We start from the raw sequence: 54,935 nt of genomic DNA, 5'->3' as shown, positions 1-54,935 counted from the left end.
CAGGCCGTGCGTTTGGGTGACTTCGACTTCGGACGGTTCGCACGGATCCGACCAGCCGCATGCGCGCCACAGCTTGCTGGCACGCAGCTTGAAGTCGGTGACCGTCTCGCCGTCCACCTTGACCGCGGACACAGCGGTGACCGGCGGGCCGGGCAAATGCAGCCACTGCGACACGTCGCCCTCCAGCATCACGGTGGATGTGGTCTGGCTGATCGGCACGCCTGCCGCCGTGCGCACGGCCGTGGAGGCGACGTCGAGGTAGACGCCCAAGAGCGCCGTCTCCGAGGCGCCGACGGTCAGGCCACGGGCGGTCAGGTCGGCCACCGTCGCCAGCGGGGCAAGAGCCACGGTGGCCCCCTTTCTACTCGCTGCTTGGGGGCTTGGCCGCTGCCTTCTTCGCGGCCTGCTTACGCGGAGCCTGCTTGGCCTGTGGCTTGTCGACGGGCGTCCACTCGCCGGAGTCGATGCGGGCCTTGATGGTCCGCTCGTCGAATGCGGCCCCGACCGTCACGACGAACTCCGCCCCCGCAGGGCCACGGAAGCGGAGCGTGTCACCGGCGCGCATCAGATGATGACGTCGGCCGCGGCCAGGCCGGTCGGACGGACGACCTTCCCGCCGTACAGGTGCAGGCCCTTCACGATGTCCGCGAAGCCCTTCTCCTTGCGGGCCGCCTCGGTGTTGTTGATCTGCTCGGCGTAGGTGGCCGCACCCGAGTAGCCCGCGAGGATCAGCCGCCCCGCGCCCGCGCCCGGACCCGCCGGGTGGTTGTTGGACTTGCGGATCGAGAACCCGGCAGCCTCGCCGACCATGCCGTTCGCGCGGGTAGCGGCGCCTGCTGCGTCGCCCGCCGCAACGAACCGCTCGTCCTTCAGCAGCAGCCCGTGGAAAGCCGGGGTGACCACCACCCACCGGCCTTCGCTGGGAACGTCGTCGACGTCGAGGATGACGCCCAGGTCGACGAGCAGGTTGTAGGCGGCGGCCGGGGTGGCCAGGGTCTGCTCGGCAACGATGTTGCCTGCGGAGACACCGGCCGCCATGAGGCCCGCCACGTACTGGTCGGCGACGTCGCGCAGCTTGTACGCGGCCTTGCGGGCCTGCTCGGTGAGGACGGCGCCACCGTTGCGGGCCTGCCGCTTCTCCACGTCGTCGACTTCGAAAGCGAAGTACTTCGCCTGGTCGATGAGCAGCGTCTGGTCGCTGTCGTCGACGTCCTCGATGGTGATGTCGGCGTGCGGGGTGTACGTGCCGACGGTCGGGTCGGCGAGGGTGGTGATGTGGACGGTGTCGCCGTACTGGGCGATGTCGCCCTCATAGTCGCGGTTCACGACACCCGGGGCCGCGTAGACGAGGGACTTCTCCAGGGTGACCAGAAGATCCGCGTTCCAGATCTCCGGCTTGAAGGCGCTGATGGCCATGACGGTTTCTCCTGTCAGGGGTTACTGGGTGGTGCCGAGGTAATCCGCGAGGCGGCCCTCTTCGCGGGCCTTGAGGATCTCGGCGTGCTTGCCCTCCGCGGACAGACGCTTGACGTCGGCTTCGGTGAGCTGAGCGGGCCGGCCAGTCCCCTTGCGGGCGCCGGAATCCGCGGTCCCTTCGAACCGCGGCTTGGGGGTGCCGCTTTGCACGGCCAGGTAGGGCTTGGACTGGATCAGGTCGGCGATCGCGTCACCGATCTCGTCGGCGTCGACGTTGCCGTCGTCGTCGACCTCGAACTGCGCCAGGTCCAGGAACCGGTAGGCGTCGGCGGGGTCGGCGAGCTTGCCCGCGGCCGCGGCCTTCACCTCGGCGCGAATGATGCGGGCGTTGGCCTTGGACAGGGCGGCCTGCTCTGCCTGGCGCACGATGGCCTCGGGGTCGCGCTGGTCGCCGTCGGCGGGCTTGTCCTTCGCGGCCAGCTTCGCCTCGAGCTCGCGCCGCTTGTCGCGCTCGGACTTCCATTTGTCCTTCATGGAGTCCAGCGCGCGCTTTCCCGCGTCGCCGAGCTGGTCGGCTCCCTCCGGGTCGTCGTCGCCCGGCTCATTGACCGCGCTCTCGGGGGCGTCGTCGACGAGGTCCGGTGCGGCGTCGTCCGTGGCCGGGGCGGCGGGCGCGTCGGAGACAGGTGTGGGCGTGCTCATGGATCTCTCCCGTTGCGGGTTGAGGGCCGGGCGTTGCGCCCGGTCAGACGATGTAGCCGTTGCGCTTGAGCAGGCGGATGGCGTGCTCGCGGTCGCCGTCGGCCAGGCGGTAGATCTCCTCGGGCATCAGCCGGGGGGTCTTCGCACGCGCGTAGCGGGCGCCCGCGGCCTTCTCGAACTTCCTCGCACGGGAGCCGTACAGGCCCCGGCGGGTGGTGCCCTCGGTCGTGGCCTGCACCTCGCGGCCGTAGCGGGTCATCGTGGTCATACCGCGGCGGGCGTTGACAACCTGCGCGATGTCCGCGCCCTCACCGATGGCCTGCACGGCGGTCTCACCGAACGCGCGCCGCTGCTGGGCGGGTGACATCTGCTCGAACAGTGAGGACGGCGAGGCCAGTTCCCAGGTATCGCCGGGCCGCCTCGGCGCCAGCGTGCAGTCGCAGCGCGGATGCCGCAGGAACCCCTCCGACAGCGTGTACTCGCGTCCGGCGAGGATGATGCACCGGGCGCACGCGGGCAGTTCGATCACGCGCACGTAGGACACGACGCGCGGGCGGGCGATCATCCCCGCCATGTCGGCGATCCGGCCCGCGTCGGCGACGAGGGAGCGGGTGACCATCTCCAGGAAGTACGCCCCGGACAGGATCGACATGGCGGTGGTGAAGCCGCGGCCCAGCCGGTTCAGGGCAATGATCAGCGGATACAGCAAGGGAACGCCGAGGTCTCCGGTCGCCTCCACCGCCGTCTCCGGATCCACGGTGCCCTCGCCGGGGCCGGCCTCCAGCGACAGCCACGGCTCGGCTGTCGACGCGGCCGCCATCTGCCCGTTCCGGATCAGTTCCGCGACCAGCGCCGCCCGAGCCAGCCACGACGCCTCCAGCCGGTCGGGGTCGACGGTGTTCCACACCTGCCGCACCGCGGCCGCCGTGACCGCCGCCGTCGCCGCCCGCTGCTGCTGGTGGTCCTGCGCGGCGGGCGGCGCGCTCACACCGCCTCCTCGGCGGGTGCGGGACGCTGGGTCATCAGGGCGGCCGCCGCGCCGAGCGGGTCCAGCTCGTTCTCCCGCTCGATCATCTTCAGCAGGTCTACGACCTCGGCCGGGGTGAGCCCGTAGCGCTGGGCCAGGAACTCGAACGGGAATCCGATCTGCTTCAACTTCAGCAGCGCGTCCGCCAACTGCGCCTGCGAGCGAGACTCCGAATCTGCCCACAGCATGTAACCCGAGCGCAAGGCCCTCGCCTTGTCGTCCTCGCCGCGCGCCAGCGCGACCAGGGCGAACACCTCACGCAGGGCTTGGCCGTACCAGAGCTGCTTCTCCTCCACCCGCTTCACCAGACCGGTCTCCGCAGCGAGCAGCGCATCGGCGCTGAGATTGGCCATCTTCCCGATCAGATAATGCTGGGGGGTGCGGGTCTGCGCGGCGATGTGCCCGACCGCGACCTCGATCACCTTCGTATACGCCTCCAGGTTGGCCGCCGTCCACTCAGCGATCTTGGCGTTCTCGCCGGTGATGAATGCAATCCGGTCTGCGGCCAGCTTCTCCAGGTCCAGCGGCTTCTCACCGACGACGTCACCGGCGGCGTTCAGGATCGGGATCATCGGGCGTTCCGCGCCGAGGACGACCCGCTGAGGGAACGCCGCGTAGTCGGAAGCGGTGAACAGCTGCGCCCACAGCAGATTCACCGCGTCCTGCATCGGCACAACGCCGGCCACATCAGAGATCGGATCGTCGACGAGCAGGGGCCGGTTGAGCAGCTCCACTACCGGCACCACGCCCATGGGGTTGGGCTGCGGGTTCGGCTCGTCGCGCATCTCCCGCGGCTGCCAGCCGTCGAGCAGCGTGTCGGCCTCCGCCATGTCCTCGGTCTTCGTCCGGCGCTCCACCGGCCGCTCGAACTTCCACACCTGATCGGGCAGATACAGCACGGCCATGTACTTGTTGCCGTCCTGCCAGCGCCGAAGGGCCGCCCGCCGCTTGCGCCGGCTGCCCGGCTCGTAGGCGACGATGCAACTGGAGGCGTCCTCGAACGTCACCACCGGGGTCTCGTCGTCGTCCGGGTCACCCCACACCAGGGCGAACGCCCGGGCGGAGGTGACCGCGCCGAGGAAACCCAGCTGGCTGTCGGCGTCCAGTCCGTTGGCCTGCCACACCCGCATCGACTCGGCATCGGACTGGTCCAGGCCGTAGGGCTTGATGCCGTTGACGGTCAGCCGCTCCACCGGGCTGTCGGCCACGACCTGCACCCAGTTGTCGGCGAAGTCCTTGTAACGGGCTCCGTGGTACTTGCGGAACTCGTCCGAGGCGAACTTCAGCGGCTGCTCGCCGCGGTAGTACGCCTTGTACGTGTCGATTGGCCGGCAACGCGCGGCCAGTTCGTTCTCCAGCGTCTCGACGAGGGCCTTCGCCTTGCTGAGCTCCTGCTCGTCGGCCATACCCAGGCCCCCTCTCAAGCGCCGTAGTAGTAGCTCTTCTTCTGGACGGCGAGGCCTGCCGCGATGGCGTCACCGGCCGCCTCGTGCGCGAGGATCGAGGTGACACACGCGTCGATCTTCTGGACCTCGGACGCCTTGGTCAGCACGTAACGCTTCTGCGGCCGTGCGGCCGCGCGCGTGTTGGCCACGTGCTCCGCGGTGATCGGGCAGCCGTCGTGAGAAAAGGTGGTGTCCTTCTTCGCCACGTCGGTCTTCAGCCGCTCACACGCCGCGTGCATCTGCACGATCCGGCGGGTGTACCAGCGGATCACCTTGCGCTCGCCGTGCTTCTCCGCCCATCCGTCGACCTCGGTTTCCCAGTACGGCGGATCCGCGTACAGCAGCACCACGTTGTAGGTGCGCATGACCTCGTCCATGGCGGCCTGGACCTCAAGCCGGGGTACCTGCCCGCCGTAGTCCGCCGGATTCCACACGGTCGGCAGCCGGTCCGGCCCGTAAGTGGGCGTGAACTGGTAGCCGTCCAGAGTCTCCAGCCGGATCGCGGTGTGGTCGTCGATGTCCGAGCCGTCGAACCCGCCCACCACCGGCGTGCGCGGCTTCACCACGCGCGGCTTCGCCCGGGCCTCCCACTTCGCGCCGTCCAGCCACGTCGACGTGCCCGACACCACGCGGTTGCCGTAGAAGCGTTCCGCCTGCGCGGGGTCGTGCTCCATCAGCTCGGCGGCCTCGGCCTCGATCGCGTCGAGGTCGACGTGCGCCGAGCCCGCGTACACGATCGTGTGGATTTTGCGGCGCTGCCGCTTGTCCTTGTACGACAGCGACTTCGGGGCCTGCGGGTGGTAGCGGAAGATGTCCCGAACCTTGGACGCTGCGGTTGTCTGCGCTACCGAGCCTTCCGACGGATCCCACGTGTTCGTCGTCTCCATCGACCGGCCGCCCATGCCGGCCGCACCACGGCGCTGCGTCTCCGCCGCCTTCCGCAGCTTGTTCGCCGCGGTGTACAGGCCCGACTCGTCCTGCATGGCGAAGATGATGGGGTTGCCCAGCCGGGACAGCGCCGACGACGTGACCGTCTCGATCTTGCCGTCCTCGCCGACCCTGGTGAACTCCTCGCCCACCTTCATCCGCTCGCCGAGCGGGCCGCGCTTCACCATCGACTGCAACGGCCGGTAGATGTTGTCGACCTGCGCCTCGGACGTCGCCATCAGCTGGAGCAGCGGAGTCGGCCACGGCCGCCCCATCGGCTCACCCGGCTCGTACTCGTACCACCAGCCGCACGAGCAGCCGTGGTTCGCGCACCGGTACCGCTCGCCGCCGCGCGCCCAGCCGCTGAAGACGACCGGGCCGACCGACTCCGCCAGGGTGATCGTCGCCGACCACGGGCCCTTGCCGGTCTTCTGCGGCGCCACGATCTGCGAGCGCCGGTAGAAGAACGCCGGCGCGAGCTGGCCCATCGTCGCCTCGGGGCGCACGCGGTAGTGATTGACCGTGCACCACAGCTGCCACGGGTACAGCTCCATGCGCTCACCCGCACGGAAACCGTCCGGGATCGGGCAGTGCTCTTCGATCCAGTCCGGGACCACCCACAGGGTGGGGAAGTCGACGACGAAGCCAGGGTCAGGCGCCTTCGCCACTGGGCACGACCCTCAGCCGGTCACGCGCGCTCGGGCGGCGTGCGGGCGCGGCCGTGGGCGCGGGCGGCTCTTCCACCTCGGCGGCCGGGGCGACCTTCCACCGGTTTCGCAGCATGCCCGCCACGCTCAGCCCGAGACTGTCGAGGTAGCTGCGGACCATCTTCTTCACATCGACCCGGCAGTCCGGACGCTCAGCCTCCGCCAAGGTCCGGCAGAACAGTGCGACCTCGAGAACCTGCTCCAACTGCTCCCATGCGACCGCCTGCGGCTTGGCCCACAGGTCATCCCATAGCGCCGCCTCGCGGTCGGTCTGCTCGGTCAGCGGCCACTCCGGCGCCGGACCGGTGCGGCCCTCCGCCGGCAGCGTCGTCCAGCCGCCGGCCTGCACAGCCTTCGCGGACCTCAGCGACTTGGGGTCAGGCGGCGGACCGGATGCGGCGTGTCCCCCACGGGGCATAGCGATCACTCCTCCGAGCTGCGTTGCGCAGCACCGACGGCCGTCACCTTGCGTGACAGCCCACAGTTGATCAAGGACCCTCTGACCTGGCAGGCCTCGCAGAGCCCTCCCCGGCGTTCAGGACCCCCTAGACCGAAGGGGTCACCCCCCACTCCTCTGACCTGCACTTTTGTAACCAAAAGGGCCTCTGACCTGCGGTTTTGTCATCTGGTCACTCTTCGCGGTCGTTCCAGCCTCCGGGCTGCTCGCGTGCGGTGTGCCTGGAGTGGTGGGCCTTGGTCATGGCCTGCAGGTTGGTCCAGTCGTGGCCGCGTGGTCCGAGGGGGCCGAGGCCGTCGCGGTGGTTGACCTCGGTGGCGCGGGGACGCAGGAGCGGGGGCATGGCCTCGCACTCGTCGCACTCGCAGTAGGGGTGGGCTCGGAGGTAGGCGGAGCGTGTGCGTGTCCAGCGGGTGTCGTAGCCCTTGGTGGCTGCGCTGGGGCGCCGGCGTTGCGCCTTGGTCTGGCAGGGCTCGCAGCGTCCGCTGGTGGTGAGGGTGGGGCAGCCAGGCGTAGGGCAGACCTGGAGTGCGCGGCTGGGCATGGGGCTAGGGTCGCCAGCCGCGGAGGTGGCTGAGGGCGATGATGCCCAGGAAGATGCACACGAGGATCTCGAACAGGGTCATGGCTTCTGGCCTCCGGGGTGCGGGAGCCCTGCGTGCTGGTAGCCGAGGCGTCCGGCTTCGGTCTTGTCGACGAGCCCGGTGTTGAAGCCGCAGGGGCAGGTGGCCCACCCGTGGTTGGTGGTCTCCTGGCAGGCCCATCCGTCCTGGGGTGGCAGGGTCTGGACCTGCCGGGCGATGGTGACGTGGTGCGGTGCGGCGTCGAGGGTCAGCACGCGTTCTCCCTCCTGGACACGACGAAGCCCCAGCCGGGGGGATTGGCTGAGGCTTCGCGTGCGTCTGTGGTGCCGGTTGAGGGCACATCTGTTCACCGAGATCGTGACACGCCTCTGACCTGCGGTCAAGCTGTGTTGCGTGCGGGGCGTTTGGCGGCGAGCGCGGCGACGTCCTGGAAGGCGTACCAGGGCTGTCGGGGGCTTCCGCCGGAGCGGGTGAGCTTGCCGCGTTGGACGAGCTTGCGGACGCCTTCGAGGGTGATGCCGAGTTGTTGGGCGGTCTGGTGGGCGGTGAGGTGGCCGGGCCGGATGATCTGCGACTCCATGGCCCCATGATGCCGTCTGGAGCGTCTGTTGGGGGTGAACCTGTACCCCCTCTAAGCCCACTACATCGCAGGTCGGGGGCCACTACAGGGGGGTCTACGACGGTAGAGGCCCCCCTCTAGATCCACCCGCCTGGTAGCGGGGCCCGAAGGGGGGGTCTCGTAGAGGGGTTTGTAGAGGGGCCCCCTCTACCGCGCGTTGAGGAGTTCGGCGGGCATGGCCGCTTCGAGGTCTTCGCGGCGGTATCCGGCGAGGTTCTTGCCGCCGATGTTGACCTGCTTGGTGGTGCGCTTCACGCCGGCGTCTTCGAGTTCCTTGGCGAGGCGTTCGGCGTCCCAGTCGCCGTAGTCCTCGTCGAGGTTCTCCAGGCGGGCGAGGATGTCGACGGTGTGCATCTTGGGGCTGTGGCGCATCACGGCGAGGCAGTCGGACAGGACGGGACTGATGGTGATCCCGGTCGCGTCCGCTCGTGCTGCGGGGTCGCTGGCGGCGTCCCCGGTGAGCTGTCCGGCCTGCTCGCGCAGGGCGCGGCCCTTGGAGCACATGGCGTTGAAGGCGGCGGTCTCCAGCTTGTCGGCCTTGACGGTGACGAAGGAGGCGGGGCCGGTGACGAGGACGCCGACGCCGAGGTGGTCCTCGGACAGGACGGACGCGTCCGCGCCCTGAGCGGCCTTGCCCTTGCCGAGGACCATGTCGGAGCTGGTCTGGTCGGTGACCTGGGTCGAGTAGCGGATGGTGATGATCTCGCGGAGCTTGGTAGGCACGGACTTGGCGTCGGGCCGCTGTGAGGCGTAGTTGGAGATGAACCCGGCGGCGGGGCCACGGCGGGCGATGCGCGCCATGTCGTTGATGATCTCTTCGCGTTCTTGGTCGTCGACGGCGAGGAACGCTTCTTGCAACTCGTCGACGGTGAACAGGATGACGGGCATGTTGTAGCGCTTGACGATCTCAGGGGTGAGCTTGCCTTCGGGGCAGATGGAGGTGGGCAGGCCGCGCAGGATGGAGAAGCGGCGTTCCATCTCGCCGAGCAGTTCCTTCAGCAGCGCTTTGAAGGCGGCGATGGCGTCTTCTTCGGCGCCGAGGACGAGACGGTGGGCGACCTGCCGCATCTGGATCCAGTCCTGGCCGCCCTTGAAGTCGGCGACGTAGTGCCGCACGTAGGGGTCGAGTAGGCCGGCGGCGGTGAGCAGTCGCTGGCTGAACGTCTTGCCGCGGCGGGGCAGGCCGCCGAAGAACATGGACTGCCAGATGATCGGGATGGAGATGCGGTTGCCGCGGGCGTCCTGGCCGAAGGGGACGGCGTCCCAGATGGAGAAGACGTCCAGCCGTTCGAGGGGCGACGTGGTGGGCGGCGAGAGGTAGGGGTCGTCGTCGGCGACCCACATGGACACGCGGCCAGCGTTGCCGCCGTGAGCGGCGCGGACGCGGGACATGATGACCTGGATCTCATCGACGCCCAGCTCGGCGGCGATGGCTGTGCGTTTGGCGAGGACGTCGGCTGCGGTCTTCCCGCCGCCTCGGGGTAGGTCGAAGACGACTGCCCAGCCGTTGCCGTCACGCAGCGGCCCCATGACGCAGTTGACCTTGGGTCCGTCGTCGTCGCCCTTGCCCTGCTTGAGCAGGCCGGTGGCGCGGAGGGCGTCGTTGAGCTGCTGGGAGTCCATGGCGATGCGTAGGGGCGGCGTGCCGTGGTCGAGGATCTGTGCCTGGTCGGACCAGCCGATGGCGGACAGGCCGCCGCACATCATGCAGCCGGCGGCGAACTGGAGGCCGAGGGAGGCGTAGTTGAGGGCCACGGCTGCGGCGGAGGCGAGGCCGAGCGCCGTACCCCAGCGCCAGCGACGAGCGACGGTCCGCTCGCGGTGCGCCATGACGAACTGGGCGGCGAGGGTGACGTCTTCAGGTTTGGCCTTCGCCTGCGCACGCAGCGCCTTCACGCCCGCGCTGTGGTCCTGCGCGGCGAGGACGGGCCAGAGGCGGCGTCCTCCTCGGAAGGCGCCGCGCGCGGAGTAGCCGACGACCTTGACGGCGTACTTGGGGCTGCGGAGGGCGTGGTAGCGGCTGTGCCACCAGGTGACCTTGACGAAGGCGCCGCTGTTGGCTCGGACGGAGGCCCAGTTGCGGGCCCAGGCGGGGAGGATCGGGGCGTCAGGGACGGTGAGCCAGTCGGCGAGCGGGTTGTCGGGACGGTCGACGGCTTCGACGTCCTGGGTGACGTCGGGCGCGTCCTGGGCGTCCTGGAAGGCGTCCTGTAGCGGCTTGATCAGGATGTCGGTCATGCTTGGGGCTTCCTGCCTCTTGCTGGGGTACGGAGGCCCGGGGACGGCGGCTGCTTGGCGGTAGGACGCCGTCCCCGGGGCGCTACTGGTAGCGGCGCAGTTCGCGTTCGACGCGGCGGGCGGCGGCCTCGTGGTCGTGCATCTCGCGGCGGGCGGCGGCACGCTCGGGACCGCGGCTGGTGCGCATGGCGGCCTTCGCGGTGGCGGCGTCCTCGCGGGCCTGGCTCAGCTTCCGCTTCAGGGCCTGCATTTCGCGCTCGCCGCGCTCCGCGGCCCGCTCCTCGATGCGGTCCATCTCGGCCTTGACCTTGGGGTCGATCGTGTCGACGTTGCGGTCGCCAGCCAGGGACTGCTTGCCGGCCTTGAGGGTGAGCCAGGCGATGCGGCGCTTCTCGGCTCCGGTGTACGAGGTGGGCATGATCAGTCCTCCGTGGTGGTCTCGGGCAGTACGGCGGCGATGGCGGCGTAGGCGCGGGCGGTGTCCGCCCACGTGGCGCCGGCCGCGGCCAACCGGGGGACGCTCCCGAGGCGGTCCGCGTGGTGGGCGTTCCGCTCGACGTCGGCGGCCAGCTTCTTCGCCCTTGCGGCGGCCTCGATGGCTTCCTGTAGTGCCTCGGCACGGGTCACGGTGGTCCCTTCTTGAACGGGCCGGGCTGTCCGGCCCCACCGCACCCCCGCAACCGTGGTCGTCTGCACCATGGTTGGCGGGGGACGGAAGGGCAGGTCAGCGGTGGCTTGCCCTGTGCTTGGGCAGAGCCCGCTTGCAGCCCGGGCACTTGCGGACCGGGCCGTTGCCGACGGTGGGCGGCGGGATGGTCCGGCCGCAGATGGCGGGCGTGACGCCTGGCTGTAGTTGCGGGTGGCAGTCGGAGCAGTGGAAGTGCATGTCCAGAACGGTCATGTCAGCGGCCCTTCTGGAAGTCGCGCCACATCGAGCGCAGGACGAGGGCGAGGATCGCGACGGAGATCCCGCCGATGGCGATGGCGATGGAGGCGAATGCGATGCCGATGCCGCCGACGCAGACGGCGCAGCTGATGGCCAGCCACTCGCCGGTACTGCGGCCGGGGCGGCGGTCGTGCTGGTGCTGGCACGGTGCTGGGGCGGGCTGCTGCTGTACTGCCTGCTGCGCGGCGAGGACGGCGGCCACGATCCGGACGATGTCCGTGTTGGTCGAGGCCTCTCTCGCGGCGGCCTCCGCCTTGTCGAGGGCGTCGCTCATGTGGTCCACCCCCGGACGCGGCGTGCCAGGCGCGGCCACAGCGTCACGCCGGCCGCGAACGCGAGGACGGCGGGCTGTGAGACGACGGCGCCGACCACCGCCAGGACGACGGCGAGCAGGGCCGGGTAGGCGACGAGCAGGCCGAGGACGGCCCCGAAGACGAGGCGCATCATGACCGCACCGCCTCCAGCTCAGGGAGCGCGTCCGGGTGGAACAGGTTGCGTCCTCGGGCGTCCTTGGTGTGGACGGTGAGGCGTCCTACCTGGACCCACGATCGGACGGTGGACGGGTCGATGCCGTACTTCTCGGCGACCTGAGAGGACGTCATGAGGGGCGGCTCGGGCGGTGGCCCGTCGTCCGCGTCCTCGGCGTCCTCCTGCGTCCCGGGCGGGAGTTCGGGCGTCCTGGCGGCGTCCTGCTGGGTGTCGCGTTCGAGGGTGATGGTGGGCGGTTCGAGTGGCTCGGGCAGTGGGGCGTGTGCGGCCTCGGGGACGCTCGGGACGGTAGGGGACGCGGTGGCGTCCTGTGCGTCCGGCGGGGTGGCCGCGAGGTGCAGGAGGTGTCCGACGACTGCGGGCGGGACGAGCGACGTGACTGCGATCAGCGTGGGCTGGTCGGCGGTGAGATGCCCGGTGTCGATCAGATGGGACACGACCTGGGCGGCCATGGCGAGACCGAGGGCGAGGCACGCGCCGATGATCGCGGACCAGCGTCCACGGTCACCTCGGCGGCGGGTGGAGGCGACGGCGGCCGCGATGCCCGCATACGCGCTGAGGACGACCGGCATGCCGTAGGTGAACGGGTCTTTCCAGCCGGCGTTCTCGGCGAGGTGGTACTCGCCGGGCGCGCACATCAGCAGAGCGACGCCGAGGACGACGGGCCGTCCGCCGGCGGTGAGGCCGCGTACCCACATCGGGGCGGCGGTGCGGCGGCCGGTGGAGGGTGCGGGGCGGAAGGGGCGGGCCAGCCTGGCGGTGGCGCGGCGGATGCGGCTCATGCCTGCCCCCTGCGGATCCGGTCGAGCTCGTTGGCCTTCGAGTAGAGGCGCCCGGCGTGCAGGCCGACCTCGGCGGCCAGCTCCCGCAGTTCGTCGGGGTCCATGCCGGGGAACTCGTCGACGTCCGCGAGCGGGTACGGCTCCGGCCGCAGTTCCGCGAACGGGCCCCACGAGATCCTGGCGGGTAGGAAGTCGACGCCCGCGTACTCGCCGGCCGTCGCCGCCCCGACGTGAGCGATGTCGATGCGCTGCACGATCTGCTCGCCGTCGTGGCCGGTGCACCAGGTTGGTTCCGGGATTGTGATGCGGCCGTGGTCGAGGGTGTCGAGGGTGACCGTGCCGTCCCCGTACACCGGCTGCTGCACGGGCGGGGCGGGGCGGGGCTTGTAGGCGCGGTCGATGGCGGCGTCGAGTTCGGCGGCCAGTTCGGGGTGTTCGGCGAGGCGGACGGTGATGGTGTCGGCCTCGCGGTACAGGTCGATGACGGCGCATGCCCCGAGGTAGCCCTCGACTTCGCGGCGAATGTCGAGGACGTCCATGTCGGCGAGTGGGGGCTCACCGGCCATCTGGGCGTGTCCGATGAGGAGTGCGGCGCGCAGTTGGTCGCGGGGCACGGCCAGGGCGAGCTGGACGATCGCGAATGCCTCGGTGTCTTCGTCGCGGATGATCTCGGTGGGCCCGAAGCTGGGCGGCGGGGTGCTCACTGACCCTCACCCCGCTTCGAGGCGCGGGCCTCGGCGTCGGCCTGCTCGGCGGTGAGCTTGCTGTGGAGGAAGTCGGCGTTCCAGCCGATGTCCTCGCCGGGGTTGTCGAGGACGGCGTCGACGACGGCCCGGGCCCAGCCGGCTCGCGCGATGAGGCGGCGGTCGTAGTCGGCGGTGTCGAACGGGAGGGTGAGGGCTTCGCGGATCGCGGCGAGCAGGTCGCGCAGTTCGCGGGCCTCGGTGGGCGGGGTGGTCTTGGCGGTCATCGGTTCGCCGCCAGGGGTCGGGACTAGCTCCGGCCCTTTCTCGGTGTCGGGCTCGGCGTCGAGGGCGCGGAGCAGGAGGCGCAGGGATTCGCGGAGGGAGAGGACGCTGCGGCTCTCGAGGAGCTGCCGGGCGACGCTGATCGCGACGTCGAGGTCGCTCGGCTCGATGGGGCGCGAGGTGCTGTCTTCCCCGCCTGCGGACGTGGGGTCGGTCATCGGGCACCACCAAGGTCAGCGGTGCGGAAGCCGGTGGCGGCCGGGAAGTAGTAGCCGGCGGCGGTGCCGCCCATCTCGCGGTTGCTGAACGACCAGTGGCCGGTGTCGGCGGGCTTCTCGTTCTGGTTGCGCAGGAGCCGGTAGTGGTGGCCGATGGACTGGCGGGCCATGACGCGCAGGAGGCCGCCGATGCGGGGGGTGCCGTACTGGATGCGGTCGCCGTACCGGTAGAGCGCGAGGAAGGTGTTCTGGGTGAGGTCTTCGGCGAGGTGGGTGTCGACGGGGCCGTACTGGGAGAGTCGGCCGATGATGGTGTTGCGCACCATGGGCCGGTACTCGCGGTATGCGGCGGCGAACAGGTCGTTGAGCTGCTGCGCCGGGGTGATCGCAGGCGTGCCTGCGGGCATGGCAGAGTAAGCCATAGCCGACTCCTGTCGTAGTCAGGATGTTCGGTAGAGGGTCGGGCGGTGCGCGCGCCGGGTGCTCCAACACCCGTGCTGCCGTCCGGCCCTCGTGGTCTATTCGGTTGTCGTGGCGTCCGGTTCGGACGCCTTCTTTCGTTTGCGCTCGTCGCGCTTGAGCGCTTGGTCGACGGCCTGCCAGCTGCGCCCGAGATCGCGGGCGACGTCGGCGACCGTGCCGAGGTCCGCTACGCCTGCGCGCAGGGCCTCGGCTCGTCGTGTGGCGGCATCGGATACGAGGCTGTTCAGCTGCTCCAACAGCGTCTCTTCCTCGTGGACCCGGTCCCGCCAGGACTTCGGTTCCATCCCCATGACAGTATCCAACACCGGTGTTGGATGCAAGACCTTCACGTCGACGGCTCCGACTTCTTCGCCCGCTGGAACGCGTCGTGGATCAGCCGCTGCGCCTCGCCCAGATGCCGGGCGCAGATCTTCAGCTCGGCCCCGGGGTCGACGGCCTCACCGGTGCACTGGGTGCCGCGACCGGACAGGACGCGGCAGGTCACGATGCGCTCGGGCATGGCTCCTCCTTCGGCTGGAAGAACTGGAGCCTCAGCCAGTCCTGCGGGGTCGCGTAGGTGTAGCTACACCAGTCGCACCGGACGCGGGTCTGCCCCGGCAGCCGCTTGATGACAGCCCCGCACACCACACCCTCGACATCCACGGCGACGCACGTGCCGAGCCGCTGCGGACGCGGCACCGGATCACCGACCACCGACCGCATGCCGGCCTCCAGCTCTCGCACCTCCCGCGCCAGATCACCGGCCACCGGATACTCCACGGCGATCCAGTCCAGCTCCATGCCCAGCCACCGGGCCGCGACCGCGACCCGCCGGGCCATGCCGCCCTCGGTGGGCGGCGCCCCGTGGCTGGGCCAGCGCACCCGCTGCACGTCCGCCCGCCACAGCTCCAGCACCTCGGCGACGTGCCCGCCGCCCACCAGGTCGAGAACGTCCTCGTCGAGCGGGGACCGCGGACCGGCCACGGCCGCCGTGACGAACTCGGCAGGCCCCGACCGGCGCGGCACCAGGCACTCCGTCAGCTCCTCGAACAGCACCGGCAGCTGCTCCAGCCGCGCGGCCAGCTGTACCGCGTCCTTCGTGCACAGGTAGCCGGCCGCGATCTCGCGCTCGCACAGGCCGCACGACGCGGTCATGCCCGACTCCGGTGCTGGAGCCGGTAGAGGCGGAAGCTGCTCATGTACTGGTCGGCGGCCGTGATGCGGCGGATGCGACGGGAGGCGGCCTCACTGCGGCGGGCATCCCGCATGTCCCACAGCATGTGTGTCACGACCATGCCCTGGACGCCGAGGGCGAGGCCGACGAGGAGCATCTGAATCTCGTTCGGGGTCACGTCGTCTCCAAGATCAGAACGGGGGGTTCTCGGGGTGCCCGGCCGGGGCCGCGGCGGGCTGTTGCTGCTGTGTGCCACCCCATCCGCTGCCCTGCTGCTGGCCGTTGGCGGGCTGGGCTCCTGCCCAGGGGTCTCCGGACTGTGGAGCCCCCTGCCGTTGGCCGCCACTGCTCGGGTTCTTCTCGACCTTGGCGGTGGCGCGGGCGAGCGTCGGGCCGACCTCGTCGACGTCGATCTCGTACACCGTGCGTTTCACCTGCTCCTTGTCCTCGTAGGACCGCTGCTTGAGGCGGCCCTGGACGATGACGCGGACGCCGCGCGCGAGGGATTCGGCGACGTTCTCGGCTGCTTGCCGCCACACAGAGCAGGTCAGGAACAGGGCGTCGCCGTCCTCCCACTCGTTGGTCGTCTTGTTGAAGCGGCGCGGGGTGGAGGCGATACGGAACTTGGCGACGGCGACGCCGGCCGGGGTGAAGCGGAGTTCGGGGTCGTCGACCAGGTTGCCGACGACAGTGATGACGGTCTCTCCGGACATCAGTGGGTCTCCTTCTCGGGGTTGGCGGCCGTGGGCGCATCCCCACGGTTGGCCTGGTTGCGGAGCTTGGCGGCGTGCCGGAGGGCGAGGCCGCGGTTGCGGGCGGCAGCGAACGCGGCACGCCGGCGCTTGGCCGCCTCGGCGCGGGCGCGGGCGGCGGCGATCTTCTCCGCCACGATGTCGTCGACGTTCACGGGACGGCCGGGCCGAGAAGGCGGGGCGCAGGGCGCCCGCCCTCCGGGTAGAAGGGCTCGCCATATCCGTGGAACGAGTCAAGGACAGGCCGCAGTCGCCCGGTGCTCTCCAGGGCGAAGGCGAGGACGCGCTCGGTTGAGCCGTCATCCCAGCGCACGGTGTACCCGGCTCCCGGTACGACGCCGACAAAGGCGGGGTCGGCTCGTTCGGCGTTACAGAACTCGTGGTCAGCGAGGTCGTGCGCGTCGATGCGCTTGCCGGTGGCGGGGTCGACGATCAGGGGATAGCCGAGGTCGTCCCATCCGACGATCGGTTCCTCGCGGTAGGGCTTGAAGATGGCGGTCCATCCGGTGGGGCTGGTGGGCATCTGCTGCTTCTTTCCGGGAGGGGCGGTGGGCGTCCCAGAAATCCCAGAACGCCGCGCGTGTACCGCTAGGTGAGATCAGTGACTGGTATTGGGATTTGCGGGACGCTCCGGCGGGCTGGCGACCCATGGGTGGACATCGAATCGGGGCGAGGGTTTACGCCCGGGCCTGCCTGAGTCGGGCGCCGGGTGGAATGCGATCCACCCGTAGCGCTCCATGTCCTTGAGGACTTCGTTCATGGCTTCCATGTCTTCGGCCCACTCGCGCCCCTTGAGTGCCTGCCAGGCCTCGCGCGCGGAGAAGTCGGCCCCCGGCCGGTCTCGGCTGCGCAACCACGCAAGCAGGTCACGCAAGGGCTTCATGGCGCCCTCGCGGTTCTTGCCCATGAGGTCGAACACAGCGCGGGCGTGGGCGATGAAGTACGGGGTCATGGAGATGGCGGCCCGGATGCGGGCGAGGCTGATCTCCTGGGCGTGGGGGTCCTCGTAGAGGGTGACGCACGCGGCGATGCGGACGAGCTGGCCACGGAGCTTTCCGGCCCAGTCGGCGATGTCGTGGAGATCTCCACCCGGCTTGCGGCGCTGCGCGAACTTGTCGTAGAAGGCGCCGAACTCCTTGCGGGCATCGTCGGACAAGCGCATGACGACGGTGTCTTGGGTGTTCCAGATCAGCTTGACCAGGTCCCGGATGCGCTGCTCGTAGCCGTCCCGCACTTCGTCGGGGACTTCGGGGGTATCAAAGGTGTCGTGCTCGGTCGGGGTGGGCTTGGCGTACAGGAAACGGCCGAGGAATCCGGACTGCCGGAACTCGGGGTTCTTATTCTCCAGGCCAGCAACCATGCCAGGCTGAATGATCATGCCGAGGGCGAGAAACGTGGAGGGCATGCGGCGGTCGGGGCGGCCGATCCGCTCGATGCTGTAGGGACCGCCGGTGTAGCCCTCCAGGAGCAGGTCGGTGTTCGCTTTTCCGTTGTTGCCGTACAGGCCTGCCGCGATCTTGAAGAGTCCCCCTTCAGAGGCGAGCGAGCCGAGGCGGCCTTTCTGCTCGGCCATACGGAGGGCGAGAGCTTCGAGGGTGATGTCCCGCACGAGGATCAGCGGGAGGGCCGGGTTGTCCCCGAGCTCCAGCAGCTTCTCGCGGGCCACCTCGGCGTCGGCCTTGGCGTCCTCCCGGTCCGCGGCCGACTTCCCGCCGCCAGCGGTCTTCTCTGCGGCCTCCATCGCCTTTTCGGTGATCCGGATTTCCTGGCGGGTCTCCTCGACCTCCGGCCGGGCTGACTCGATGAGTTCGGTCTCGATGTCCCGCAGCGCGTCACAGGCGGCGTTCAGCGCTGGTGTCTTCTTCTCGGAGGAGTCCGCCAGGCACGTGAGGTAGAGCGCCGTGGACTCATACCAGTTGTGCTTGACCATGACCTTTCGCCGGCCGCCCGTGGTGGTGGAGATGGTGGCCAGGCAGGCGAAGGCGAGCATGTCCTGCGGGACTTGCAGTGCTGCGGCGGTAGCGGTGACGAACGGCGCAAGTCCGCCGAGCGTGTCGATCGGGAATGCGGGCAGGTTGCGGGTGTCCAGGGAGACAGGCTCCTCCCAGCTACCCTGCCTGTCTTGCGTCCCAGAACTCCCAGAATCACGGGTCTGGCTCGAATCCTGGGACCCACCCGGGGTTTTGGGATTTGTGGGACGCACATCGAGGGGCTGCAAATCGTCGAAGGCGAGCCCGGCCGCGAGGTGATCCGTCACGTCCTTCCCCACCGCGGGCTCCAGCACGCGGTGCGGGATGCCCGCGCGCGTGAGGGACTCGGCGACGGCTGCGGCGTGGTTCCGGCCCGGCTCGTCGCGGTCGGCGATGACGACGACCTCGCCGGCGCCCTCTAGGAATCGGGTGTACGACGACGACCACTTCCCGGCTCCGCCGATGTTGCAGGTGGCGACGCAGCCGATAGCCCGGAGGCTTTCGACGTCCTTCTCGCCTTCGACGACAAGGATGGTCCCGTTCGCCTGCGCTTCGGTGATCACCTCGGGGAGGCGGTAGAGGACGTTAGGGATGCCCTTGGTCCCCGGCTGCCCGTCTGGGCGGAACTGCCGGAACGTTTTCCGCTCGCCGTTGTAGCCCGGCTCGATGCGGCGCACGTACTTGAGGATCTCGCCGCCCCTGCCGCAGTACGCGTACTCGGCGACAACCTGCGGGCGCTCCCGCTTCTCCAGCGGCTCGTCGAACAAGTCGGCCATGGTGAGACCGAGGGTGCTAACGATGTCCTCGGCGGCGCATCCGGCGTGGCAGTTGAGGACAACGCCGTCCCCGTCCCTGCGGCTTCCGATCGACAGGGACGGGGCGCGGTCCTCGTGGGCCGGGCACTGCCAAGAAGTGCCGCGGCCCTTGCAGCCGTGCTGCTCCAGCGCCTCTGTGAGGCGAGCGAGGCCCGTCACGAGATGCTCCACGCGCCGACGAGGGCGAGGGCTGGATGGGTATTGCGCTTCACGAACTGCTCTCTTCTGTGAGCTGGATCAGTGGTTCGTGTTGGTGGGGCGGGCGCTGCCCCCAGGTGGGGCGCCCACCGTTCAGGTGCTTCGCCGCTTGGCCTTGGCGATGTCGTCGCCGATGGCGATGACGTCGGCGATCCAGTGCCGGGTGACGGCCTGGACGGCGTTCGGGGTGGGCTGCTCTTCGAGGTGCGCCCGGATCGAGTCGAGGACGATTTCGCGGCGCCCGCGCTCGGCGGCGCGGCGCAGGTAGAGCGTGGTCTCGTCGTCGGCGTAGTCGTGCTGCGTCGCGTCGAGATTGGCGGGCTGGTCCACCGGCCACTCGCCGGGGCCGCGCTCGGTCACGTCGCCTCCGTGCGGAAGATGGGCCAGCCGGGGCCGGGCCGGGGTTCGGGCTTTCCCTGCATGGCGGCGGGAGTGTGCTTGTCGCAGCGCCAACCGACGATGTAGCGGCGGGCGTAGCGCAGGCCGTGCGGGTTGCTGGGCACGTTGCAGGCGGGCCGGGCCGGGCGGCCGGGGGTACCCGCGATCTGGGTACCCCCGGCCACCGCGCTGTCGTCCGGGATGCTCACGAGAGGACCGCCTCGACGTCGGCGCCCGTGTAGACGGTGACCTCGAAGATGTCGGGGAACAGGTCGGTCGGCAGGCCGAGGTACTGGGTGACGAGGTAGCGGATGGATATGTCGCGCGCGGCCTCGGTGGCGTTGGCCGGGGTGTACACGGTTATGCCGGAGAGGCGGCGGTCGACGACGTACCCAAGGAACCGGGTGGTGTCGATTCCCTCGTACCGGTGGGCTTCGGTGTCGATGGTGTCGAGGCGGCCGTTCACTCTGGCCAGCAGCTCGCCCATCGGGAGGTCACACACCATGTCCGGGGTGAGCTGGTTGCTCTGCTCTGTCGGGGCAGGCGACGCCGTCGGCGCCTCGGGCTGTGCTTGAATTGCCATGAGGACGGTCTCTTCCTGGCGGCGGCACTGATGGGGTGTGCAAGACCCCGGGTGTCGCCGTCTTGCTGGTTAGCGCTGGTATGGACTGGGCGTTCTCAGGCGGCGTCGGACGTGCAAGGTCCGGCGCCGCCGCCGTTCTCGGGGGCGACGTTGAGGACCCGCAGCAGGTCGGCGGTCACGGCGCGGTAGGCCTTGCCGGCGCGGATGACCCGGCAAGGGAACTCGCCGTTACGGGCGAGGGTGTAGGCCGTGGTGCGGCCCACGCCGAATGCGCGACCGGCGGTGACGAGGTCGACGGTGGCTGGAAGCTCCAGCAGTTCTTTCGAGGTCATGGGTGTGGTCACGTTCGTGTGCCTCCGTGTTTGCGAGATCGAAGCGTGCAAGGCCCTGACCTGCAAATATGCTGCGAGAGGTTGCGGAGTGAACCTCTTGTGGACACTGTGGCATGCCGTCTAGTGTCGGGTCAAGCCGTGTCGGGTTCGCTCGTTCAACCTGTCATCGGTTAACCGGTGCCCTTGAGTGCCCATGCGTGGTCACCTGTTGTCACCTGTGTCAGGCAATGCTGGGCTGGGTTGCCCTAAGCTGTTCTAGGTTCTAATGTCGAACCTCATGAAGGTTGATCCCGTAGTCGAGCAGGCCATGGGCGACTCCGAGCTCCGCATCGGGCGTAACCTGCGGCGCATCCGCGAGAGCCTCGATCTCTCTCAGCAGGACATCGCCGAGCGGCTGACCAAACTCGGGCACCGGTTCCATCAAACCCAGGTAGCGAAGATCGAACGCGGTGAGCGCGCGGTACGAGTCAACGAATGGATCGCGATTTCTGAAGCTCTGGGTGTGATGCCGATGTCGCTCATGGCTGGAGGCCTCGGGACGGACGACGCGGTATTCGAAGCTCGACTGCAATTCGAGCGGATGCGCACGAACGTTGAGGCCATCAGTCAGCGGCTCTACAGCGTAGGGCTGGACCTCGAAGCGGCCACAGAGTTCTACCAGCAGGCCTTGCAGGACTACCTTCACGCTGCGGCAGAGGCCGGGCAGGAAGTCCAGTGGAGCGAGGTCGAGGTTGGCAAGGAATGGGCGGAGAGGCTGAAGAACTCCGCCGCGAACGAATACGCTGTGGATTTGGAGGAGTTGGACGGCAAGGCGAAATCCATCTTTGAGGAGTATCGGCGCGGCATGGAGTCATCGGAGGGGTAATGCCTAGTTCTCGCCGCGCCGGCGGCATTTCGAAACGGTGTGAGTGCCGCGGTCCGGACGGCAAGCGGCTCGGCGCAGCCTGCCCGCAGCTGTCCAAACGCAGCCACGGCAAGCACCGCGTCAGCCAGGAACTACCCGACGGCGAAGGCGGCACCCGCCGACGCTTCCAACGCACCGGCTACGCCAAAGCCACCGACGCCCAGACCGACCTCGACCGCATCCGCGCCATCCTCGACCTGCCCGGAGACGACGAAGACGGCCTGCGCCGTGTCGGCGACCTCCTCGCCGAACTCCAGAAGACTCGCGGCCCGATCCCCGAGCCGACCGAGGTGTCCCGCAAGCTGGGTGTCGGCGTACCGCTGGACGGCAAGACGACCGTGGGTGACTGGCTCGACCAGGTCATGACCACCAAGGCGACCAGGACGACCACGAACCACGGCTACAACAGCCACATCCGTGTCCACCTGAAGCCGGCGCTTGGACACCTCCGCATGGACAGGCTGACCGTCGGCCACGTCGAGGACATGTTCAACGCGATCGACGACCGCAACGACGTCATCCGCGCGGAGAACCAGGCGCGGCGCGAGCAGGTCGCCCGCTGCAAACGGGGCAAGCCCGGGGCGCCCAAGGCTGCCGAGCGTGAGCAGCTGGCCGCCGAGCGGGCGAAGCTCGCCGAGATGCCGCCCTTCCGCCGCATCACCGGCCCAGCCACGAAGCAGGCCATCCGCCGCACGCTGCGCATGGCCTTGAACAAGGCGATCGGGAAGCAGCTCATCACCTTCAACGCGGCCGCGCACGTCGAGCTGGTGGCCGCCGCCCGCCCCAAGGGCCTGCTGTGGACCGCCGAGCGGGTCGCGCGGTGGCAGAAGACAGGGGTGAAGCCGTCTCCGGTCATGGTGTGGACACCCGAGCAGCTCGGCCGGTTCCTCGACGAGGCCGAGCCTGACCGGCTGTACGCGTTCTTCCATCTCGTCGCCTACCACGGCCTGCGCCGCGGCGAGGGCGTCGGCCAGGGATGGGCCGACTTCTCGCCGGAGCGCAAGGAGATCCGGGTATCCGCCGAGATCGTGGTGGACGGCTGGACGCCCATCGAGACTGCGCCCAAGACCGACGGGTCGGTGGGCATCGTGAAGGTGGACGCGGGCACCGTGCGCGTTCTCCAGGCGCACCGGGAGCGGCAGCAGCGGGAGCGCGAGGAATGGAACGCTCAGGCGGCTGCGGACCGGGCCGCAGGCAAGGACACCGCAGACTGGACGGACACGGGGAAGATGTTCAGCGCCGAGGATGGCACCTGGCTGCACCCGGACCTCGTCAGCAAGGCGTTCCGTCGGATCTCGGACGCGGCCGGCCTGCCGCCCATCAACCTCCGGGACCTGCGTCACGGAGCGGCGGCCCTGGTGAAGGCGGGCGGGGGAGACCTGCACGACGCGAAGGTGAAGCTGCGCCACTCGACGATCACGCTGACCTCGGACACGTACATGGAGCTGTTCGAGGAGTACGAGGACGAGCTGACGGAGAAGGCGGCGGCCGCCGTGCCCAGGGCGCGGAGGGGTGACGCGGCAGTGCCGGCAGAGTAGCGTTGGTGGTGGACAGCATGAGGCCTCGTCACTGCAGGTGGCGGGGCCTTTCTGCTCAGCCAGTGCTCAACCGAACGCCCCGGAAGTAGTCGACACAGGGCGGCACAGAGCGACAGTGCGAAGGGTCTCCACGCTATGGAGAATGGGTCGTGACCAGCACGGACCGGATCGCCCCGACACAGAGCGACAGTCACCGAAACGAGGCGGTCCGAGGTTCCCTCAGACTTTTAATCCATTGGTTGTGGGTTCGAGTCCCACAGGGCCTACCGTTCGCGGGCGAGGGATACCCCCTTTGACCTGCTGTGCAGCGCTCGGGTCGGCTTCGGTCGGCTCGGGCGCTGCCATGTTTTCGGGGCTCTGCGTGAGCGACGCGCACCACCGTGAAGGCTCATTCCAGGACAGCGAGGTGGTCGGCCGCGCCGCCGCGCCACTCGATGAGGAAGAGGGTCGCGTCATCGCTGGTCGCTCCGCGTTCCTGTTTCAGGGTGTGGGAGAGCCGGAGCGCTGTGGCCCGTAGTCCTTCCCCGGTGGGCTCGATGCGGTTGACGCAGGCGATGAGCCGTTCCTCGCCGAACAGTTCCCCTACCTCGTCGCGTTCCTCGATCAGGCCGTCGGTGTAGCACAGCACCCGGTCGCCCCGCTGGAGTGTGTATCCGCTGACCCGGGGCTGGGCGCCGCCGAAGCCGACGGGCAGGGTGGTGGGGCCTGCCAGCTGGCGGGCGACCTGATGGTCGCGGATCAGCAGAGGTGCGGGGTGGCCCGCGTTGACCCATTGCAGGCGGCCGGTCGTGATGTTGAGGTTCATCATCTGTGCGGTGACGAAGTGGTCGGTCCCGAACTGCTCGGCGATGGCCTGGTCCATGAACGCGTACTTCTCGGCGAGGCTGATGCCGGCGCGTCTCGCGTGCCGGTAGGCGCCGACGGCGACGGTCGCCATCGTGGCCGCGTCCAGGCCATGGCCCATCGCGTCAATCACGGCCGCATGCAGGATGTCGTCGTTGAGGGCGTAGTCGAAACTGTCGCCGGCGATGTCGTAGACGGGCTCCAGGATGCCCGCCACCTCGACCTGCGGCACGGACATCGACAGCGGCGGCAGCAGACTCCACTGCATCTCCGCGGCCACGCTCATCGGCTCGCGGCGCCGGGCCTGGAAGAAGCGGTCCGTGTAGGCGTGCTTGGTGACCAGCATGTCGGCGACCAGACCCGCGAGCCTGCGCAGCAGCCGCCGGTCGTCGTCATCGACCCTGTCCAGGGTGAGCGCCATCACCCCGACCTCGTCACTGCCGTCCAGCAACGGCAGGTACATCCGAACGCCGCCGGCCTGCGGGACCTCTACCGGGGCCATCCGCAGGAAGGCCGTGCCGGCCGCGGAGTCGCCGATCGCTTCGGGTGCACCGACCAGCAGCCCCCTCCCCGGCAGCGGCACGAGGAACTCCTGCGCATAGTCCTGAAGGAGGATCGAGACGTCCCGTCCGCCGACCTTGGACACTTCCTCGGCGATCAACGGAGCGACCAACTGCGGTGGCATCTCGTGTGCCCGGTCCAGCAGGACCCCGAGCAACCGCTCTCCGAATCCTTCCGACCGGTCCACTCCGGCTCCCCCGGCTTGCCCGGTTTTGTCGGGCTGCGGCTCACTCTCGGCCACAGCCGCCCCCTACCGGCCTGAATGGCGCATTGCCGATCGCCGGTGTGCATCGTCCACGGCCTTCTCGTCCTGCAAGCATGCGCATCGCTCGATCATCACGCGCCGCGCCAGGGCTCACCGCGCGCAACCGCATCCGCGCCCGGCGAATCGCCCGAACGGGGCAGGCGGCCGAGATTGCCGATGCGGTCGGGCACTGACTGCGCGCTCGACGAACTCTCACCCGGCGTTCAACGCGCGCAGTGCTTCAGCAACTCCGAAGTCCGCTCGTCCACCACCCGGTACCGCACGATCCGGCCGTCTTTCGCCCCCTCCACGATGCCCGCCGTGCGCAGCAGGCGCAGGGCCTGGGAGACGGCGGTGTCCTTCATGCCGGTGGCGACGGCCAGGTCGGAGACGGCCAGCGGGCCGGCTCCGTGGAGGGCGAGGAGGAGGGCCAGGCGGCCGGGGTCGGCGAGGAGGGAGAAGCGGTCGGCCCAGGTGCGTACGTGATCGGGCTCGCCGACGGCGGCGATGGCATCGCAGACCCGATGTCCGTCGATGGTGCGCAGGCCGGCCCGCTCCGCGGGGACGAGGTGCATGGGGTCATCATCGCAGCTGCCTGTGCGGCCGGTGATGTCTTCTTCTCAACTTGCCTTGATACCTGAGCAGATATGCAGCCTTGCAGGTGTCGGCCGTGGCTTCTAGGGTGGGCGGGCCGTGGTGTTCGGGAAGACCGGTGACAGCCCTTCGGGGCTCAGGCCGGAGCGGCCCTCGCCACTGTGATCGGGTAGTTCCCGTCCCATGTACATCCCATGTACGACGCCACTGGCCCTCGGGCCGGGAAGGCAGGGGCGGGCGCGTCGACCCGTCAGCCAGGAGACCGGCCACGGCATCACGAAGCTGATCCACGAGGTGCTGGAGCGTGACTGTATGAGCGTGCCCAAAGGTGTGCCCCAGGGTGGTCCCCATGCTGCGCCCCATGGCGGTCCCCATGGCGGGTCCGAAATCGCCGCCGCCACTGGGTCCTTCCGCTGGCGCCGTGAGGACACCGTCCGTACCGCCGGGCTGCTGGGGGTGATCGTCGCCCTGCATGTCGTGGCCTTCGGGATTCTGTTCCTGCTGGTGATACCGAGTCACTACGAGATGGGCTCCAAGGCGTTCGGGGTCGGACTGGGCGTCACCGCGTACACGCTGGGCATGCGGCACGCCTTCGACGCCGACCACATCGCGGCGATCGACAACACCACCCGCAAACTGATGGCGGACGGCAAGCGGCCCGTGTCGGTGGGTTTCTGGTTCGCCCTCGGGCACTCCAGCGTGGTGGTCGTCATGGCGCTGCTGGTCGCCGGCGGGGCGAAGCTCGCGGGCACCCTGATGGACGACGGGTCCCGCAGCCACCAGATCCTCGGGACCGTCGGTACGACGGTTTCCGGATCGTTCCTGTATCTCATCGCCGCCCTCAACCTGGTCGCGCTCCTGGGCATCCTGCGCGTCTTCAGGGCCATGCGCGGCGGACGCTACGACGAGGCCGAGCTGGAGGCGCACCTCGACGCCCGCGGCTTCATGAATCGCGTGCTGGGCCGGTTCACCAAGTCCATCACCCGCCCCGGCCAGATGTTCCCGCTCGGTTTCCTCTTCGGCATCGGATTCGATACGACGACGGAGGTCCTGCTGCTGGCCATGGCCGGCAGCGGTGCCGCCGCCGGGCTGCCCTGGTACGCGATCCTGTGCCTGCCGCTGCTGTTCGCGGCGGGCATGAGCCTGTTCGACACGCTGGACGGCACGTTCATGAACTTCGCCTACCAGTGGGCGTTCTCCAACCCGGTGCGGAAGGTCTTCTACAACCTCGCCATCACCGGCCTGTCCATCGCGGTGGCCTTCTTCGTCGGCACCATCGAGCTGGTGGGCGTCCTGCACGACAAACTCGGCCTGCGCGACCGCGTCACCGGCTGGATCGCCGGCCTGGACCTGGACAACGTCGGCTACGTCATCGTCGGTCTGTTCGTGGTCGTCTGGGCAGCGGCCCTCGCGTACTGGCGGCTGGCCAGGGTCGAGGAGCGCTGGGCCGTCCGCCCTGCCGACACCGGCTGAGGGACCGTGTGAGGGTGTAGCGCGCTACACCCTCACACGGGTGCCTCCTCACCCGACCGCCCGGCCCGCGTCCTCTAGCTTTGCCCCATGTGGAAAACGGTCCAGCGCGCCGCGTGGGCCACGGTGCATCTCGTGGTGGCCGCGGCGATGGCGTTCGGCGTGTGGATCTTCATCACCGTGCTGTTGATCACCGCCATCGGCACGCTCGCGGTGGTCGGTGCGTGGATACTGCCCGAGACGGTGCTGCTGATCCGCCGGATCGCCGGGGCCAAGCGGCAGCTGACGTCCGCCTGGACCGAGCGGCGGATTCCCGAGGCCTATCAGGGCCTCGACGGAACCCTGCGCGAGCGCCTGCGGATCGCCGTACGCGATCCCAGCACGCTCATCGATCTGCGCTGGATGCTCGCCTACTACTTCTACGGCGCGCTCGTCTTCCTCGCGCTGCCGCTGTGGCCCGTAGGGCTGGTCGTCGACGGCGTGTGGTGCGGGCTGCTGCGGCGGCGCGCGGTGGTGCTGCCGCTGATCGTGCGGCTCGCGGACATCGAGGCCCACTGGTCGACCGTACTGCTCATGCCGTCCCCCAAGGCCCAGCTGGCCGCGCGGGTGGAGGAGCTGAAGGAGACCCGGGCCGACGCGATCGCCGCGCACGGTGCCGAGCTGCGCCGCATCGAGCGGGACCTGCACGACGGTGCGCAGGCCCGGCTGGTGGCCCTGTCCATGCGGATCGGGCTCGCCAAGCGCGCCTACGACCATGATCCCGAGGCCGCGCGCAAGCTGCTGGACGACGCCCAGGACCAGGCCGAGGAGGCGCTGACGGAGCTGCGGCACGTGGTGCGCGGCATCCATCCGCCGATCCTCACCGACCGCGGACTGGTCGGCGCGGTGCGGGCGCTGGCCGCCGGCAGCGGACTCACCGTGTCCGTCGACGACGACGGCGTGGACGAGGGCCCGCGGGCGCCCGCGGCCGTGGAGGCCGCCGCCTACTTCGTGGTGGCCGAGTCGCTGACCAACGTCGCCAAGTACAGCGGGGTGACGCGGGCCGAGGTCCGGCTCGCCCGCACCCGGCGCGGGCTGACGGTGCGGGTGCGCGACGAGGGCCGGGGCGGCGCCGACGAGGCCGGTGGTTCGGGGCTCCTCGGCATGCGGCGGCGGGTCGCGGCGCTGGACGGGACGTTCGATGTGACCAGCCCGGCCGGAGGGCCGACCGTGATCGATGTGGAGCTGCCGTGCGTGTGGTGATCGCCGAGGACAACGCCCTGCTCAGGGAAGGACTCGTGCTGCTGTTGACGTCCGCCGGGCATGAGGTGGCCGCCGTCGTCGGCACCGGTCCCGAGGTCGTGCCGGCGTTGCTGGAGCACCGGCCGGATGTGGCCGTGCTGGATGTGCGGATGCCGCCGAGGTTCCGTGACGAGGGGCTGCGTGCGGCGCTGGAGGCGCGTAAGGAGATTCCTTGGCTGCCGGTGCTGGTGCTCTCGCAGTATGTCGAGGAGTCGTATGCCGCTGAGTTGTTGGGTGGTGGGAGCAGTGGTGTGGGTTATCTGCTCAAGGACCGGGTGGGTCGGGTGGATGAGTTCCTCGACGCGCTGGAGCGGGTCGCGGGTGGGGGGACCGCTCTCGATCCCGAGGTGGTGACCGAGTTGCTGTCCCGGCGGCGGGACACTCCGCTGGACTCGCTCACTCCGCGGGAGCGGGAGGTGCTGAAGCTGATGGCGGAGGGGCATGACAACGCCACCATCGCCAAGAGTCTCGTCGTCACCGAGCGCGCGGTCCACAAGCACATCGGCAACGTCTTTCTGAAGCTGGGGCTGCCGGTGAGGGACAGCGGGCACCGCCGGGTGCTGGCCGTACTGGCGTATCTGGCGCACGCGCCGGAGTGACGCCGGTACGGCCGTTCCGGGTAATGGTGTAGCGGGTCCTCAGCCCGCGTGACGTTCCGCCAGCAGTTCCGGCTGCTCCCTCAATTCGCCCAGCGGGAGGGTGTGCTGGGTCTGGAGGACCTTCGCGCGCAGGTAGCGGACGTTGTGCGCGGTGGTGAAGACGCCGGTCGGGATCCTGTCCTGGACGTCGATGCCGAGATCCCTCAACTGGTCTGCCTTGTCGGGGTTGTTGGAGAGCAGGTCCAGGCTCGGGATGTCGAGGGCCCGCAGCATCTGGGCGGCCGCCGTGTAGTCGCGGGCGTCCTCGGGCAGGCCCAGCGCGGTGTTGGCGGCGTACGTGTCGAGGCCCTGGTCCTGGAGGGCGTACGCGTCGAGCTTGTTGTAGAGGCCGATGCCGCGGCCCTCCTGGCGGAGGTAGAGCAGGACGCCGCCGCGGTCGGCGATGCGCTCGACCGCCTCGCGCAGCTGCGGTCCGCAGTCGCAGCGGGCCGAGCCGAAGACGTCCCCGGTCAGGCACTCGGAGTGCAGCCGGACCAGCGGGGTGGTGCCGGGCGCCGGGTCGCCGAGGACGACGGCCAGGTGTTCCTGGCCGTCGGCGAGGCCGTGGAAGGTGACCAGGTCGGCGTCGACGCCGTAGCCGTCGTGGAAGCGCAGGGGGACGCGGACGCGGGAGCGGGGGGTGGCGGTGGGGAAGTCGGGCATGGGGTTCTCCCGGGTCCGGTGCTCATATCTGCTTCAGATTTGAAACAGATCTACGGCTAGGGACCCTACCCCATGCTTTAAAGTTGAAGCAATGCTCTGTGATGCAGGTTATGGGCGTTGTAGGCGTTTTGGGCGGGGCGCGTTATGAGCGGGAGGCGTTATGAGCAGGACGGAGAGGAGCGTCGGCGCCACGGGACGTCCTCGGGTGCGGACTGGGCGTCGTCCCCCTGGAGCCCCTGCGCGATCCCCGTGCAGATCTCCTCCAGCTGATCCACCTGCTCCGGAGTGAGCCGGTCGAAGAGGGAGGCGCGGACTGTCTCGACGTGGCCGGGCGCCGTCCGCTCCAGCACCGCCATCCCCTCTTCGGTGAGCGCGGCGACGCTGCCCCGCTTGTCCCCTCGGCAGTTCTCGCGCCGCAGCAGGCCGTCCTTCTCCAGGCGGGTGACCGCGTACGTCAGCCGGCTGCGGGTGATCTTCAGCTTCTCCGCGAGATCGGTCATGCGCAGACGGTGCTCCGGCATTTCGGAGAGGTAGGCGAGGATGGAGTAGTAGAGGTGTGGCATGCCGGCCTCCTGCTGGAGCTGCCGGTCGATCGCGTCCTCCAGGAGGAGCGACGCGGCGACGTACGCGCGCCAGGCGCGCTGCTCCTTCGAGGTGAGCCAGCGAGTCGTCATGCCCCCAGTGTAGGTTTGTTTCAAACTTGAACCAAGCCCGCCGTGCCGCCGCCTTCGAGAGGGACCGCGCCGATGCCTCACCCGTACGTCCTCCTCTCCGCCGCCGTCTCCCTCGACGGCTACCTGGACGACACCGGCCCCGACCGCCTGCTGCTCTCCAGCCCGGCCGACTTCGACCGGGTCGACGAGGTGCGGGCGTCCGTCGACGCGATCCTCGTCGGCGCGGGGACCATTCGGGCCGACAACCCGCGGCTGCTGGTCAACTCGCCGGAGCGGCGGGCCGCGCGGGTCGCCGCGGGGAATCCGGAGTATCCGCTCAAGGTCACGGTCAGCGGGTCGGGCGAGCTCGATCCGACGGCGAAGTTCTGGCACACGGGTGGGGAGAAGATCGTCTATACGACGGAGGAGGGGGCGGGGCGGGTTCGGGGGGTGGGGCTGACGGCGGAGGTGGTGCCTCTGGTTTCTCAGGGTGGTGAACTGGACTGGCGGCTGTTGCTGGAGCATCTGTACGACGTCCGGGGGGTCCGCCGTCTGATGGTCGAGGGCGGCGGGCAGATCCACACCCAGCTGCTCCGGCAGGGCCTCGCCGACGAGCTCCAGCTGGTGCTGGCCCCGCTGTTCGTCGGCGATCCGGACGCGCCCCGGCTGTTCGGGCCGGGTGTGTATCAGCGTGGACGGCTCCGGCTCGTGGAGACGCGGCCCATCGGCGACGTGGTCCTCATCCGGTACGAGCCGACGGCACCCGGCACCGGCAGCCTCCCGTCCGCCGCCGACCGGCACTGGCTGGCCCGCGCCTGCGAGCTGGCGGCCCTGTGCCCGCCCTCGGAGACGGCGTTCAGCGTGGGCGCGGTGGTGGTGGCGGCCGACGGGACGGAGCTGGCGCGGGGGTACTCCCGGGAGGGCGATCCGGTCGTGCACGCGGAGGAGGCGGCGCTGGCGAAGATCGGGCCGGGGGATGTGCGGCTGGCGTCCGCGACGGTCTACAGCAGCCTGGAGCCGTGCGCTCGGCGGGCGTCCCGGCCGGTGCCGTGTGCTCGGCTGATTCTGGAGGCGGGGGTGCGGCGGGTGGTGACTGCTTGGCGAGAGCCGGAGACGTTTGTGGCGGGGGCCGATGGGAGTGGGGTGCTGGTGGGGGCAGGGGCGGAGGTGGTTCTGCTGCCCGAGTTCGAGGAGCTGGCGAAGGTGCCGAATCGGCATCTGTTGCGCTAGCTGTATTGATCACGAGCGCCTCTTGGCGCCGGGGCAGGTGAGTGTCTTCAGCCCGGCCGGGGCTGGAAATTCTTCGTCGAAACGGGGTGGAAGCCGTCGTAAAACACCCCGTAAAGGGCAGTGGACGAAAACCCGTGTACTTCGGCCCCCGCAGATGGCGTATGCTGGTCTTACAACGACGCGGGGTGGAGCAGCTCGGTAGCTCGCTGGGCTCATAACCCAGAGGTCGCAGGTTCAAATCCTGTCCCCGCTACTGAAGGCCGAGGGCCGGAATCCGAAAGGGTTCCGGCCCTCGGTGCGTTTCGGTACGACGGCCGGCAGGGCGGGCTCGATCGCCGTCACCCCGCGTGAACGCGTCGTCCCGCTCCGATAACAACTGACATACCGTCAATACCTGTGAGCTTCCTGAGCCTTGGTCAACTCGCCCGATTTTCGCCGGTCATGGGCCGTTAGTCCCACGGGAAAACGTTAATGATCAAGCGGAACAGCTTGGAATCGAGCCCCCTGGTCTATTAACGTTCGATAACGCAGCGCGGTCGTCCCAGCCGTCACAAGAGGCGGCTCCGTGCGCACGCGCCGAATTCCGCAAGGGAACCGGGGAACCACCACCTTGGGGTGAATCGCGCGGATGCCACCGTGAACTCACGGCTGGTATACGCGCGTAGGAGACCTTCCTGCTCCGAACCCGTCAGCTAACCCGGTAGGCGAGAAGGAAGGAAAGGAGTACGCCCCACGTGGCGTCCAACCGGCCTGCCCCAGAAGCCCCGTTCGTGCCCAGCCAGCGCGACACCGAGACATTCGGCTACGGCACTTACCAAAACGACGAGGGCCCCTGGGAGGAGTGGAACCCCACCGAGGATTCCCTCCGCCCCGTACGTGGCCGGCATCGTGTCGCCAAGCAGCGCGGCGGAATCGCCCGCAGCTCCACCGTCCTGGGCGTCGGCGTCATAGCCGCCGTCGGCGCGGGCGGCATGGCCAGCGCGCAGACCGGCACTCCGCCGGTCTCGATCTCCCTGCCCGACCTGCCCAATGTGGGCTCCCTCCTCTCGGACGACGTCGCGGACGAGGCCGAGACCACCACCGCGCTCAGCAGCGTCGCCGAGACCTCCACCGACGACACCGCGCAGAGTGCCTCGGACGCCGGTGAGGCGCTGCGGACCCGGATCATGGCCCAGGTCGAGCAGCAGCAGGACCAGGTCGAGAGCAAGGCCGCCGCCCAGGCCGTGGCCGCCGCCGAGAAGGAGGCCGCCGCGGCGGCCGCCAAGGCGGAGCAGGAGGCCAAGGCCAAGGCCGCCGCCGCGAAGAAGAAGGCGGAGGAGGAGGCCGAGCGGAAGGCCGAGGCCGAGCGCCTCGCCGAGCTGGCCAAGCAGTTCACGCTGCCGACCTCCTCGTACACCATCACCAGCACCTTCGGCCAGGCCGGCTCCCTCTGGTCGTCCGGCTACCACACCGGCCTCGACTTCGCCGCGCCCACGGGCACGCTCATCAAGGCGATCCACTCCGGCACGATCACGCAGGCCGGCTGGGACGGGTCGTACGGCTACAAGACGGTGCTCACCCTCGAGGACGGCACGGAACTCTGGTACGCCCACCAGTCGTCGATCAGTGTCAGCGTCGGCCAGAAGGTCAGCACGGGTGAGGTGATCGGCCGCGTGGGCGCCACCGGGAACGTCACCGGTGCCCACCTCCACCTCGAAGTCCACTCGGGCGGTGCCGACTCCGGGATCGACCCGATGGCCTGGCTGCGGAGCAAGGGCGTCAACCCCTGAGCCACACCGACCTTCTGATCACCGGCGGTCCTGACGGCGTCCTTGCGACGTCAGGGCTGCCGGTCTTCGGTGTATGCGGAATACAGGCTGGTGGGGCGGGTGTTGAAGAGGAGCATGACTTCTCCTGCTCCTGCTCCTTCGCTTCGCAAGCTCGGTTCCTCGGACCTTGAGGTCTTCCCGCTGTCCCTCGGCGGCAATGTCTTCGGCTGGACCGCCGACGAGGCGGAGTCCTTCGCCGTGCTCGACGCCTACACGGCCGCGGGCGGCAACTTCGTCGACACCGCCGACTCCTACTCGGCGTGGGTCGACGGCAACAAGGGCGGCGAGTCCGAGACCGTCATCGGCAAGTGGCTCAAGGCGCGCGGCAACCGCTCCGACGTCGTGATCGCCACGAAGGTCAGCCAGCACCCCGACTACCGGGGCCTGTCGGCCGCCAACATCAAGGCCGCCGCCGACGCCTCGCTGCGCCGCCTGGACACCGACTACATCGACCTCTACTACACCCACTTCGACCAGCCCGACGTGCCGGTCGAGGAGATCATCGGCGCGCTCGACGAACTGGTGAAGGCGGGCAAGGTGCGGCACATCGCCGCCTCCAACATCTCCGCCGAGCGGCTCGCGGCGTCCCTGGAGTTCTCCGACCGCGAGGGCCTCGCCCGGTACGTGGCGCTACAGCCCCACTACAACCTGATCTCCCGCGACACCTACGAGGGCGAGCTACAGGACCTCGCCGAACGCTCCGGCCTGGCCGCCGTCCCGTACTCCGCGCTCGCCTCCGGCTTCCTCACCGGCAAGTACCGGCCCGGTGTGACCGTCGACAGCGAGCGGGGGACCAGGGGCGCCGGCCGGCCCCTGGAGACCGACCGCGGGCGCAAGGTGCTCGGGGCGCTCGACGAGATCGCCCAGGCCCACGACGTCCCGGTCGCCACGGTCGCCCTGGTGTGGCTCGCCGCCCAGCCCACGGTGACGGCGCCGATCGCGTCCGCGCGGACGGTGGAGCAGCTGCCGGCGCTGATGGGTGTGGCGGAGCTCAGCCTGACGCAGGAGGAGGTCGGGAGGCTGACGGCGGCTTCGGCCTGACCGTTCGTTCCTGATCCCCGCTCAGGGCCCTAGGTCCGGTACGGGTTGTACGAGGGATACGGCGTCGTCGGCGTCGTCGGATACCCGTACGCCCCGTACACCGGCCACGGCGGCGCGGCCACCGCCACCGGCGGGGCCGTCGCCCGTGCCGCGTGGTCCAGCGCCGGGCGCGCCACGTCCCGGCGCCGCCACAGCTCGGCCAGCAGTTCCCGTTCCCGTACGGCGAAGTCGGCCCCGGCCCGCCCACGGCGCCCGCGTTGCCGGAGGAACGCCAGCGAGGTCGCGTAGGCCTCGTACTGCGACACCGCCCGCGCCGCCGGCCTTCCGGCGTGGTGGCGGGCGTAGTCCCGGGCCATGCGCCGGGCCCGCATCGAGCCCAGCGCGTACGGCTCGGCCGGTGTCAGCCACCCCGTCACGGCATAGGCGGGCAGTTCCTCCCGTACGGTCTTCAGCTCGCGCTGCCGCGTCCAGATGACGAGCCAGGTCAGCAGCCCGAACGCGGGCACCATGAACGCGGCGTAGACGGCGAAGAAGCCGTACTCGCCGAACGACGACGAGCCGTTCCAGATCGCGTGCATGCCCATCGCGAGCAGCAGCCCGGACAGCGGCAGCAGGACGCGCCGCACATGCTGGCGCTCCGCCGAGAGCGCGGAGATGCCGAAGCCGATGCCGGTCAGGACGGTGAAGAGCGGGTGCGCGAACGGCGACATGATGACGCGCACGAAGAAGGTGGCCGCGGTGACGGAGGCGATCCCGCCCTCGCCGTTGAGCTGGTCGGTGCCGAAGGCGGTGCCGAGGTAGAGGATGTTCTCGGTGAAGGCGAACCCGGTGGCGGTGACCCCGGCTATCACCACCCCGTCGACGATCCCGGTGAAGTCCCGGCGTCTGAAGAGGAAGACGAGTAAGACGGCGGCGGCCTTGGCCAACTCCTCGACGATCGGCGCTATCACGGTCGCGCCGAGGGTGTCCGCGCTGGAGGGATCCGCGGTCGCCGTCGCTATCCATCTGGTCGCGAAGCTGTTGGCGACGATCGCTATCAGCGCCGCCGCGCAGGCGCCCCAGGCGAAGGCGAACAGCAGGTTGCGCCAGGGCCCCGGTTCGACCCGGTCGAGCCACCGGAAGGCGGCTATGAGCAGCGGTACGGGCAGGACGGCGAGCCCGAGCCCGACCAGGAACCCCTCGGTGCCGGTCTGTTGGCGGACGAGGGCGAGGATGACGAGCCCGGAGAGCGTGAGGAGCGTGATCAGCGCGCCGTAACGCACCCACTTCTTCTGCCACCAGTGCGCGTGCCGCAGTGCGCCACCGGCGGGAGGGCCGGGATGCGTCGGGTACGGGGGAACGGTGGCCACGGCATTGACCCTAACGAGGGATGGGCGCCGCCCGCAGGAGTGGGGACGTGGGCTCAGGCGCCTGTGGGGGGTAGGTCTGTGTCCTGTTCTGTGTGCTGGTCCGGATCCTGTTCTTCCCGCTGTACGCGCCGGAAGAGCAGGTCGTTCACGACATGTCCCTTGTCCAGTCCCTGGCCCTCGAAACGGGTCAGCGGCCGGAAGTCGGGACGCGGCGCAAAACCACCGTCGGCCTGGGTGTTCTCGAAGGCGGGGTGCGCGGTGAGCACCTCGAGCATCTGCTCCGCGTACGGCTCCCAGTCGGTCGCGCAGTGCACGATCGCCCCGGGCCTGAGCCGGGCCGCGACGAGGTCGAGGAACTCCGGCTGGATCAGCCGCCGCTTGTGGTGCCGCGTCTTGGGCCAGGGGTCGGGGAAGTAGACGCGCAGACCGTCCAGGGAGTCGGGGGTGAGCATCTCGCGCAGCAGGATGATCGCGTCGCCGTTCCCGACCCGGACGTTGTTCATGCCGTTCCGGTCGGCGAGATTCAGCAGATTCCCCTGCCCCGGGGTGTGCACGTCCACGGCGAGGATGTTGGTCTCCGGGTCGGCGGCCGCCATCCGGGCCGTGGCCTCCCCCATCCCGAACCCGATCTCCAGCACGACGGGATTGCCGTTCCCGAACAGCTCACCGAGATCGATGACGCGCTGCCCATCGATGTCGAGCCCCCACTGGGGCCACAACCGCTGCAACGCATCGGCCTGTCCCGCGGTCACCCGACTCCGCCGCGGCTGAAAACTCCGGATACGCCGCTCGAAGTGCGACCCGGCGGGATCGGCACGGGGCCCATCGGGAAACCGCGGCTCCCCCTTGGCCCGGCTCTGCCGAACGGGGGAGGCGGGCCGGGAGGTTTCGGGGGCGTTGAGGGAGTCAGACACAGTGGGGTCGATTTTACGGCGGTCGCGAGGGTGAAAGTTGGTCCAGGTCATCTCAGCCCGTCCGGCGTTTGAGGACGAGGCCCGTTCAGGGCCGACAGCGGGGGTCTGGGGGCGGCAGCCCCCCGGGACGGGACGGGTAGGGGCGGCGGGGGCGATACCCCACGCCAGCCCCCCCTCACCCCGCCCCCAACACAGCCAACGCCCGCCGACCCACCTCCCGCCCGATCGGCAGCGAAGCGGTAGCCGCGGGAGACGGCGCGTTCAGCACATGCACCGCACGCTCCCCCTCCCGTATCAGAAAGTCGTCCACCAGCGTCCCGTCCCGAAGCACCGCCTGCGCCCGCACCCCCGCCACCGCAGGCACCAGATCCCCCTCCTCAATCGCCGGCAACAACCTCCGCACCGCCCCGGCAAACGCCCCCTTGGACACCGACCGCCGCAGCTCACCGGCCCCGTACCGCCAGTGCCGCCGAGCTATCCGCCAGGAACCCGGCCACGCCACCGCCACCCCCACCTCCCGCAGCCGCACCACACCCCACCCATACCCCTCCCGCGCCAGCGCCGGCACCGCGTTCGGCCCGATGTGCACACCGCCGTCGATCCCGCGCGTGAGATGCACCCCGAGGAACGGAAACGCCGGATCCGGCACCGGATACACCAGCCCCCGCACCAGCCCGGGGCGCGCGAGCTCGTAGTACTCCCCCCGGAACGGCACGATCCGCATCCCCGGCTCGTCCCCGGTCATCCGCGCGATCTCGTCGCAGTACAGCCCGGCACAGTTCACCAGCACACGCGCGCGTACGACGTCCCCGGCGCCGGTGAGGACGGCCACCCCGACCCCTGCCCGCCGGTCGATCCGCACGACCTGAGCCCCGTACCGGATCTCCGCCCCCGACGCGTCGGCCAGCTGCCGGGCGACCTCGACGAAGTCGCACACCCCGGTCGTCCCGACGTGTATCGCGGCGAGCCCGCGCACCTCCGGCTCGTACTCCGCGATCTGGGCGGCGCCCAGTTCCCGTACCGGAATGCCGTTCTCCCGGCCGCGCTGCACGAGCGCGTGCAGCCGGGGCAGCTCGGCCCGCTCCGTCGCGACGATCAGCTTGCCGGTGACGGCGTGCGGGATGTCGTACTCCGTGCAGAACTTGATCATCTCGGCGGCACCCCGCACGGCGTACCGGGCCTTGAGCGAGCCGGGCCGGTAGTAGATCCCGCTGTGGATCACCCCGCTGTTGCGCCCCGTCTGGTGCCGGGCGGGCCCCCGCTCCTTCTCCAGCACCGTGACCCGCGTGCCCGGGGCGGCGCGCGTGATCGCATACGCCGTCGACAGACCGACGATCCCGCCGCCGATCACCAGCACGTCACAGTCGTAGCCGATCTCCCGCGCCACCTGCACCACCTCCCGGCTTCGATAGTGCACTGCGCCACTGACAATGCCCTCAAACCCGGAAAGCGCCGACGGTGACCCGCGGGTGCCGGCCGGCCCGCCGGCGGCCCGCGCCGGTGGCCTCGCCGAACCGGTAGGCCGCGGTCGCCCCGGCCGCGGTCGTCGGCGACCGTCGCCGCGTCCGTTGCTGCGGGCTGATCGGCGCAGGACGGCGCTCGCCGGCGAGGCGGCCCGGGACAGTCCTGGCCGGGCGCCCTCCGACGGGGCGCCGAGGGCCGGCCCCGTTCGCGCCGGCGCGTACGCGTCCGGCCAGGCCGGCTCAGGCCGGGGCCATGAGCAAGGGGCGCGCCCGCTCCCGCAGCTCCACCACCCGCGGCTCGTCGCCGTACGGCTCCAGCCGGTGGAGAAGGTCCTTCACGTACTCGGTGGTGCGCGCCGAGGAGATGCGCCCCGCCACCTCCACCGCCCGTACGCCCTGCTCGCACGCCGCGTCGAGATTGCCGGACTCCAGCTCGGCGACCGCCGACACGACCAGCCTGAGGCCGTGCGAGCGTACGAACTCCTCGGTCGGCTTCGACAGGGCCTGCTCGGTGAAGCGGCGGACCTGGCGCGGGGCCTTCAGATCGCGGTAGCACTCGGCGGCGTCGGCGGCGAAACGGTCGTAGGAGTAGAAGCCGAGCCAGGACGGGTCCATGTCGCCCTCGCGGGACCGCTCCAGCCAGCCCTCGGCCGCCTTCAGGGCCGCGCCGGCCGCCTGGGCGTCACCCGCGCGCGCGTGCGCCCGTGCCTCGACCAGGCGGAAGAAGCTCATGGTGCGGGCGGTGGCCAGTCCCCGGTTGCGTTCCAGGGCGGCCTGGGCGAGGTCGACGCCCTCGTCGCCGAAGCCGCGGTAGGTCGCCTGGAGGGACATGGAGGCCAGGACGTACCCCCCGAGAGGGACGTCGGCGGCGGCCCGCGCGAGGCGCAGCGCCTGGATGTAGTACCGCTGCGCGGCCTCCTGCTGGCCCGTGTCGAAGGCCATCCAGCCCGCGAGGCGGGTGAGTTCGGCGGAGGCGCCGAAGAGGGCCCTGCCGACCTCGTCGGAGTACGCGCCGAGCAGCAGCGGTGCCGCCTCCACGCGCAGACACTCGGGGACCATGGACGAACGCCAGTCGCCGCCTCCGTACTTGGAGTCCCAGCGCCTGGCGTCCTCGGCGGCCTCCCGCAACTTCTGCACATCGCTGTGGCCGACTTTGAGCGGTGCGCCGGAGTCCTCGGCGAGGTTCACCTCGCGCGCGACCGAACTGTCGGCCGGGGTTATCAGCCACCGCGAGGCAGGCGTTGCGTATGCGCTCACTGCGAACGATCCGGCCAGCGACTGCCAGATGCCGCCGGAGCCGGCCCGGCGGCCGGCGAGGTCGAGACGGTAGAGCTCCGTCGCCGACTTCACCGCCTGTCCGACGTCTCTGGGGAAGGCGAGGCCCACTTCGGGTGCGGGATCCGCGTCCGCCAGGCCGATCTCGTGGAGCGGCACCGGGCGGCCGAGCTTCTGCCCTATCGCGGCCGCGATGAGGTGCGGCGCGGCGCCCTGCGGCACCATCCCCTTCGACACCCAGCGCGCGACCGAGGTCTTGTCGTAGCGAAGAGTCAGCCCGCGTTGAGCGCCAAGATCGTTGACGCGTCGGGCGAGTCCTGCGTTGCTGATTCCCGCGAGGGCGAGAACGGCGCCGAGTTTTTCGTTCGGCCCGCGTTGCTCCCTGGACATTGCGCCACCCCTCGACACAGACGGCTGCCGCGCTGGCATAACCACGCGGCATTCGTAAACCCAGCGTAGTTCGCCGCATCCCAAGCGTTAAGAGGCATTGTCCCGGATGGCGGGATTGTGGTCCGTACTCAAGTGCGGGGTCGCGACGGACGGTTGCGGCGTGCTCCCGCTGTGTGGCCGTGCGCCTGTCCGTGCGCTCTTCTCCGGCCATCGGGGCAACGGTTCCATGGGCCGTGCGTGGGTCGGCCCGCTGTACTGGATCCAGTGGGCTGGGGGACACCGCCGCCTTCATCCCCGCGGGTGGCGGAACGGCCCGGGGGGCGAGCTCCGTCTCCCGGGCTGCGCGCCTGCCGGGCGGTGGGCGGAACATGTACGGAGCGTATGCAAAGCCGTTTCCGGGCCGCTCCGTTGACGCCTATTTGGCTGAAAATCGACCCCTGCCTTCGCGGCGCATCAGCCTTCCTACCACGGTAGTTGAGGGCGCGAAGGGCGTTTTTGGGGAGTGCGCGGGGGCGCATTCACGTCGCAGTCACCCGGTGGTCTCGGCTCGATCACACCGCAATCCCCCGTCGATCTCTTTGTCTCGCCCGGGCGTTCGACGCGGTCCGGAGTATCCGCCGGGGCGCATTCCGGGGAGCACAAGCGTGCATTCCGGGGGGCACAAGCGGCCCCACCGTCCCTCCGGCCCGCGTCCTTCCATGGCAGCATGGTGCCGAGTTCGTACGGTGCACTGGTTGTCCACAGCCTGTGGAGGCGTCGATGCGGTGGTTGGTGGGATGGAGCAGCACCGCCGCGGTGGCCGCCCAGATCGGCTCCGCGGGGGCGACCGGACACGACGGCGAGACCGTGCATCCGGTGGGTTCCCAACTCCTGTGGGGCGACCCCGATCCCCTGTGGGCGGTCGGTGACTGGCGGCCCGACGAGGTGCGGGTCGTGAAGGCCGACGAACGGACCCGGATCGCCGTCCTCGGCACCTGCGGAGCGTCGGACGAGCAACTGCGGGTCGGTCTGTTCGCCGCGCGCGGCGGGGCACTTCGGCATCTGACGGCCTGGCCGGGCAGCTACACGGCCGTCGTCCAGGTGGGCCGCCGGCTCACCGTCTGCGGCGATCTCGCGGGCGCACGGCCGGTGTTCTACACCCCCTGGGCGGGCGGCACGGCGTACGCGACGGCCGCGCTGCCCCTCGCCGACCTCATCGAGGCCAACCTCGACTTCGGTCACCTCGCCGCGCTGCTCGCCGCCCCCGACGTGCCGGCCGCGCTGCACGACTCCACGCCGTACGACGGCGTGCGGCGCATTCCGCCGGGGCACGCGCTGATCCTGCGCACCGGGGCGCGCGAGATCGCCGGCTACGAGCAGGTCGCCTCCCTCGCGGTGGCGGCACCCTCGGCCGACCCGGACAGCGCGGTCGACGCCGTACGGGACGCGCTGGTGGAGGCGGTGCGCACCCGGCTCTCCGCCCCGCGGCACGTGCCCGGCGCCGACATCGACCCCGGGCCGGTCCCCGGCATGGGTCCCGCCGAACGGCGCGCCGCGCGCGGGATGCCGGTTCCGGGCATCGGGGCTGACCTGTCCGGAGGGCCCGCTTCGGGGACTCTGGCGCTGCTCGCCGCCGGCCTGCCGGGCATGCCGGGCACGGTCCTGGGGCACGGCACGGGCGCGGGGGAGCGGCTGCTCGCCGTCACCTTCAACGACCTGGCCGTCGGCGGCCGGGAGGCCGAGCTGCAACGGGCCGGGACGCTCGCGGCCAACCCCCGCCTGCACCACGTGGTGGTCACCGGCGGCGAGGAGACCCTGCCGTACGCCGATCTGGACGGCCCGCTCACCGACGAACCCGGCCCGTGCCTGGTGACAGCGGCCCGCCACCGCGCGCGTCTCGCCTCCGGCAGCGCGGACCACTTCACCGGCTACGGCGCCCGCCAGGTCCTGGACGCCCACCCGGCCCGCCTCACGGACCTGCTGATGGACCGCAAACGCCGCCACCTGGTACGCCCCGTCGCCGCCCTCGCCAAGGCGGACGGGTCGGTACTGGTCCCCGCGCGCGTGTACAGCGCCGCCCGGCGCCTGGCCCGCACTCCGTACCGCACCGGCCTGGAGGCCCTCGCCGACCGCCTCCTGCACCGCCGCTTCGACGAACCCGGGGGCGCCGTGGGGGCGTCACTCGCCGCGCTCACCTGGGCCAGACCCGGGCCCGCGGCGCGCTGGCTGACGGGCGAGGCGCTCGCTGAAGTATCGGTTCGCCTCCAAGGTGCGACCCAGCGCTCCGGGGTCGGCCCCGGCCAGCGCCCCGGCGACTTCCGCGCGCGTGCGGCACTCGCCCGTCACGCGGCGGACCTCCGCGTCCTGGAGCAGGCCGCCGAGATCCGCTTCCAGCGCCTGCACGCGCCGTTCCTCGACAACCAGGTGGTCCGCGCCTGCCGCGCCCTCCCGGAGGCACTGCGCGTCCAGCCGGGCGCGCGGGCGGCGATCCTGCGTACGGTCCTGGAGGGCGCGGGCGTCGCCGATCTCCCGCCGGGCTGGGGCGCCCCGTCCCACGCCTCCTCGGCCGCGGCCACCCGCACGGGCCTGCGCGTGGCCGCGGACTCCCTGATGGACCTCTTCGGCACGCCGCTGCTCGCTCAGGCGGGCCTGGTGGAGGCCCGCGTGGTCCGCAAGGCACTGCGCGCCGCGGCGGAGGGCGAGCCACTGCCCTTGGACGGTTTGGCGGACCTGGTCTCCCTGGAGCTGTGGCTGGGCCGCCTCCTGGCCCGCAGAGGCACCTGCTGGACGGGCACACCGGCACGCGCGCGTGCGGTACCGGAGGGGATCAGGCCGCAGCGGGGGGCGTTGGGGGCGGGGGCCTCCGGCGGTGGGGCGGCGTTTGCGTAGGGCGCGTCTGCCTGTCGGTGCCGGTCAGGGCATTTCAGCTCGTCGTGGGGGGGTTGCGGGGGTATGGGGGCGCAGCCCCCAGGCGAGGGCCACTTCTTGCCCGACCGAGTCGGGTGGTGGGGTGGGCGTAGGTCCGGGGGTCTGGGGGCGGAGCCCCCAGCAGGCGCCCGCAGCAAGCACCGGGTAACCCAAAAACGGGCCGCACCTTGACCGAGGGCGCCCCAAAAAAACGTACCCCGCACAGACACCCCGGCGACAATGACCCGGTGCGGTACAGAATCCTGGGCGTCACCCAGGCACAGGACGACCACGGCACCGCCGTCCCCCTCGGCGGCCAACGCCTCCGCGCCCTCCTCACCGCCCTCGCCCTGCGCCCCGGCCACCCCACCACCCCCGAGACCCTGATCGACGAGGTGTGGGCCGCCGACCCGCCCCAGGACGCCCCGGCCGCCCTCCAGGCCCTGATCGGCCGCCTCCGCCGTACCGTCGGCAAGGACGCCGTCACGTCCCACCCCGGCGGCTACCGGCTCGCGGCGACCCCGGACGACGTGGACCTCTTCGTCTTCGAGCGCCTCGTACGGCAGGGCACCGCGGCCCTCGACCGCGGCGACACGCCCACCGCCGCCCGCGACCTCACCGCCGCCCTCGCCCTCTGGCGCGGCCCCGCGCTCGCCGACCTCCCCGACCGCACCGCCGCGACCCGCCCGGAGGCGCTGCGCCTGGCGGCGACCCGCGCCCGGATCGACGCGGACCTGCGACTCGGCCGCGCCTGCGACGTCGTACCGGAGCTCAAGGAACTGACCACCGCGCACCCGTACGACGAACCGCTGCACGTCCTCCTCATCCGCGCCCTGCGCGACACCGGCCGCGGCGCCGACGCCCTCGCCGCCTACGAGGCCGCCCGCCACGCCCTCGCCGAAGGCCTCGGCACCGACCCGGGCCCCGACCTCCGCGCCCTGCACGCGGAACTGCTCCACCCGAGGCCACCCGAGCAGTGGCCCTCGCCGCCCCTCACCCCTCACCACCCCGAACGCACCGGCAACATCCGCCCCCGCCTCACATCCTTCGTCGGCCGGGAACCCGAACTCGACGCCATCCGTTCCGAATTGCACAGGGCCCGTCTCGTCACCCTCACCGGACCGGGCGGCTCTGGAAAGACCCGTCTCGCCGAGGAGGCCGCCGCCGGGCTCCCGCAGGCATGGCTGGCCGAGCTCGCCTCGCTCGACCGGCCGGAGGCGGTGCCAGGCGCGGTGGTCAGCGCGCTCGGTCTGCGCGAGACCGTGCTCATGACCAACGAGCTGACGGCCCCGCAGGACGACCCGGTCGCCCTGCTGATCGAGTACTGCGCCCCGCGCAGCCAACTCCTGATCCTTGACAACTGCGAACATGTGATCGGCGCGGCGGCCGACCTCGCCGAAACGCTGCTCACCCGCTGCCCCGGGCTCACCATCCTCGCCACCAGCCGTGAACCCCTGGGCGTCCCTGGCGAGTCGGTGCGCCCGGTCGAGCCCCTCCTCCCCGACCAGGCCCACCGCCTCTTCGCCGAGCGCGCGGCCGCCGTCCGCCCCGACGCGGAGGCCGTGCTCGGCGACCGCGAGGCCGTCGCGGAGATCTGCCGCCGCCTCGACGGACTGCCGCTCGCCATCGAACTGGCCGCGGCCCGGCTGCGGCTGCTCACGCCCCGCCAGATCGCCGACCGTCTCGACGACCGCTTCCGCCTCCTCACCTCCGGAAGCCGTACGGTCCTGCCCCGCCAGCAGACCCTGCGCGCCGTCGTCGACTGGTCCTGGGACCTGCTCGACGAGCGGGAGCGGACGGTGCTGCGCGAGGTGTCCGTGTTCGCGGGCGGCTGGGAGCTGGAGGCGGCGGAGGCCGTGTGCACCGGTCCGGCCGCTGACCTGCTTGGATCACTCGTCGACAAGTCCCTGATCGTGGCCACCCCGGGCGAGCGGCCCGGCAGCGACGGCATGCGGTACCGCATGCTGGAGACCATCCACGAGTACGCCGTGGAGCGCGCGGCCGAGTCCCCCGGTCTGCGCACCGCCGCCGAACGAAGGCACCGCGCGTGGGTGCGCGCGCTCGTCGAGGAGGCCGAGCCGCTGCTGCGCTCCGCCGGGCAACTTCCGTGGATCTCCCGCCTGGAGACCGAGCTGGACAACATCCGCGCGGCCCTCCACCGTTCGGTGACGGCCGGCGACGAGAAGGAGGCCGGCGCCATGGTCCTCGCCATGGGCTGGTTCTGGTGGCTGCGCAACTACCGCCACGAGGGCGCGGCCTGGGGCGACCAGATCCTGCGCCTGGCCGCCGCCCTGGACGCGACCGCCCCTGACTCGGGTGCCGGTTCGGACGCGACCGCTCCTGACTCGGGTGCCGGTTCGGAAGCGGCTGGTTGTGGCTCGGGTGGGGACCGGGAAGCGGCTGGTTGTGGCTCGGGCGCGGACTCGGAAGCGACCGCCCGCGACTCGCGCGCGGACCCGGATCCGGACGCGAATGCCCGCGACGCCCGCCACTCGCGCGCCGCCCCGGAAGCCACCGCCGCCGACCCCGCGGATGACGACCTCGCCGCCCGGATCGCCTCCCTGGACCCCCTCGACCCCCTGGACCCCCTCGACCCCCTCGATCCCATCGCCCCCGTCGACCCCATCGACGCCTTCCTCGCCGCCCCCGACAGCGAAGCGCACCATCCGCTGCACACCCAGCGGATGAACCTCCGGATGCTGCACCTGTTCCTCAGCGCCGAGGTCGAGCCGATGGACGGGCTGATGGACGACCGGCTGCGTCACTACGTCACGCTGGTGCGGGGCCACTTCGAGCGGGGCGGTCCGGAGGCGGCCCGTATGCCGGGCATCGCCTGGCCGTTCACGACCTACATGCTCGGCGACTCGGCGGACACCCTGCACTTCATGGACCTTGCCGTCTCCCACTGCCGTGCCCACGGCGACGACTGGGCGATCGCCGTGGCCCTGATGTTCCGTACGCACCTGGTCGTCGACACGCCGGGCGGCATGGAGGGTGTGGACGACGACCTCGCGGAGCTGCGGACGCTCAGCCGGCGCGTCGGCGACCGGTGGATCCGAGCCCAGGTGTGCAGCGCGGGCGGCGAGGCGGCCATGGCCAGAAGCAGCCTGGCGGAGGCCAAGGCAGAGTACGAGGAGGCTCTGCGGCTCGCCTACGAGGTGGGGGCGTACGCCGAGACGCCGTTCCTCCTGGCCCGGCTCGGCGAGATCGCCTACCGTGCGGGCGACCGTACGGCCGTGCTGGCCGCGCTGGACGAGGCGAGCGCCGCCGGCGACCGCTACGGCGTCGCGGAGGCGTCGGCGTTCGTCCTGCTGATGCGGGCCCAGATCGCGCTGGACGAAGGGAACACCGCCGGCTCGCGCGAGCTGTTGGAGACGGTTCTCGCGGAGATCGGGCGGAGTACGCCGCCGCCGCAGTTCCAGGTGATGGTGAACTCGGTCGAGGCCATGGTGACCGTCGCCGAGTCGGGTCCGCAGGACGGACTGCCGAAGCTGGTCGCCACCGTCCGCGAGGCGGTGGAGAAGCGGTGCGCCGACATGGTCGTGGCGACCCTCGTGGACAGTACGGCGGCCCTGCTCTGCGACCTCGGGGACTTCCCGCGCGCGGCCCGCCTGCTCGCCGCCGCCGCGCACTGGCGCGGCGGCGATCCGCGCCCCATGCCCGAGGGCGCGCGAGCCGAGCGGGCCGAGTCCGCCGCCCGCGCCGGGCTGGGCCCCGTGCGGTACGGCGTGGAGTACGCCAGAGGCGTGGCGCTCTCACCCCGGACGACGTCCTCGGTGAACTGGGCGAGGCTCTGCGTACCGCCCCCGCCCGGCGGTGAGCCTGAACCGCCCCGGTCCTCAGGAGCAGGTGAACTTCGACTCGGCCCAGTCCCCGAGCGCCAGGGTGTCGAAGTGACTGTGCGGCTCGACGACCAGCCGTACGGTCTCGCGCCCGGCGAGATTCACCCGTACGGGCACCGCCGCGTCCCCGCCCTTGACCATCCCGGACCGCCACAGCGGCACCCCGTTGGCGTAGACGGAGAAGTAGACCTTGCCCAGCCCCAGCGTCATGTCGTCGACCCCGACCAGCGCGTCGTAGGCGGAGCACTCGCGGTTGAGGTCGATGGTGACGGAGGACTCGCCGTGCACGGTCACGCCGTGCGCATACTGCTCGCCGGCGATCGACAGGCCGTACCGCTGCCACACCCAGCTGCTCTCGCCGAGCCGCATCTCGGGCCCGGTGCCGTCGCCGCTGACGTCGTACGACAGCGCGCTCCACTGGTAGACGGTCGGAGCGGGCGGGGGCGGCGGAGTCGGCGTGGGGGTGGGCGTCGGGGTCGGCTTCGGTGTGGGAGTGAGGGTCGGCGTGGGTGTCGGGGTCGGGGTGGGTTTCGGCGTGGGAGTGGGGGTCGGTGTCGGCGTAGGCGTCGGGGCGGGCGCGAGTGCGCGTACCGGGGGCTTCGGCTCGGGCTTCTTCTTCGGCGGCGCGGGCGGGTTCTGCGCGGGCTCGGCCACCGGCGTCGACGCGGGCGGCTTGGCGTCCTGCTCCTTGACCGGCTCGTCGTTGTTCATCAGCGCGTACACCACCGCGGCCGCGACGCCCACGGCGACCACCCCCGCCGCGATACCGGCCTTCACCGGCGCGCCGAGCCCCTCGGAGGCCGCCGCGCCGCCCCCGGCGCCCGCCCCGCCGGACGAGCCGCCGCTCGCCGCCGCGGCCGCCCCCGCGGCACCGGCCGCGCCCGCTCCGGCACCGCCGGCGATGAGCCCGGCCGCCTTGGCGTACCCGGCGGCCCCGAACCAGCCGATGACCGCGAGCGGTACGACGGCGGGGATACCGCTGGCGACTTCCTTGATCTGCCCCGCGGCCAGCCGGCACTTGGCGCACTCCTCCAGGTGTTTGCGCAGGCCCCGCTCGGCGCGCGTGCGCAGACCGCCGCGGGCGTACGCGCCGAGCCGGTCGGCGTAGCGGGAACACTCCTCGTCGCTGACGAGGGTGGCGCTGACATGGGCCTGGAGGTAGGCCTGCTTGAGGCCCTCGCGGGCGCGGCTGGCGAGCACGCGCGTGCCGTTGGCGTCGAGCCCGAAGAGCGTGGCGACGTCGCTCGGCGACTCGTCCTCGACCTCGGTGTGCCACAGCACGGCCTGCCAGCGCTCGGGCAGCGACCGGAAGGCCTGCATGGCCATGGACTGCTCGGCCACATGCATGGCCCGCACATCGGCGCCGAGGCCCAGTGTGTCGTCGTCCGACACCTCGGCGACGCGCGCGGACTGCGCGGCGAACACCGCGAAGTCTTCGACCAGTTGCTCCTGCTTCGCGGACTTCGTCCAGTTCGCGGCGACCCGTCGGACCGTGGTGAGCAGATACGCGCGTACGGCGTGCTCGGGGCCGGAGCCGCCGCGCACCGCCTGGAGCATGCGGGCGAAGACCTCGGCGGTGAGGTCGTCGGCGGTGTGGCCGTCGCGGCAGCAGGTGCGGGCGTACCGGCGCACCGCGTCCGCGTGGCGCCGGTACAGCTCCGCGTAGGCCGTGTCGTCGGCCGCGCGCATCCGCTCGATCAGATCGGCGTCGGACGGCACCGGCTCCCTCGGCGGCGGCAGCACGCTGTCCTCGTGGTCCTCGTGCCGGTCGCGCTGCGCCGGGACGCTGCCCTCCACGGGCTCACCGCCCTGCGCCGGGATGACGCCTTCGACCGGCTTGCCCTGCGGGATGCCGGCCCGTCCCCCCTGGCTCGGCACCTGGGGCGAGGCCGCGCCGCCGGGCCCGGTGCCGCCGGACCCCGCGTCGTCGTCACCGAGTGACCCGTCCCGCTCGTCGAAGCTCATCGCGGAAAGCCCCCGCCGCCAGCCCTGCCAGTCCCGAACACCGGGTCAGAGTGCCATATTGGCTTTTGTTCAGGACCCCGCAGTACGGACTGTCCACTCGTCCGTGGGGACTTCCCGCAACGCAGTGCTAGTCATCACCCGTACGGGGAACGCGCACCTGACGCTCCCCGGTTCTCGAGAGGTGCGCCCGGTCGGTCACACCGGCCGCGACCGCAACCCCTCCAGCAGGATGTCCAGCAGCCGCGACGAGGCCGCTGCCTGCTGCGCCGCGTCCGGCAGCGAGGGTGCCGCCGTCGCTATCACCAGCAGGACGTCCGCCACCGACACATCGGCCCGCAGCTCACCCGCCGACCGCGCCCGCTCCACGAGCTGGCCCACGACGTCGAGCAGTGCCGCCGCCCCAGCGTCGTCGAGCGCGGAGTCCGCCGAGAGCGCCGAGGATCCCTCCGGCACCAGCCGCAGCTCCCCGGCACCCGGCTGCATCCGCTGCTGCGGCACCCGCGCCTCGTCGAGCTCGTTGCTCTCGTCCGCCACCCCGACCCGCAGCACCTGCGGCGGCAGCAGCCGCCCGGCGCCCGAGGCCACCGACGTCCGCAGGAAGCGCGAGAGCGCCGACCACGGCTCGTCCTCCTGGCCGAGCGCCGCACGTGCCTGGTCGGTCAGCCGGGAGGTCTCCTCCTCGGCTATCCGCCGCACCAGGATGTCCTTGCTCGGGAAGCGCCGGTACACCGTGCCGACACCGACCCGCGCGCGTCGCGCCACGTCCTCCATCGGCGCGCCGTATCCCAGCTCGCCGAAGACCTCGCGCGCCGCCCGCAGTACGTGCTCCAGATTGCGCTGTGCGTCCACACGCAGCGGCGCCGTCCGCGAACCTTCGCGTCCGGTGCCCGCCCCCGCGCTCATCGCCGAGCCCATCGCCGGGCCCATCGCGCCACCCATCGCCCCGCCACCGGGTGCGATGGCAGACGCGGACGACCAATAAGAGTCCTGAACATGCATAAGTGATCCCCCGGTAATGACGTCTCCCCCCGGAGACTCTCCCCGCCATCGAAAGCCGGGGCGAACGGAACAAGCCCGCTTGCCGGACCCGCCCGTCGCGGACCCGAAGGCGCATCCCCCTACACCCCGTCGACACACGAACATAGTTGAGTGAGGGTCAATTCAGAAGGGGCACGTTCCGCACGGAGCGCCCCCCGATCGGAGTACGGGGCGTTTACGCCCGGATTGCACCCCATCCGACCACTCGAAAAACCCCGCTGACCTGCGTGTATTCCGCGCACTCGCGTAATTCGGCCAACCCGGCGCGCCCTCGGCTCGCGGTCACACAAATTGTCGAGCCTGTGGACAAACGCAAGCGCCGGGTGCGTCATGGGATGGTGAAGGAACGTGCGCGCATTCTCGTTGTCGGCGGCGGCTACGTCGGGATGTACACGGCTCTGCGCCTCCAGCGGAAGCTGAAACGGGAACTCGGGCGGGGCGAGATCGGGATCACCGTGGTCACACCCGACCCGTACATGACCTACCAGCCCTTTCTTCCCGAAGCGGCGGCCGGTTCGATCTCCCCCCGCCATGTCGTCGTACCGCTGCGCCGCGTCCTCTACCGGTGCCACGTCGTCGTCGGCGAGGCCACCTCCATCGACCACGCCAAGCGCACCGCCGCCGTCACCACGCTCGCCACCGAGGAGGACGGCACGGGCGCCGAGCAGCTGACGTACGACGAACTCGTCCTGGCCCCCGGCTCGATCTCGCGCACGCTCCCCATCCCGGGACTCGCCGACCACGGCATCGGTTTCAAAACGGTCGAGGAGGCCATCGGCCTGCGCAACCACGTCATCGAGCAGATGGACATCGCCTCCTCCACCCGCGACCCCGCCGTCCGCGACGCGGCCCTCACCTTCGTCTTCGTCGGCGGTGGCTACGCCGGCGTCGAGGCCCTCGGCGAACTGGAGGACATGGCCCGCTACACCTCGCGCTATTACCACAACATCCAGCCCGAGGACATGAAGTGGATCCTCGTGGAGGCCTCGGACCGCATCCTGCCCGAGGTCGGCGAGGAAATGGGCCGCTACACGGTCACCGAACTGCGCCGACGCAACATCGACGTACGCCTGAAGACCCGCCTGGAATCCTGCGCCGACCGCGTGGCCGTCCTCAGCGACGGCGCCCGCTTCCCGACCCGTACGGTCGTCTGGACGGCCGGCGTGAAACCCCACCCGGTCATCGCCGCCACCGACCTGGCGGTGAACGAGCGAGGTCGGCTGAAATGCACCCCTGAGCTGACCATCGAGGGCGCCACGCACGCGTGGGCCGCGGGAGACGCCGCCGCCGTCCCCGACGTCACCGCCGAGGAACCCGGCAAGGAGACGGCCCCCAACGCCCAGCACGCCCTGCGTCAGGCCAGGCTCCTCGGCGACAACATCGCCCACTCCCTGCGCGGCGAACCCCTGGAGACGTACTCCCACGCGTACGTCGGTTCGGTCGCCTCCCTGGGCCTGCACAAAGGTGTCGCACACGTCTACGGGCGCAGGCTGAAGGGCTACCCTGCCTGGTTCATGCACCGCGTCTACCACCTCAGCAGGGTGCCGACCTTCAACCGGAAGGCCCGCGTCCTGGCCGAATGGACCCTGTCCGGGCTCTTCAAGAGGGAGATTGTTTCCCTGGGTTCGCTCGAACATCCCCGAGCGGAGTTCGAACTCGCGGCCGGTGGAAAGCCTCCTCATGAGCCGAAGGACGACCCGAAGGGGTCGTCCTGACCGGACCGAGGAACTCCTACCGCAAGGTAGGCGTCTGACCGATGTCGGCCCGGTCGGCCGCCCTGCCAGACTGGTCCCGACCTTGGACGGACAGACCCCGCCCTCCGAAACCCGCGAGGCATTCCCCACAGTGCTGCAACCTCGGGGCGCCATCCCCCAGACCCCCGCCCGGGTCCGGAGCTGGCCGAAAACGCCGAACACGCCGAATACGCTGACACGAGGCAAGGATTCGTGAACTTCACGCGCTGGAGCGCCCGGCTCCCCGGAACGCAGCGCCGCGCCGCAGCGCGGACCGAACAGACGGTCATCCCGGACCGCCGGGGAGAAGGCTCGGGGGGCTCGGGCTCCGTCCCCGCGGCCCGCGCCGAACAACTCACCGAAGACCCACCACCCGTCCCCGCCGTCGACGAACTGCCCGTACGCGACGTCCTCGACCGCGTCCCCGCCCTCGTCGCCCTCGTCCACGGCCCCGACCACCGCCTCGCCTACGTCAACGACGCCTACCTCACGGCCTTCGGCCCCCGCCCGACCGGCGCCCCGGCCCGCGAAGCCCTCCCGGAACTCGACGAACTGGGCCTCCTGCCCCTCCTGGACCAGGTCCTGCGCAGCGGCAAACCACGCACGGTCAAGTCCCGCAAGGCCCCCGACGGCCGCTCGTACACCTTCACGTGCACCCCGGTGAAGGAAGGCGACGGCGGTGTCCTCGTCTTCGCCACGGACGTCACCGACCACGCCGAGGCCGCCGAACGCCTCAGAGCCAGCGAACGCAGCCAGCGCGAAACAGCGGTCACCCTCCAGCGCTCCTTGCTCCCCCAAGAGCTCGAACAACCGGACGACCTCCGCATCGCCGCCACCTACCAGCCCGGTGGCACGGAGGCCGCGGTCGGCGGCGACTGGTACGACGTCATCACACTCGGCGGCGGCCGCACCGCGCTGGTGATCGGCGACGTGATGGGCCGAGGAGTGCGCGCGGCAGCGGTCATGGGCCAGCTCCGTACGGCGGTCAGGGCGTACGCCCGCCTGGACCTCCCCCCGCACGAGGTGCTCCAGCTCCTGGACGGCCTCGCCATGGAGATCGACGCCAACCAGATCGCCACCTGCGTGTACGCCATCCACGACCCGAACGAGGGCCGGCTGGTGTACGCCTCGGCCGGCCACCTGCCGATCCTGGTCCGCGACGAGAACGGCGTGGTGCAGCGAGCCGACGAACCGACGGGCCCGCCCCTGGGTACGGGCGGCTGGATGCACTCCTCGGGCTCGATCGCGCTGAGCCCCGGTTCCACGGCGGTGCTGTACACGGACGGCCTGGTGGAGCGCAGGGACGCGGACCTGGACGAGGGCATCGAGGCACTGGAGCGAGCCCTGTCCGGCGCGACCGGCACCCCTCAGGTGGTCTGCGACCGCCTGGTCCGCTCGGCAGGCGTCACGGCGGACCACGACGACGACGTGGCCGTCCTCGTCCTCCAGCACCCCGCCCGCATGGGCCCGGACAGCGACCTCTTCCGCAACGCGGCCCTGGAACTCCTGGGCGGAGTGGAAGCGGCCCCACGCGCGCGTGCGTTCGCCTCCGGCGTCCTGACGAGCTGGCGGTTCCCGGTGGACCTGCATGACCTGGGCGTCCTGGCCGTGAGCGAACTGGTCGCCAACTCCCTCCAGCACGGCACCCCACCGATGCGCCTACGCCTGCGCCGCACCGACCGCCGCCTGATCGTCGAGGTCACGGACGGCGACGACCACCTCCCTCGCCGCCGCCGAGCCGAACCCGCGGACGAGTCCGGCCGAGGCATCGCCATCGTCGCGACGATCGCCTCCAACTGGGGGTCACGACGGACACCCGGAGGGGGGAAGGCGGTGTGGTGCGAGTTCGCGCTGCCCGGGGTTACGAAGTGAACGCCGCTCCCGGCGAGAACCCTCAGGCGCGAGCCCGAGCGTGCCCCGACGCGTCGGCACCCCCTTGCACCACCACCCGACTCTTCGCCAACGACGGCCGATCCTGCACAGCGGTCAACTGCCGCCCCAATCGCACCGCCAGAACCGAAATCCCCAGCGAGAACACCAGAAACATCACGACGTACGGCGCGTGCAGCGAGGCCCCCATGGGCCCACCCACCGCCGGCCCCACCGCGAGCGCAAGCTGCTTCACCAGCGCGAACGCGGAGTTGTACTGCCCCGCCATCCCGACCGGCGCCAGATCGGCCACCAACGGCGCAACCGTCGGCGACAACATCGCCTCCCCCAGCCCGAACAGTGCGTACGTCGACACGAACGCCGCCGTCGCCACCTCCTGGCTGCCGTGCCCCAGCCCCGCATACCCCGCCACGACCCACGCCACGGCCCAGATCAGCCCCACGGCCGCGATCACCCGGGACCGCCTCCGCCGCTCGACGAACCTCAGCACGGCGAACTGCGCGACCACGATCACCGCGGTGTTCGCGGCCAGTGCCGTCCCCAACGCGGACGTCGAGATCCCGGCGGCCTCCACCCCGTACGCACTCAGTCCCGACTCGAACTGCCCGTAGCAGGCGAAGAACAGCACGAACCCCAGCACACACAGCTGCACCATGGCCCGATTACCCAGCAGCTGCCGCCAGCCGCCCTTGGCCGACCCCGACCGCCCCGGCGCGTCCGCGATCCGCGGCGAGTGCGGCATCCGCACCGTCGCCATCACCACGACCAGCACCAGGAACATCGCCGCCTCGATCGCGAACAACAGCGTGAACGAGGACACCCGGGTGGTGTCGACGAGATGCCCGCCGATGAGACCACCGACGCCGAGCCCGAGGTTCTGCAGAAAGAACTGCGTCGCGAAGGCCCGCGACCGGGTCCCCGCCGACGAGCAGTCCACAATCATCGTCGCCAGCGCCGGCTGCATCACGGCCTGCCCGGCCCCGAGCGCCGCCGCGGCAGCCAGTACGGCGGTGGCGTTGCCGGCGAGTCCCAGACTCAGTGCCCCCAGCGCGGCGATGACCAGGGCGGCGAGCAGCACCGGCAACGGGCCCCGCCGGACGATGGCCCGCCCGGCGAACGGCAGCACGATCAGCGCCGCCACGGCGAAGACGGTGAGGACGAGCCCCGCCGTCACAGCACCCAGCCCCCGCACCTGCGCCACATAGACGTACAGATAGGGGACGGTGAAACCGAGCCCGAACGCGCTGAGTGCGTTCCCCACGTGGATCCGGCGCATCGCCGCGCCCCTCGCCCTGGTCACGTTCACCTCTCTCAGGTAGTTGTGTAGCCTCAGTACTTAGAACCGAAGACTTCGAAGATAAAGTTCGACTCTAAACAGTACACCTGGAAGAACTTCAACGCCAAGCACGCCCGTGCGATACTGCGCCCATGGGCGACACCCCCGGCAGCATCAGCAGCGAGCCGACCCTCGAAGAGCAGATCGCCGCCTACCAGCGCGAGTTCCAGGACCTCGACCCCCAGGTCGAGAAGATCGTCTCGGCGCTCTCCCGCCTGAACCGCCGTATGAACGTCGCCTACGGCCGCCAGACCGCCGCCCTCGGCATCAGCAACGCGGAGTGGGAGGTCCTCAAGGCCCTCGTCCTCTCCGGCGCCCCCTACCGCCTGGGCCCCAGCGACCTCGCCAAGCGCCTCGGCCTGACGCCGGCCGCGATGACCCACCGGATCGACCGCATGGTCACCGAGGGCCTGGTCACCAGGGAGCGCGACGAGTCCAACCGGGTGCGCGTGATCGTCGAGCTGACCGCGGAGGGCCGCCAGAAGTGGCTGGAGGCGATGCGTCTCGCAACGGTCTTCGAGGGGGACCTCCTCCAGGACCTCTCGCCGGACGACCGCACGGCCCTCGGCGAGGTCCTCACCCGCCTCCTGCGTAGGGTGGAGGACGCCCAGCCGGACGCCGGCGGACGCCTCAGTGACCTGGACTGATGCCGGAGTAAAAGATCTTGACAGGGTTCACTTGACAGCCCCCTGCCCGATCCGTAAAGTTCTCCGGGTTGCCACGGAGCCGTAACGGTTCTGCGACAGCACCTCCCGCCGCATCAGCGGCACCTCAAGCCATCAGCGCGATCTCCCAACGGGGTCGAATTCGGCATGCCCGAATTCAATTCGATGTGGGCTCGGCCCCTCGATTTGGGACCACCGAGAGAATCCGCTAAGGTTTGAGACGTCGGAACGGCCCAAGGGCTGCGAAGACAAACCCGGTTGACAGGGCGTCAGACACCGCGAGGATCTGATAAAGTCAACATCGCAGGAAGGCCGAGAGGCCGGAAAGCAGCCGAAAGGCAAGCCCCCCGACAGGGAATCGGATCGGAAAAGGATCTGGTAGAGTCGGAAACGCAAGAACCGAAGGGAAGCGCCCGGAGGAAAGCCGCGAGAGAGTCTCTCGGGTGAGTACAAAGGAAGCGTCCGTTCCTTGAGAACTCAACAGCGTGCCAAAAGTCAACGCCAGATATGTTGATACCCCGTCTCTCCCGTC

Annotated in this window: 56 protein-coding genes, 1 tRNA gene, 1 pseudogene and 2 riboswitches (1 of these 60 running past the window's edge); of the genes and pseudogenes, 14 read left to right on the top strand and 44 right to left on the bottom strand. The window is 70.6% G+C overall.

The features are described 5' to 3' along the window. The 33 genes from AB0I77_RS29660 to AB0I77_RS29500 all read right to left on the bottom strand — a co-directional run. On the bottom strand, positions 1 to 324 hold the 5' portion of the coding sequence (locus AB0I77_RS29660; RefSeq protein ID WP_363285799.1) for a hypothetical protein. Its footprint begins 246 nt before the window's first position; 324 of the gene's 570 nt are visible here — the first part of the coding sequence; the start codon lies at positions 322 to 324; its stop codon lies beyond the left edge, outside the window. 37 nt (positions 325 to 361) lie between these two features. Beyond that, positions 362 to 565, bottom strand: coding sequence for a hypothetical protein (locus AB0I77_RS29655; RefSeq protein WP_363285798.1), 204 nt, complete (start codon positions 563 to 565; stop codon positions 362 to 364). Next, positions 565 to 1,416: a N4-gp56 family major capsid protein gene (locus AB0I77_RS29650; protein ID WP_363285797.1), complete on the bottom strand. Its 852-nt coding sequence runs from the start codon at positions 1,414 to 1,416 to the stop codon at positions 565 to 567. The genes AB0I77_RS29655 and AB0I77_RS29650 overlap by 1 nt, the downstream gene beginning before the upstream one ends. A gap of 21 nt (positions 1,417 to 1,437) precedes the next feature. Then, positions 1,438 to 2,118 carry a hypothetical protein gene (locus AB0I77_RS29645; protein ID WP_363285796.1) on the bottom strand — a complete coding sequence of 227 codons (681 nt, stop codon included), beginning with the start codon at positions 2,116 to 2,118 and terminating at the stop codon, positions 1,438 to 1,440. A 43-nt stretch (positions 2,119 to 2,161) separates the two neighbouring features. Further along, positions 2,162 to 3,106 (bottom strand): hypothetical protein, encoded by a 945-nt coding sequence (locus tag AB0I77_RS29640; protein WP_363285795.1) that lies wholly within the window; start codon positions 3,104 to 3,106, stop codon positions 2,162 to 2,164. Then, positions 3,103 to 4,551, bottom strand: coding sequence for a phage portal protein (locus AB0I77_RS29635; protein WP_363285794.1), 1,449 nt, complete (start codon positions 4,549 to 4,551; stop codon positions 3,103 to 3,105). The genes AB0I77_RS29640 and AB0I77_RS29635 overlap by 4 nt, the downstream gene beginning before the upstream one ends. Positions 4,552 to 4,565: 14 nt before the next feature. Beyond that, positions 4,566 to 6,185 (bottom strand): hypothetical protein, encoded by a 1,620-nt coding sequence (locus AB0I77_RS29630; RefSeq protein WP_363285793.1) that lies wholly within the window; start codon positions 6,183 to 6,185, stop codon positions 4,566 to 4,568. Then, positions 6,169 to 6,642 carry a hypothetical protein gene (locus tag AB0I77_RS29625; RefSeq protein WP_363285792.1) on the bottom strand — a complete coding sequence of 158 codons (474 nt, stop codon included), beginning with the start codon at positions 6,640 to 6,642 and terminating at the stop codon, positions 6,169 to 6,171. Before AB0I77_RS29625 ends, AB0I77_RS29630 begins: the two co-directional genes overlap by 17 nt. 211 nt (positions 6,643 to 6,853) lie before the next feature. Further along, complete coding sequence (locus AB0I77_RS29620) at positions 6,854 to 7,225, bottom strand: HNH endonuclease signature motif containing protein (RefSeq protein ID WP_363285791.1); 372 nt, start codon at positions 7,223 to 7,225, stop codon at positions 6,854 to 6,856. 78 nt (positions 7,226 to 7,303) lie between these two features. Further along, a complete protein-coding gene (locus tag AB0I77_RS29615; RefSeq protein WP_363285790.1) occupies positions 7,304 to 7,519 on the bottom strand; it encodes a hypothetical protein in 216 nt (71 codons plus the stop codon). Positions 7,520 to 7,644: 125 nt separating this feature from the next. Further along, positions 7,645 to 7,845: a hypothetical protein gene (locus AB0I77_RS29610; RefSeq protein WP_363285789.1), complete on the bottom strand. Its 201-nt coding sequence runs from the start codon at positions 7,843 to 7,845 to the stop codon at positions 7,645 to 7,647. A 186-nt stretch (positions 7,846 to 8,031) separates the two neighbouring features. Further along, a complete protein-coding gene (locus tag AB0I77_RS29605) occupies positions 8,032 to 10,122 on the bottom strand; it encodes a cell division protein FtsK (RefSeq protein ID WP_363285788.1) in 2,091 nt (696 codons plus the stop codon). Between the two features lie 82 nt (positions 10,123 to 10,204). Beyond that, positions 10,205 to 10,540 (bottom strand): DUF6257 family protein, encoded by a 336-nt coding sequence (locus AB0I77_RS29600; protein ID WP_363285787.1) that lies wholly within the window; start codon positions 10,538 to 10,540, stop codon positions 10,205 to 10,207. A 2-nt stretch (positions 10,541 to 10,542) separates the two neighbouring features. Next, positions 10,543 to 10,749 carry a hypothetical protein gene (locus AB0I77_RS29595; RefSeq protein ID WP_363285786.1) on the bottom strand — a complete coding sequence of 69 codons (207 nt, stop codon included), beginning with the start codon at positions 10,747 to 10,749 and terminating at the stop codon, positions 10,543 to 10,545. A 97-nt stretch (positions 10,750 to 10,846) separates the two neighbouring features. Beyond that, a complete protein-coding gene (locus AB0I77_RS29590) occupies positions 10,847 to 11,023 on the bottom strand; it encodes a hypothetical protein (protein ID WP_363285785.1) in 177 nt (58 codons plus the stop codon). Between the two features lies 1 nt (position 11,024). Further along, on the bottom strand, positions 11,025 to 11,342 hold the full coding sequence (locus tag AB0I77_RS29585; RefSeq protein ID WP_363285784.1) for a hypothetical protein: 318 nt from the start codon (positions 11,340 to 11,342) through the stop codon (positions 11,025 to 11,027). Then, complete coding sequence (locus tag AB0I77_RS29580) at positions 11,339 to 11,515, bottom strand: hypothetical protein (RefSeq protein ID WP_363285783.1); 177 nt, start codon at positions 11,513 to 11,515, stop codon at positions 11,339 to 11,341. The genes AB0I77_RS29585 and AB0I77_RS29580 overlap by 4 nt, the downstream gene beginning before the upstream one ends. Then, positions 11,512 to 12,339 carry a MerR family transcriptional regulator gene (locus AB0I77_RS29575; RefSeq protein ID WP_363285782.1) on the bottom strand — a complete coding sequence of 276 codons (828 nt, stop codon included), beginning with the start codon at positions 12,337 to 12,339 and terminating at the stop codon, positions 11,512 to 11,514. The genes AB0I77_RS29580 and AB0I77_RS29575 overlap by 4 nt, the downstream gene beginning before the upstream one ends. Further along, positions 12,336 to 13,043: a hypothetical protein gene (locus AB0I77_RS29570; RefSeq protein ID WP_363285781.1), complete on the bottom strand. Its 708-nt coding sequence runs from the start codon at positions 13,041 to 13,043 to the stop codon at positions 12,336 to 12,338. Before AB0I77_RS29570 ends, AB0I77_RS29575 begins: the two co-directional genes overlap by 4 nt. Next, a complete protein-coding gene (locus tag AB0I77_RS29565; RefSeq protein ID WP_363285780.1) occupies positions 13,040 to 13,525 on the bottom strand; it encodes a hypothetical protein in 486 nt (161 codons plus the stop codon). The genes AB0I77_RS29570 and AB0I77_RS29565 overlap by 4 nt, the downstream gene beginning before the upstream one ends. Further along, positions 13,522 to 13,947: a hypothetical protein gene (locus AB0I77_RS29560; protein ID WP_363285779.1), complete on the bottom strand. Its 426-nt coding sequence runs from the start codon at positions 13,945 to 13,947 to the stop codon at positions 13,522 to 13,524. Before AB0I77_RS29560 ends, AB0I77_RS29565 begins: the two co-directional genes overlap by 4 nt. Positions 13,948 to 14,043: 96 nt before the next feature. Then, positions 14,044 to 14,292, bottom strand: coding sequence for a hypothetical protein (locus AB0I77_RS29555; protein WP_363285778.1), 249 nt, complete (start codon positions 14,290 to 14,292; stop codon positions 14,044 to 14,046). A gap of 41 nt (positions 14,293 to 14,333) precedes the next feature. Continuing rightward, complete coding sequence (locus tag AB0I77_RS29550; RefSeq protein WP_363285777.1) at positions 14,334 to 14,507, bottom strand: hypothetical protein; 174 nt, start codon at positions 14,505 to 14,507, stop codon at positions 14,334 to 14,336. Then, on the bottom strand, positions 14,489 to 15,142 hold the full coding sequence (locus tag AB0I77_RS29545) for a hypothetical protein (protein ID WP_363285776.1): 654 nt from the start codon (positions 15,140 to 15,142) through the stop codon (positions 14,489 to 14,491). Before AB0I77_RS29545 ends, AB0I77_RS29550 begins: the two co-directional genes overlap by 19 nt. After that, complete coding sequence (locus AB0I77_RS29540) at positions 15,139 to 15,339, bottom strand: hypothetical protein (RefSeq protein ID WP_363285775.1); 201 nt, start codon at positions 15,337 to 15,339, stop codon at positions 15,139 to 15,141. Before AB0I77_RS29540 ends, AB0I77_RS29545 begins: the two co-directional genes overlap by 4 nt. 13 nt (positions 15,340 to 15,352) lie before the next feature. Continuing rightward, the gene (locus tag AB0I77_RS29535) at positions 15,353 to 15,874 is read right to left on the bottom strand and encodes a single-stranded DNA-binding protein (RefSeq protein WP_363285774.1); all 522 of its coding nucleotides are present in this window, start codon (positions 15,872 to 15,874) and stop codon (positions 15,353 to 15,355) included. Next, on the bottom strand, positions 15,874 to 16,068 hold the full coding sequence (locus AB0I77_RS29530; protein WP_363285773.1) for a hypothetical protein: 195 nt from the start codon (positions 16,066 to 16,068) through the stop codon (positions 15,874 to 15,876). The genes AB0I77_RS29535 and AB0I77_RS29530 overlap by 1 nt, the downstream gene beginning before the upstream one ends. Next, positions 16,065 to 16,436 (bottom strand): hypothetical protein, encoded by a 372-nt coding sequence (locus tag AB0I77_RS29525; RefSeq protein ID WP_363285772.1) that lies wholly within the window; start codon positions 16,434 to 16,436, stop codon positions 16,065 to 16,067. Before AB0I77_RS29525 ends, AB0I77_RS29530 begins: the two co-directional genes overlap by 4 nt. Before the next feature lie 75 nt (positions 16,437 to 16,511). Then, positions 16,512 to 18,857 (bottom strand): DUF3987 domain-containing protein, encoded by a 2,346-nt coding sequence (locus AB0I77_RS29520; protein WP_363285770.1) that lies wholly within the window; start codon positions 18,855 to 18,857, stop codon positions 16,512 to 16,514. A gap of 132 nt (positions 18,858 to 18,989) precedes the next feature. Beyond that, entirely contained in the window at positions 18,990 to 19,256 is a 267-nt protein-coding gene (locus tag AB0I77_RS29515) for a hypothetical protein (RefSeq protein ID WP_363285769.1), read from the bottom strand. After that, positions 19,253 to 19,483, bottom strand: coding sequence for a hypothetical protein (locus AB0I77_RS29510; protein ID WP_363285768.1), 231 nt, complete (start codon positions 19,481 to 19,483; stop codon positions 19,253 to 19,255). The genes AB0I77_RS29515 and AB0I77_RS29510 overlap by 4 nt, the downstream gene beginning before the upstream one ends. Continuing rightward, positions 19,480 to 19,857 (bottom strand): hypothetical protein, encoded by a 378-nt coding sequence (locus AB0I77_RS29505; protein ID WP_363285767.1) that lies wholly within the window; start codon positions 19,855 to 19,857, stop codon positions 19,480 to 19,482. Before AB0I77_RS29505 ends, AB0I77_RS29510 begins: the two co-directional genes overlap by 4 nt. Before the next feature lie 95 nt (positions 19,858 to 19,952). Next, positions 19,953 to 20,201 carry a DNA-binding protein gene (locus tag AB0I77_RS29500; RefSeq protein ID WP_363285766.1) on the bottom strand — a complete coding sequence of 83 codons (249 nt, stop codon included), beginning with the start codon at positions 20,199 to 20,201 and terminating at the stop codon, positions 19,953 to 19,955. 265 nt (positions 20,202 to 20,466) lie between these two features. On the opposite strand from AB0I77_RS29500, the gene AB0I77_RS29495 reads away from it, so the two are divergent. Next, positions 20,467 to 21,054 (top strand): helix-turn-helix transcriptional regulator, encoded by a 588-nt coding sequence (locus AB0I77_RS29495; protein ID WP_363285765.1) that lies wholly within the window; start codon positions 20,467 to 20,469, stop codon positions 21,052 to 21,054. Beyond that, positions 21,054 to 22,631, top strand: coding sequence for a site-specific integrase (locus AB0I77_RS29490; RefSeq protein ID WP_363285764.1), 1,578 nt, complete (start codon positions 21,054 to 21,056; stop codon positions 22,629 to 22,631). The genes AB0I77_RS29495 and AB0I77_RS29490 overlap by 1 nt, the downstream gene beginning before the upstream one ends. Positions 22,632 to 23,019: 388 nt before the next feature. On the opposite strand, the gene AB0I77_RS29485 is transcribed toward AB0I77_RS29490, so the two are convergent. After that, complete coding sequence (locus AB0I77_RS29485; protein ID WP_363285763.1) at positions 23,020 to 24,222, bottom strand: PP2C family protein-serine/threonine phosphatase; 1,203 nt, start codon at positions 24,220 to 24,222, stop codon at positions 23,020 to 23,022. A gap of 281 nt (positions 24,223 to 24,503) precedes the next feature. After that, positions 24,504 to 24,854 (bottom strand): metalloregulator ArsR/SmtB family transcription factor, encoded by a 351-nt coding sequence (locus tag AB0I77_RS29480; protein ID WP_363285762.1) that lies wholly within the window; start codon positions 24,852 to 24,854, stop codon positions 24,504 to 24,506. Positions 24,855 to 24,933: 79 nt separating this feature from the next. Beyond that, positions 24,934 to 25,159: riboswitch (cobalamin riboswitch) on the top strand. 26 nt (positions 25,160 to 25,185) lie between these two features. On the opposite strand from AB0I77_RS29480, the gene AB0I77_RS29475 reads away from it, so the two are divergent. The 3 genes from AB0I77_RS29475 to AB0I77_RS29465 all read left to right on the top strand — a co-directional run bounded on the left by AB0I77_RS29475 (position 25,186) and on the right by AB0I77_RS29465 (position 28,223). Further along, positions 25,186 to 26,346, top strand: coding sequence for a HoxN/HupN/NixA family nickel/cobalt transporter (locus tag AB0I77_RS29475; RefSeq protein WP_363285761.1), 1,161 nt, complete (start codon positions 25,186 to 25,188; stop codon positions 26,344 to 26,346). An 87-nt stretch (positions 26,347 to 26,433) separates the two neighbouring features. Then, on the top strand, positions 26,434 to 27,585 hold the full coding sequence (locus tag AB0I77_RS29470; RefSeq protein WP_363285760.1) for a histidine kinase: 1,152 nt from the start codon (positions 26,434 to 26,436) through the stop codon (positions 27,583 to 27,585). Beyond that, positions 27,573 to 28,223, top strand: a complete 651-nt coding sequence (locus tag AB0I77_RS29465) for a response regulator transcription factor (RefSeq protein ID WP_363285759.1) — start codon at positions 27,573 to 27,575, stop codon at positions 28,221 to 28,223. Before AB0I77_RS29470 ends, AB0I77_RS29465 begins: the two co-directional genes overlap by 13 nt. Positions 28,224 to 28,262: 39 nt before the next feature. Here AB0I77_RS29465 and ribA read toward each other — a convergent pair whose 3' ends face one another. After that, a complete protein-coding gene (ribA, locus tag AB0I77_RS29460; protein WP_363285758.1) occupies positions 28,263 to 28,925 on the bottom strand; it encodes a GTP cyclohydrolase II in 663 nt (220 codons plus the stop codon). Positions 28,926 to 29,083: 158 nt separating this feature from the next. Next, on the bottom strand, positions 29,084 to 29,599 hold the full coding sequence (locus AB0I77_RS29455; protein ID WP_363285757.1) for a MarR family transcriptional regulator: 516 nt from the start codon (positions 29,597 to 29,599) through the stop codon (positions 29,084 to 29,086). A gap of 72 nt (positions 29,600 to 29,671) precedes the next feature. On the opposite strand from AB0I77_RS29455, the gene AB0I77_RS29450 reads away from it, so the two are divergent. From AB0I77_RS29450 to AB0I77_RS29435, 4 genes are all read left to right on the top strand, one after another. Continuing rightward, a complete protein-coding gene (locus AB0I77_RS29450; RefSeq protein ID WP_363285756.1) occupies positions 29,672 to 30,808 on the top strand; it encodes a dihydrofolate reductase family protein in 1,137 nt (378 codons plus the stop codon). A gap of 179 nt (positions 30,809 to 30,987) precedes the next feature. Continuing rightward, positions 30,988 to 31,061, top strand: a tRNA-Met gene (locus AB0I77_RS29445). 311 nt (positions 31,062 to 31,372) lie between these two features. After that, positions 31,373 to 31,530: riboswitch (cyclic di-AMP (ydaO/yuaA leader) on the top strand. A gap of 12 nt (positions 31,531 to 31,542) precedes the next feature. After that, positions 31,543 to 32,577, top strand: coding sequence for a M23 family metallopeptidase (locus tag AB0I77_RS29440; RefSeq protein WP_363285755.1), 1,035 nt, complete (start codon positions 31,543 to 31,545; stop codon positions 32,575 to 32,577). Positions 32,578 to 32,691: 114 nt separating this feature from the next. Next, positions 32,692 to 33,657: an aldo/keto reductase gene (locus AB0I77_RS29435; protein WP_363285754.1), complete on the top strand. Its 966-nt coding sequence runs from the start codon at positions 32,692 to 32,694 to the stop codon at positions 33,655 to 33,657. A 29-nt stretch (positions 33,658 to 33,686) separates the two neighbouring features. On the opposite strand, the gene AB0I77_RS29430 is transcribed toward AB0I77_RS29435, so the two are convergent. The 4 genes from AB0I77_RS29430 to AB0I77_RS29415 all read right to left on the bottom strand — a co-directional run bounded on the left by AB0I77_RS29430 (position 33,687) and on the right by AB0I77_RS29415 (position 39,048). Continuing rightward, positions 33,687 to 35,006, bottom strand: coding sequence for a PrsW family intramembrane metalloprotease (locus tag AB0I77_RS29430; protein ID WP_363285753.1), 1,320 nt, complete (start codon positions 35,004 to 35,006; stop codon positions 33,687 to 33,689). A gap of 53 nt (positions 35,007 to 35,059) precedes the next feature. After that, on the bottom strand, positions 35,060 to 35,920 hold the full coding sequence (trmB, locus tag AB0I77_RS29425; protein ID WP_363285752.1) for a tRNA (guanosine(46)-N7)-methyltransferase TrmB: 861 nt from the start codon (positions 35,918 to 35,920) through the stop codon (positions 35,060 to 35,062). 175 nt (positions 35,921 to 36,095) lie between these two features. Next, positions 36,096 to 37,337, bottom strand: a complete 1,242-nt coding sequence (lhgO, locus tag AB0I77_RS29420; protein WP_363285751.1) for an L-2-hydroxyglutarate oxidase — start codon at positions 37,335 to 37,337, stop codon at positions 36,096 to 36,098. Between the two features lie 286 nt (positions 37,338 to 37,623). Continuing rightward, entirely contained in the window at positions 37,624 to 39,048 is a 1,425-nt protein-coding gene (locus AB0I77_RS29415; RefSeq protein WP_363285750.1) for an MFS transporter, read from the bottom strand. A gap of 759 nt (positions 39,049 to 39,807) precedes the next feature. On the opposite strand from AB0I77_RS29415, the gene AB0I77_RS29410 reads away from it, so the two are divergent. Both AB0I77_RS29410 and AB0I77_RS29405 read left to right on the top strand, forming a co-directional pair. Further along, positions 39,808 to 41,916, top strand: coding sequence for an asparagine synthase-related protein (locus AB0I77_RS29410; RefSeq protein ID WP_363285749.1), 2,109 nt, complete (start codon positions 39,808 to 39,810; stop codon positions 41,914 to 41,916). Positions 41,917 to 42,182: 266 nt separating this feature from the next. Further along, a pseudogene (locus tag AB0I77_RS29405) lies at positions 42,183 to 44,231 on the top strand (BTAD domain-containing putative transcriptional regulator); the annotation flags it as partial. A gap of 1,542 nt (positions 44,232 to 45,773) precedes the next feature. Here the strand turns inward: AB0I77_RS29405 and AB0I77_RS29400 are convergent. Together AB0I77_RS29400 and AB0I77_RS29395 are read right to left on the bottom strand one after the other, a co-directional pair. Then, a complete protein-coding gene (locus tag AB0I77_RS29400; protein ID WP_363285933.1) occupies positions 45,774 to 47,741 on the bottom strand; it encodes a sigma-70 family RNA polymerase sigma factor in 1,968 nt (655 codons plus the stop codon). A gap of 195 nt (positions 47,742 to 47,936) precedes the next feature. After that, positions 47,937 to 48,740 carry a helix-turn-helix domain-containing protein gene (locus AB0I77_RS29395; protein ID WP_363285748.1) on the bottom strand — a complete coding sequence of 268 codons (804 nt, stop codon included), beginning with the start codon at positions 48,738 to 48,740 and terminating at the stop codon, positions 47,937 to 47,939. 374 nt (positions 48,741 to 49,114) lie between these two features. Here AB0I77_RS29395 and AB0I77_RS29390 point away from each other — a divergent pair, with 374 nt between their 5' ends. Both AB0I77_RS29390 and AB0I77_RS29385 read left to right on the top strand, forming a co-directional pair. Then, on the top strand, positions 49,115 to 50,494 hold the full coding sequence (locus AB0I77_RS29390; RefSeq protein WP_363285747.1) for an NAD(P)/FAD-dependent oxidoreductase: 1,380 nt from the start codon (positions 49,115 to 49,117) through the stop codon (positions 50,492 to 50,494). 231 nt (positions 50,495 to 50,725) lie between these two features. Then, entirely contained in the window at positions 50,726 to 52,384 is a 1,659-nt protein-coding gene (locus tag AB0I77_RS29385) for a SpoIIE family protein phosphatase (protein WP_363285746.1), read from the top strand. 22 nt (positions 52,385 to 52,406) lie between these two features. Here the strand turns inward: AB0I77_RS29385 and AB0I77_RS29380 are convergent, their stop codons facing one another. After that, entirely contained in the window at positions 52,407 to 53,678 is a 1,272-nt protein-coding gene (locus tag AB0I77_RS29380) for an MFS transporter (protein ID WP_363285932.1), read from the bottom strand. A gap of 152 nt (positions 53,679 to 53,830) precedes the next feature. On the opposite strand from AB0I77_RS29380, the gene AB0I77_RS29375 reads away from it, so the two are divergent. Then, entirely contained in the window at positions 53,831 to 54,385 is a 555-nt protein-coding gene (locus tag AB0I77_RS29375) for a MarR family transcriptional regulator (protein ID WP_363285745.1), read from the top strand. Positions 54,386 to 54,935 lie beyond the last annotated feature (550 nt).

The sequence above is a fragment of the Streptomyces sp. NPDC050619 genome, from assembly GCF_040654815.1.
In the GTDB taxonomy this organism is placed as follows: domain Bacteria; phylum Actinomycetota; class Actinomycetes; order Streptomycetales; family Streptomycetaceae; genus Streptomyces.
This window is presented reverse-complemented; position numbering and strand designations above follow the sequence as displayed.

Excerpts from the sequence above, each read along its gene's own strand:
- AB0I77_RS29655 (WP_363285798.1), bottom strand. The coding sequence starts at position 565 with ATGCGCGCCGGTGACACGCTCCGCTTCCGTGGCCCTGCGGGGGCGGAG.
- AB0I77_RS29650 (WP_363285797.1), bottom strand. The coding sequence starts at position 1,416 with ATGGCCATCAGCGCCTTCAAGCCGGAGATCTGGAACGCGGATCTTCTG.
- AB0I77_RS29645 (WP_363285796.1), bottom strand. The coding sequence starts at position 2,118 with ATGAGCACGCCCACACCTGTCTCCGACGCGCCCGCCGCCCCGGCCACG.
- AB0I77_RS29635 (WP_363285794.1), bottom strand. The coding sequence starts at position 4,551 with ATGGCCGACGAGCAGGAGCTCAGCAAGGCGAAGGCCCTCGTCGAGACG.
- AB0I77_RS29625 (WP_363285792.1), bottom strand. The coding sequence starts at position 6,642 with ATGCCCCGTGGGGGACACGCCGCATCCGGTCCGCCGCCTGACCCCAAG.
- AB0I77_RS29620 (WP_363285791.1), bottom strand. The coding sequence starts at position 7,225 with ATGCCCAGCCGCGCACTCCAGGTCTGCCCTACGCCTGGCTGCCCCACC.
- AB0I77_RS29610 (WP_363285789.1), bottom strand. The coding sequence starts at position 7,845 with ATGGAGTCGCAGATCATCCGGCCCGGCCACCTCACCGCCCACCAGACC.
- AB0I77_RS29605 (WP_363285788.1), bottom strand. The coding sequence starts at position 10,122 with ATGACCGACATCCTGATCAAGCCGCTACAGGACGCCTTCCAGGACGCC.
- AB0I77_RS29600 (WP_363285787.1), bottom strand. The coding sequence starts at position 10,540 with ATGCCCACCTCGTACACCGGAGCCGAGAAGCGCCGCATCGCCTGGCTC.
- AB0I77_RS29590 (WP_363285785.1), bottom strand. The coding sequence starts at position 11,023 with ATGACCGTTCTGGACATGCACTTCCACTGCTCCGACTGCCACCCGCAA.
- AB0I77_RS29585 (WP_363285784.1), bottom strand. The coding sequence starts at position 11,342 with ATGAGCGACGCCCTCGACAAGGCGGAGGCCGCCGCGAGAGAGGCCTCG.
- AB0I77_RS29580 (WP_363285783.1), bottom strand. The coding sequence starts at position 11,515 with ATGATGCGCCTCGTCTTCGGGGCCGTCCTCGGCCTGCTCGTCGCCTAC.
- AB0I77_RS29575 (WP_363285782.1), bottom strand. The coding sequence starts at position 12,339 with ATGAGCCGCATCCGCCGCGCCACCGCCAGGCTGGCCCGCCCCTTCCGC.
- AB0I77_RS29565 (WP_363285780.1), bottom strand. The coding sequence starts at position 13,525 with ATGACCGACCCCACGTCCGCAGGCGGGGAAGACAGCACCTCGCGCCCC.
- AB0I77_RS29560 (WP_363285779.1), bottom strand. The coding sequence starts at position 13,947 with ATGGCTTACTCTGCCATGCCCGCAGGCACGCCTGCGATCACCCCGGCG.
- AB0I77_RS29555 (WP_363285778.1), bottom strand. The coding sequence starts at position 14,292 with ATGGAACCGAAGTCCTGGCGGGACCGGGTCCACGAGGAAGAGACGCTG.
- AB0I77_RS29550 (WP_363285777.1), bottom strand. The coding sequence starts at position 14,507 with ATGCCCGAGCGCATCGTGACCTGCCGCGTCCTGTCCGGTCGCGGCACC.
- AB0I77_RS29545 (WP_363285776.1), bottom strand. The coding sequence starts at position 15,142 with ATGACCGCGTCGTGCGGCCTGTGCGAGCGCGAGATCGCGGCCGGCTAC.
- AB0I77_RS29535 (WP_363285774.1), bottom strand. The coding sequence starts at position 15,874 with ATGTCCGGAGAGACCGTCATCACTGTCGTCGGCAACCTGGTCGACGAC.
- AB0I77_RS29525 (WP_363285772.1), bottom strand. The coding sequence starts at position 16,436 with ATGCCCACCAGCCCCACCGGATGGACCGCCATCTTCAAGCCCTACCGC.
- AB0I77_RS29505 (WP_363285767.1), bottom strand. The coding sequence starts at position 19,857 with ATGGCAATTCAAGCACAGCCCGAGGCGCCGACGGCGTCGCCTGCCCCG.
- AB0I77_RS29495 (WP_363285765.1), top strand. The coding sequence starts at position 20,467 with ATGAAGGTTGATCCCGTAGTCGAGCAGGCCATGGGCGACTCCGAGCTC.
- AB0I77_RS29490 (WP_363285764.1), top strand. The coding sequence starts at position 21,054 with ATGCCTAGTTCTCGCCGCGCCGGCGGCATTTCGAAACGGTGTGAGTGC.
- AB0I77_RS29480 (WP_363285762.1), bottom strand. The coding sequence starts at position 24,854 with ATGCACCTCGTCCCCGCGGAGCGGGCCGGCCTGCGCACCATCGACGGA.
- AB0I77_RS29475 (WP_363285761.1), top strand. The coding sequence starts at position 25,186 with ATGAGCGTGCCCAAAGGTGTGCCCCAGGGTGGTCCCCATGCTGCGCCC.
- AB0I77_RS29470 (WP_363285760.1), top strand. The coding sequence starts at position 26,434 with ATGTGGAAAACGGTCCAGCGCGCCGCGTGGGCCACGGTGCATCTCGTG.
- ribA (WP_363285758.1), bottom strand. The coding sequence starts at position 28,925 with ATGCCCGACTTCCCCACCGCCACCCCCCGCTCCCGCGTCCGCGTCCCC.
- AB0I77_RS29455 (WP_363285757.1), bottom strand. The coding sequence starts at position 29,599 with ATGACGACTCGCTGGCTCACCTCGAAGGAGCAGCGCGCCTGGCGCGCG.
- AB0I77_RS29450 (WP_363285756.1), top strand. The coding sequence starts at position 29,672 with ATGCCTCACCCGTACGTCCTCCTCTCCGCCGCCGTCTCCCTCGACGGC.
- AB0I77_RS29435 (WP_363285754.1), top strand. The coding sequence starts at position 32,692 with ATGACTTCTCCTGCTCCTGCTCCTTCGCTTCGCAAGCTCGGTTCCTCG.
- AB0I77_RS29415 (WP_363285750.1), bottom strand. The coding sequence starts at position 39,048 with ATGTCCAGGGAGCAACGCGGGCCGAACGAAAAACTCGGCGCCGTTCTC.
- AB0I77_RS29410 (WP_363285749.1), top strand. The coding sequence starts at position 39,808 with ATGCGGTGGTTGGTGGGATGGAGCAGCACCGCCGCGGTGGCCGCCCAG.
- AB0I77_RS29400 (WP_363285933.1), bottom strand. The coding sequence starts at position 47,741 with ATGAGCTTCGACGAGCGGGACGGGTCACTCGGTGACGACGACGCGGGG.
- AB0I77_RS29395 (WP_363285748.1), bottom strand. The coding sequence starts at position 48,740 with ATGCATGTTCAGGACTCTTATTGGTCGTCCGCGTCTGCCATCGCACCC.
- AB0I77_RS29390 (WP_363285747.1), top strand. The coding sequence starts at position 49,115 with ATGGTGAAGGAACGTGCGCGCATTCTCGTTGTCGGCGGCGGCTACGTC.
- AB0I77_RS29380 (WP_363285932.1), bottom strand. The coding sequence starts at position 53,678 with ATGCGCCGGATCCACGTGGGGAACGCACTCAGCGCGTTCGGGCTCGGT.
- AB0I77_RS29375 (WP_363285745.1), top strand. The coding sequence starts at position 53,831 with ATGGGCGACACCCCCGGCAGCATCAGCAGCGAGCCGACCCTCGAAGAG.